Annotated in this window: 48 protein-coding genes and 1 pseudogene (1 of these 49 running past the window's edge); 19 read left to right on the forward strand and 30 right to left on the reverse strand. The window is 67.8% G+C overall.

The features are described 5' to 3' along the window. Positions 1 to 2,409 (reverse strand): annotated as a pseudogene (locus tag A5713_RS12805) (type I polyketide synthase); the annotation flags it as partial. Positions 2,410 to 2,742: 333 nt separating this feature from the next. Between A5713_RS12805 and A5713_RS12810 the strand changes: the two are divergent. The 6 genes from A5713_RS12810 (at position 2,743) to A5713_RS12835 (ending at position 13,086) form a co-directional block, all read left to right on the forward strand. After that, on the forward strand, positions 2,743 to 4,164 hold the full coding sequence (locus tag A5713_RS12810) for a condensation domain-containing protein (protein ID WP_068095984.1): 1,422 nt from the start codon (positions 2,743 to 2,745) through the stop codon (positions 4,162 to 4,164). A gap of 68 nt (positions 4,165 to 4,232) precedes the next feature. Further along, a complete protein-coding gene (locus tag A5713_RS12815; RefSeq protein ID WP_304442513.1) occupies positions 4,233 to 7,232 on the forward strand; it encodes an RND family transporter in 3,000 nt (999 codons plus the stop codon). A gap of 76 nt (positions 7,233 to 7,308) precedes the next feature. After that, positions 7,309 to 8,409, forward strand: a complete 1,101-nt coding sequence (gene pe, locus A5713_RS12820) for an acyltransferase PE (protein ID WP_067919166.1) — start codon at positions 7,309 to 7,311, stop codon at positions 8,407 to 8,409. 75 nt (positions 8,410 to 8,484) lie between these two features. After that, a complete protein-coding gene (locus tag A5713_RS12825; RefSeq protein ID WP_067919157.1) occupies positions 8,485 to 9,543 on the forward strand; it encodes a dihydrodipicolinate reductase in 1,059 nt (352 codons plus the stop codon). Positions 9,544 to 9,751: 208 nt separating this feature from the next. Then, the gene (locus A5713_RS12830) at positions 9,752 to 10,180 is read left to right on the forward strand and encodes an MmpS family transport accessory protein (protein ID WP_102417080.1); all 429 of its coding nucleotides are present in this window, start codon (positions 9,752 to 9,754) and stop codon (positions 10,178 to 10,180) included. Then, a complete protein-coding gene (locus tag A5713_RS12835) occupies positions 10,177 to 13,086 on the forward strand; it encodes an RND family transporter (protein ID WP_067919155.1) in 2,910 nt (969 codons plus the stop codon). The genes A5713_RS12830 and A5713_RS12835 overlap by 4 nt, the downstream gene beginning before the upstream one ends. Here the strand turns inward: A5713_RS12835 and A5713_RS12840 are convergent. From A5713_RS12840 to A5713_RS12885, 10 genes are all read right to left on the reverse strand, one after another. Continuing rightward, positions 13,083 to 13,916 carry a DegV family protein gene (locus A5713_RS12840; protein ID WP_068095986.1) on the reverse strand — a complete coding sequence of 278 codons (834 nt, stop codon included), beginning with the start codon at positions 13,914 to 13,916 and terminating at the stop codon, positions 13,083 to 13,085. The two genes, A5713_RS12835 and A5713_RS12840, sit on opposite strands and share 4 nt — an antisense overlap. A 3-nt stretch (positions 13,917 to 13,919) precedes the next feature. Next, complete coding sequence (gene octT / locus A5713_RS12845; RefSeq protein WP_068095988.1) at positions 13,920 to 14,657, reverse strand: diglucosylglycerate octanoyltransferase; 738 nt, start codon at positions 14,655 to 14,657, stop codon at positions 13,920 to 13,922. After that, positions 14,647 to 15,318: a glucosyl-3-phosphoglycerate phosphatase gene (gene gpgP, locus A5713_RS12850; RefSeq protein WP_068095990.1), complete on the reverse strand. Its 672-nt coding sequence runs from the start codon at positions 15,316 to 15,318 to the stop codon at positions 14,647 to 14,649. The genes octT and gpgP overlap by 11 nt, the downstream gene beginning before the upstream one ends. Further along, entirely contained in the window at positions 15,315 to 15,704 is a 390-nt protein-coding gene (gene rsfS / locus A5713_RS12855) for a ribosome silencing factor (protein ID WP_067919148.1), read from the reverse strand. The genes gpgP and rsfS overlap by 4 nt, the downstream gene beginning before the upstream one ends. Continuing rightward, positions 15,701 to 16,357 (reverse strand): nicotinate-nucleotide adenylyltransferase, encoded by a 657-nt coding sequence (gene nadD / locus A5713_RS12860; protein WP_255396481.1) that lies wholly within the window; start codon positions 16,355 to 16,357, stop codon positions 15,701 to 15,703. Before nadD ends, rsfS begins: the two co-directional genes overlap by 4 nt. Before the next feature lie 156 nt (positions 16,358 to 16,513). Further along, positions 16,514 to 17,959: a VWA domain-containing protein gene (locus tag A5713_RS12865; RefSeq protein WP_068095992.1), complete on the reverse strand. Its 1,446-nt coding sequence runs from the start codon at positions 17,957 to 17,959 to the stop codon at positions 16,514 to 16,516. 10 nt (positions 17,960 to 17,969) lie between these two features. Continuing rightward, the gene (locus A5713_RS12870) at positions 17,970 to 18,845 is read right to left on the reverse strand and encodes a MoxR family ATPase (RefSeq protein ID WP_068095994.1); all 876 of its coding nucleotides are present in this window, start codon (positions 18,843 to 18,845) and stop codon (positions 17,970 to 17,972) included. A 37-nt stretch (positions 18,846 to 18,882) separates the two neighbouring features. Next, positions 18,883 to 20,142 carry a glutamate-5-semialdehyde dehydrogenase gene (locus A5713_RS12875; RefSeq protein WP_068095996.1) on the reverse strand — a complete coding sequence of 420 codons (1,260 nt, stop codon included), beginning with the start codon at positions 20,140 to 20,142 and terminating at the stop codon, positions 18,883 to 18,885. A gap of 106 nt (positions 20,143 to 20,248) precedes the next feature. Beyond that, the gene (locus tag A5713_RS12880) at positions 20,249 to 21,694 is read right to left on the reverse strand and encodes a mechanosensitive ion channel domain-containing protein (RefSeq protein WP_068095998.1); all 1,446 of its coding nucleotides are present in this window, start codon (positions 21,692 to 21,694) and stop codon (positions 20,249 to 20,251) included. Next, the gene (locus A5713_RS12885) at positions 21,691 to 23,919 is read right to left on the reverse strand and encodes an adenylate/guanylate cyclase domain-containing protein (RefSeq protein WP_067919137.1); all 2,229 of its coding nucleotides are present in this window, start codon (positions 23,917 to 23,919) and stop codon (positions 21,691 to 21,693) included. The genes A5713_RS12880 and A5713_RS12885 overlap by 4 nt, the downstream gene beginning before the upstream one ends. A gap of 149 nt (positions 23,920 to 24,068) precedes the next feature. Between A5713_RS12885 and A5713_RS12890 the strand changes: the two genes are divergently transcribed. Together A5713_RS12890 and A5713_RS12895 are read left to right on the forward strand one after the other, a co-directional pair. After that, complete coding sequence (locus A5713_RS12890; protein ID WP_082972931.1) at positions 24,069 to 24,746, forward strand: cation transporter; 678 nt, start codon at positions 24,069 to 24,071, stop codon at positions 24,744 to 24,746. A gap of 90 nt (positions 24,747 to 24,836) precedes the next feature. Then, entirely contained in the window at positions 24,837 to 25,715 is an 879-nt protein-coding gene (locus tag A5713_RS12895; RefSeq protein WP_067919136.1) for a PfkB family carbohydrate kinase, read from the forward strand. Here A5713_RS12895 and A5713_RS12900 read toward each other — a convergent pair. After that, the gene (locus A5713_RS12900; protein WP_068096000.1) at positions 25,712 to 26,551 is read right to left on the reverse strand and encodes a GntR family transcriptional regulator; all 840 of its coding nucleotides are present in this window, start codon (positions 26,549 to 26,551) and stop codon (positions 25,712 to 25,714) included. The two genes, A5713_RS12895 and A5713_RS12900, sit on opposite strands and share 4 nt — an antisense overlap. Before the next feature lie 69 nt (positions 26,552 to 26,620). Between A5713_RS12900 and A5713_RS12905 the strand changes: the two genes are divergently transcribed. The 6 genes from A5713_RS12905 to A5713_RS12930 all read left to right on the forward strand — a co-directional run bounded on the left by A5713_RS12905 (position 26,621) and on the right by A5713_RS12930 (position 31,809). After that, entirely contained in the window at positions 26,621 to 28,042 is a 1,422-nt protein-coding gene (locus A5713_RS12905; protein ID WP_068096002.1) for an MmgE/PrpD family protein, read from the forward strand. 10 nt (positions 28,043 to 28,052) lie between these two features. Further along, positions 28,053 to 28,937, forward strand: a complete 885-nt coding sequence (locus A5713_RS12910) for an oxaloacetate decarboxylase (RefSeq protein ID WP_068096004.1) — start codon at positions 28,053 to 28,055, stop codon at positions 28,935 to 28,937. Beyond that, positions 28,928 to 30,175 (forward strand): aconitase/3-isopropylmalate dehydratase large subunit family protein, encoded by a 1,248-nt coding sequence (locus A5713_RS12915; RefSeq protein WP_068096006.1) that lies wholly within the window; start codon positions 28,928 to 28,930, stop codon positions 30,173 to 30,175. Before A5713_RS12910 ends, A5713_RS12915 begins: the two co-directional genes overlap by 10 nt. Beyond that, the gene (locus A5713_RS12920) at positions 30,172 to 30,732 is read left to right on the forward strand and encodes a 3-isopropylmalate dehydratase (RefSeq protein ID WP_067919125.1); all 561 of its coding nucleotides are present in this window, start codon (positions 30,172 to 30,174) and stop codon (positions 30,730 to 30,732) included. The genes A5713_RS12915 and A5713_RS12920 overlap by 4 nt, the downstream gene beginning before the upstream one ends. Continuing rightward, complete coding sequence (locus A5713_RS12925) at positions 30,729 to 31,277, forward strand: YbhB/YbcL family Raf kinase inhibitor-like protein (protein WP_068096008.1); 549 nt, start codon at positions 30,729 to 30,731, stop codon at positions 31,275 to 31,277. Before A5713_RS12920 ends, A5713_RS12925 begins: the two co-directional genes overlap by 4 nt. Before the next feature lie 124 nt (positions 31,278 to 31,401). Next, complete coding sequence (locus A5713_RS12930) at positions 31,402 to 31,809, forward strand: hypothetical protein (RefSeq protein WP_068096010.1); 408 nt, start codon at positions 31,402 to 31,404, stop codon at positions 31,807 to 31,809. 53 nt (positions 31,810 to 31,862) lie between these two features. Here A5713_RS12930 and A5713_RS12935 read toward each other — a convergent pair whose 3' ends face one another. Next, positions 31,863 to 33,905, reverse strand: a complete 2,043-nt coding sequence (locus A5713_RS12935; RefSeq protein ID WP_068096012.1) for an NAD(+) synthase — start codon at positions 33,903 to 33,905, stop codon at positions 31,863 to 31,865. A 59-nt stretch (positions 33,906 to 33,964) separates the two neighbouring features. On the opposite strand from A5713_RS12935, the gene A5713_RS12940 reads away from it, so the two are divergent. Then, a complete protein-coding gene (locus A5713_RS12940; protein WP_067919118.1) occupies positions 33,965 to 34,504 on the forward strand; it encodes a cysteine hydrolase family protein in 540 nt (179 codons plus the stop codon). On the opposite strand, the gene A5713_RS12945 is transcribed toward A5713_RS12940, so the two are convergent. Next, entirely contained in the window at positions 34,427 to 35,176 is a 750-nt protein-coding gene (locus A5713_RS12945; RefSeq protein ID WP_197516366.1) for a hypothetical protein, read from the reverse strand. The two genes, A5713_RS12940 and A5713_RS12945, sit on opposite strands and share 78 nt — an antisense overlap. A gap of 46 nt (positions 35,177 to 35,222) precedes the next feature. Here A5713_RS12945 and A5713_RS12950 point away from each other — a divergent pair, with 46 nt between their 5' ends. After that, positions 35,223 to 36,071 (forward strand): NAD-dependent protein deacetylase, encoded by an 849-nt coding sequence (locus tag A5713_RS12950; protein WP_068096014.1) that lies wholly within the window; start codon positions 35,223 to 35,225, stop codon positions 36,069 to 36,071. Here A5713_RS12950 and A5713_RS12955 read toward each other — a convergent pair. Next, on the reverse strand, positions 36,068 to 37,345 hold the full coding sequence (locus tag A5713_RS12955) for a cytochrome P450 (protein WP_068096015.1): 1,278 nt from the start codon (positions 37,343 to 37,345) through the stop codon (positions 36,068 to 36,070). The two genes, A5713_RS12950 and A5713_RS12955, sit on opposite strands and share 4 nt — an antisense overlap. 103 nt (positions 37,346 to 37,448) lie before the next feature. Here A5713_RS12955 and A5713_RS12960 point away from each other — a divergent pair, with 103 nt between their 5' ends. The 3 genes from A5713_RS12960 to A5713_RS12970 all read left to right on the forward strand — a co-directional run bounded on the left by A5713_RS12960 (position 37,449) and on the right by A5713_RS12970 (position 39,120). After that, positions 37,449 to 38,099 carry a TetR/AcrR family transcriptional regulator gene (locus A5713_RS12960; protein WP_068096017.1) on the forward strand — a complete coding sequence of 217 codons (651 nt, stop codon included), beginning with the start codon at positions 37,449 to 37,451 and terminating at the stop codon, positions 38,097 to 38,099. 84 nt (positions 38,100 to 38,183) lie between these two features. Further along, the gene (locus A5713_RS12965; RefSeq protein ID WP_067919109.1) at positions 38,184 to 38,675 is read left to right on the forward strand and encodes a MarR family winged helix-turn-helix transcriptional regulator; all 492 of its coding nucleotides are present in this window, start codon (positions 38,184 to 38,186) and stop codon (positions 38,673 to 38,675) included. Between the two features lie 19 nt (positions 38,676 to 38,694). Beyond that, positions 38,695 to 39,120 carry a DUF5313 domain-containing protein gene (locus A5713_RS12970; protein WP_068096019.1) on the forward strand — a complete coding sequence of 142 codons (426 nt, stop codon included), beginning with the start codon at positions 38,695 to 38,697 and terminating at the stop codon, positions 39,118 to 39,120. A gap of 5 nt (positions 39,121 to 39,125) precedes the next feature. Here A5713_RS12970 and proB read toward each other — a convergent pair whose 3' ends face one another. The 15 genes from proB to A5713_RS13045 form a co-directional block, all read right to left on the reverse strand. Further along, entirely contained in the window at positions 39,126 to 40,229 is a 1,104-nt protein-coding gene (proB, locus tag A5713_RS12975) for a glutamate 5-kinase (RefSeq protein WP_067919105.1), read from the reverse strand. Further along, positions 40,226 to 41,767, reverse strand: coding sequence for a GTPase ObgE (obgE, locus tag A5713_RS12980; RefSeq protein WP_067919102.1), 1,542 nt, complete (start codon positions 41,765 to 41,767; stop codon positions 40,226 to 40,228). Before obgE ends, proB begins: the two co-directional genes overlap by 4 nt. 98 nt (positions 41,768 to 41,865) lie before the next feature. Beyond that, positions 41,866 to 42,120 carry a 50S ribosomal protein L27 gene (gene rpmA / locus A5713_RS12985; RefSeq protein ID WP_046186480.1) on the reverse strand — a complete coding sequence of 85 codons (255 nt, stop codon included), beginning with the start codon at positions 42,118 to 42,120 and terminating at the stop codon, positions 41,866 to 41,868. Between the two features lie 47 nt (positions 42,121 to 42,167). Then, complete coding sequence (rplU, locus tag A5713_RS12990; protein ID WP_007169506.1) at positions 42,168 to 42,479, reverse strand: 50S ribosomal protein L21; 312 nt, start codon at positions 42,477 to 42,479, stop codon at positions 42,168 to 42,170. Positions 42,480 to 42,682: 203 nt separating this feature from the next. After that, entirely contained in the window at positions 42,683 to 45,520 is a 2,838-nt protein-coding gene (locus tag A5713_RS12995; protein ID WP_068096021.1) for an Rne/Rng family ribonuclease, read from the reverse strand. Positions 45,521 to 45,846: 326 nt separating this feature from the next. Continuing rightward, on the reverse strand, positions 45,847 to 46,257 hold the full coding sequence (gene ndk / locus A5713_RS13000; protein ID WP_067919098.1) for a nucleoside-diphosphate kinase: 411 nt from the start codon (positions 46,255 to 46,257) through the stop codon (positions 45,847 to 45,849). Positions 46,258 to 46,329: 72 nt separating this feature from the next. Then, positions 46,330 to 46,680 carry a DUF4233 domain-containing protein gene (locus A5713_RS13005; RefSeq protein WP_067919096.1) on the reverse strand — a complete coding sequence of 117 codons (351 nt, stop codon included), beginning with the start codon at positions 46,678 to 46,680 and terminating at the stop codon, positions 46,330 to 46,332. Beyond that, positions 46,677 to 48,131, reverse strand: a complete 1,455-nt coding sequence (locus A5713_RS13010) for a folylpolyglutamate synthase/dihydrofolate synthase family protein (protein ID WP_068096023.1) — start codon at positions 48,129 to 48,131, stop codon at positions 46,677 to 46,679. Before A5713_RS13010 ends, A5713_RS13005 begins: the two co-directional genes overlap by 4 nt. A gap of 7 nt (positions 48,132 to 48,138) precedes the next feature. Then, on the reverse strand, positions 48,139 to 50,796 hold the full coding sequence (locus tag A5713_RS13015) for a valine--tRNA ligase (protein WP_068096026.1): 2,658 nt from the start codon (positions 50,794 to 50,796) through the stop codon (positions 48,139 to 48,141). A gap of 62 nt (positions 50,797 to 50,858) precedes the next feature. Further along, positions 50,859 to 52,118: a trans-acting enoyl reductase family protein gene (locus A5713_RS13020; protein WP_068096028.1), complete on the reverse strand. Its 1,260-nt coding sequence runs from the start codon at positions 52,116 to 52,118 to the stop codon at positions 50,859 to 50,861. Between the two features lie 84 nt (positions 52,119 to 52,202). After that, on the reverse strand, positions 52,203 to 52,613 hold the full coding sequence (locus tag A5713_RS13025; RefSeq protein WP_068096030.1) for a transglycosylase family protein: 411 nt from the start codon (positions 52,611 to 52,613) through the stop codon (positions 52,203 to 52,205). A gap of 1,055 nt (positions 52,614 to 53,668) precedes the next feature. Beyond that, on the reverse strand, positions 53,669 to 54,274 hold the full coding sequence (gene mobA / locus A5713_RS13030; RefSeq protein ID WP_067917123.1) for a molybdenum cofactor guanylyltransferase: 606 nt from the start codon (positions 54,272 to 54,274) through the stop codon (positions 53,669 to 53,671). Between the two features lies 1 nt (position 54,275). Beyond that, a complete protein-coding gene (locus tag A5713_RS13035) occupies positions 54,276 to 55,367 on the reverse strand; it encodes a 2-oxoacid:ferredoxin oxidoreductase subunit beta (RefSeq protein ID WP_067917125.1) in 1,092 nt (363 codons plus the stop codon). Further along, complete coding sequence (locus A5713_RS13040; RefSeq protein WP_156751868.1) at positions 55,364 to 57,337, reverse strand: 2-oxoacid:acceptor oxidoreductase subunit alpha; 1,974 nt, start codon at positions 57,335 to 57,337, stop codon at positions 55,364 to 55,366. The genes A5713_RS13035 and A5713_RS13040 overlap by 4 nt, the downstream gene beginning before the upstream one ends. 194 nt (positions 57,338 to 57,531) lie before the next feature. Then, positions 57,532 to 57,671: the final stretch of an MFS transporter gene (locus tag A5713_RS13045; RefSeq protein WP_156751869.1), read on the reverse strand. 1,156 nt of this gene lie beyond the right edge of the window; the window shows 140 of its 1,296 coding nt (coding positions 1,157-1,296); the start codon falls outside the window, past its right edge — the gene reads right to left on this strand; it ends in the stop codon at positions 57,532 to 57,534.

Raw genomic sequence — 57,671 nt, forward strand, 5'->3', positions numbered from 1 at the left:
TGGCGCCGCCACGCGCGCCAGCCGATCGAGTTCGCCAAGAGCGTGTCCACGTTGGCCGACCTCAGCTGCGCGGTCCTGCCGAGGGCCGCGCCGGTGCGGTTGCAGATCAAAGTCCGTTGTGGCGCGCTGAATTCGAACCGGCTCGCGTATGCCTCGAACTCGTCGAGAGCCGGATCCAACAGCGCCGAGTGGAATGCGTGGCTGGTGTCCAGCCAGTCGCAGCGAACGCCGTCGGCGGTCAGGCCGGCCACCACCCGCTCCAGATCGTCCGCGGGCCCCGCCAGCACGGTGTTGGCACCGTTGTAGGCGGCCACCGACAGCCGGGGGAACTCGTCGGTGAAGCCTTCTACGCGCTCGGCCGCGGCGAAGACCGCGACCATCCGGCCGCCCGCCGGCAGATCGCCGAAAAGGCGGCCGCGTTCGGCGAGCAAGAGGGCGCCGTCTTCGAGGCTGAACACCCCGGCGACACAGGCGGCGGCGTACTGGCCGACGCTGTGGCCCAGCACCACGTCGGGTTCCAGGCCCCACGACTGCCAGAGCCTGGCCAGACCCATCTCGACGGCGAACAGGGCGGGCTGGGCGTAGCTTGTCTGCCGCAGGGTGTCCGGGCTCTCGGGATCGAAAATGACGTCCAGGAGCGGCTTTTCGAGCACCGCGTCGACCACCGCCGCGCATCGGGTCATCACCTCGGCGAACACCGGCTCGGTTTCGAACAACTCCCGGGCCATGCCGGCGAACTGGCTGCCTTGACCCGGGAACAACCACGCCGTCTTCGGCTTGTCGTCGCAGTCCCCCCGCAGCAAACCCGGCGCGGGGCGGTCGTCGGCGAGCGCGTCGAGCAACTCGGCGGCCGATTGCGTCGAATTCACCACCAGCGCGGCGCGATGCTCGAAGTGGGCTCGCCCGTCGCCGGCGGTGAAGCACACCTCCGACAGGTCGGCCTCCGGATGCGCGGTCAACCAACTGCGGTAGCGCTCGGCGAGCTGCACCAGGGCCGCCGGGGTGCGGCGCCGACAGCGGCAGAACACTGAAACGCCGGTCGTCGGGCTGCTCGACGACGCCCGGCGCCGCGGCCCGGCGGCCGATGTCGTCGGGCGCTTCCGCGAGGATGACGTGCGCGTTGGTTCCGGAGAACCCGAACGAACTGACCCCCGCGACGCGGGGGTGACCGTTGCGTTGCCAGCCGATCGCCTCGTCGACGACGCGCACCGGAAGCCGGTCCCACGGAATGTACGGCGACGGGTTGGAGAAGTTGAGGTGTTTCGGCAGGAGCTGGTGCTCGAGCGACAGGACGACCTTGATGATCCCGGCGATCCCCGCGGCCGCTTCCAGATGCCCGATATTCGTCTTCACCGACCCGATCAACAGGGGCCGGTCCGCGTCGCGCCCCTCGCCGAGTACGGCCGCCGCGGCCTGGACCTCGATCGGATCGCCCAGCGACGTCCCGGTCCCGTGCGCCTCCAGGTAGCCGACGTCGCGTGCCGAGACACCGGCGCGCTCCAGCGCTTCGGCGACGACCCGCTGCTGGGCGACACCGTTCGGTACCGTCAAACCGCCCGACGCGCCGTCCTGGTTGACCGCACTGCCACGGATCACGGCGCGAATCCGGTCGCCGTCGCGGATCGCGTCGTCGAGTCGCTTGACGACGATGACGCCGCAACCCTCGCCGCGCACGTAGCCGTCCGCGGACGCGTCGAACGTCTTGCAGCGGCCGTCGGGCGCGAGCATGTGCGCCCGGGAGAAGGTCATCATGGTTGCCGGGCTGAGCAGCACGTTGGCGCCGCCGGCCAGCGCGAGGTCGCATTCCCCCAGCCGCAGCGCCTGGCAAGCCTGGTGGACCGCCACCAACGACGAGCTGCAGGCGGTGTCGACGGTGATGGCCGGGCCCTGCAGCCCCAACCGGTAACTGATGCGACCCGCTGCCGCGGCGGCCGCCGTCCCGATCGCCATGTACGCGTCGATCGCGTCGTACTTCAACTCGTCGGAGACCATCGCCAGGTAGTCGTGGGTGGACAGACCGACGAACACCCCGGTCTTGGTGTTCGCCAAAGCCGTTGGGGCCGTCCCGGAATGCTCGACGGCCTGCCATGCCGTCTCCAGCAGGAGCCGATGCTGTGGGTCCATCAACATGACCTCACGCGTCGACACCCCGAAGAACGGCGCGTCGAACCCCACTACGTCGTCGACGAAGCCCGCCCGGCGGCTGACGATCTTGCCCGCCGCATCAGGGTCCGGGTCGAAGAATTCCTCGACGTTCCACCGGTCCGGGGGGACCTCCGACACCGCATCGCGCCCTTGCCGCAACACGTCCCAGAATTCGGAAGCGTCGGCGGCACCCGGAACACGCACTGCGTAGCCGACTATCGCGAAACCTGATGCGCGCTCCGTCCGAGTCTCGGCGGTTGCCATGCATCTGTCCTCTCACCTCGGACGACGAAGGTGGCTCCCCCGGGGGCCAGCCTCCGGCGATAGGTCCGTGACTTTTTACGGGCCAAGCTTTTGACCCGCTCACCGCACCACGTCGACCCGGTGCGCAGCAGAGTAATCCCCCCAGCGGCGAGTAGTGTCGCCGGATGCCGGACTGTGTCCCACGCCGGGCCGGTCCTACCCTAACCGTCGCCAACTACGTCGCGGTATACCTGTGGCCCGGCATGTCGCGGTCAGCGGTCGCCGAAGAAGTTATGTTGATCTCGCCACCAGCTTGGCCCGGAACTGCGGCCTGGCCGACCGAGGAGAAGATTTTTGCGCATCGGGAAAATCACGATCGGCTCGATCGGTGAGTGGACGCTGAGCCCAGGCGAAGTCGTCTCGTGGCACCCGACACCCGCCTCGCGGGACAAGGCGCGGCAAGCGCCGGTCAGTCCGGTGCCGGTCAGCTACATGCAGGGGCAACATCTTCAGGGCTATCACCGGCAAACGACCTCGGGGCTCGACTATTCACGGCAGATCATCGCCACGTGCGAAATCGCCGGGCAGTGCGACATTCCCGCCATGAACGAGGCGCTCAACGCATACCTGCGCCGCCACGATACGTACCGCAGTTGGTTCGAATACACCGAAACCGGAGAGATCCTCCGGCACACAATCGATAATCCCGACGACATCGAATTCGCGCCCACCGTCCACGGCGAATTGGCCATCGACGAACTGCACGATCATGTGGTCGCGACACCCGACCCGTTTCAGTGGGAGTGCTTCAGCTTCGGGATCGTTCAAAACCAGGACCACTTCACCTTTTACGCGAGCATCGATCACGTCCACGGTGATGCCGCGCTGATCGGTATCACGATGGTGGAGTCCCATGCGAGGTATTCGGCGTTGACAAGCGGCGCCGGACCCCTCGCGCTGCCCGCAGCCGGGAGCTTTGACGATTTCTGTGTCGAAGAGCGCCGGTACACGTCGGCTTTGACGGCGGACTCGCCTCAGGTACGCGCGTGGATCGAATTCGCGGAGAACAACAACGGAAGCCTGCCGGAATTCCCGCTGCCATTGGGCAACCCATTGGAGCCGACCAAGAGTGACATGATCACGGACACATTGATGGACGCGGCGCAGACAGCGAGATTCGAATCGGCCTGCTCGGCGGCAGGCGCCCGCTTCGTCGGCGGGTTGTTCGCCTGCCTCGCCCAGGTAGAACACGAATTTACCGGCGCAACAACGTATTACGGGCTCACCCCCAGGGACACCCGCAGGACGTCGGACAACTTCATGACCCAGGGCTGGTTTACCGGATTGGTTCCGATCACCATCCCGATAGCAGCGGTGTCATTCACTGACGCGGCGTGGGCGGCGCAGACGTCTTTCGATTCAAGCCTGGACATGGCCAAGGTGCCGTATTACCGCGTGCTGGAATTGGCGCCGTGGCTGAGCAGGCCTCGCCCGAACTTCCCGGTGACCAATTTCCTGCACGCCGACGCCGCCCCGATGAACGCCGTGCTGGCGGCGGCCGAGATGGGCTACGCAAATAGCATCGGAATCTATTCCGACGGAAGATATTCGTATCAACTGACGATCTATATCTTCCGGTACGAAGAGGGCACCGCGATGGCGATCATGTACCCCGCCAACGCAGTTGCCCAGAAATCAGTTTCCCGGTACGTCGCAGCGATGAAGTCCGTATGTATGCGGGTCGCCGATACCGGGCACTGGGGGCGCGTTGCATAGCAAGGAGTGCCGACGATGGCTGCTGCCTTTCTTCGGATGAGCCATCTCCGGCGGGCCGGGGGTTCGATGTGCGACGGCTAGCCGATTTCGTGATGCGGTGGCCCGGGGTGGTGATCGGGCTGTGGGTGGTGGTCGCGGTCGCCCTGCCGCTGACGTTTCCGACCCTGAACGAGATGGCGCAGCAGCATCCGCTCGCGATTCTGCCCAGCGGCGCCCCGTCGAGCGTCGCCGCCCGCAAGATGACCGAGGCGTTTCACGAATCGGGCGCCGAAGACCTCCTATTGGTGGTCCTCACCGATGAGAAGGGGCTGGGACCACCCGACGAAGCCGCCTACCACAAAGTGGTGACCGCGCTGCACGAGGACGCGCGTGACGTGCTGATGTTGCAGGATTTCGTCAGCACGCCGTCGCTGCGCGCGGTGTTGACCAGTAAAGACCACAAATCCTGGGTGCTGCCGGTCGGCATCGCCGGCGAATTGGGCACGCCGAAGGCCTACGCCGCCTACACCCGCGTTGCCGACATCGTCCGGCACAGCGTCGCCGGGACTCCGCTAGCAGCGAACCTCGCCGGACCCGCGGCCACCGTCAGCGACCTCACCGTCGCCGGCGAGCGGGACCGCACTCCGATCGAACTCGCGATCGCCGCGCTGGTGCTCGTCGTCCTGCTCGTGGTGTACCGCAACCCGATCACCATGCTGCTACCGCTCATCGCGATCGGGGCGTCGATGGTGATCGCGCAGGCCGTCGTGGCCGGCATCTCGCAAGCCAGCGGGTTAGGGGTGTCGAATCAGTCCATCGTCTTCTTGAGCGCGATGGTCGCCGGCGCGGGAACCGATTACGCGGTCTTCCTGATCAGCCGCTATCACGACTACTTGCGGCTCGGCGCCGGCTACGAGGAAGCGGTACGGCGGGCTTTGCTCTCGATCGGCAAAGTGATCGCCGCGTCCGCGGCGACGGTGGGGATCACCTTCCTCGGAATGAGTTTCGCCCGGATGGGCGTGTTCTCCACGGTAGGGGTGTCCTCGGCCATCGGGATCGGTGTCGCATTCCTCGCAGCGATGACCTTGCTGCCCGCCATTCTCGTGCTGGCCGGGCCGCGCGGATGGGTCAAACCGTCGCGCGAACTGACCGCCCGGTTTTGGCGACGGTCGGGGATACGCATCGTGCGCCGGCCGAGGAGTCATCTGGTCGCCAGCGTGCTGGTGCTGATCATTCTCGCCGGCTGTGCGGGCTTGGTGCGCTTCAACTACGACGACCGCAAGGCGCTGAGCGCCTCGGCCCCGAGCTCGATCGGGTATGCCGCGCTGGATCGCCATTTCCCGGTCAACCAGTCCATTCCCGAATACATCCTCGTCCAGTCACCGCACGACCTGCGCACACCCCGGGCCCTGGCCGATCTGGAGCAGATGGCCACTCGAGTCAGCCAACTGCCCAACATCGCTGCGGTCAGCGGCGTGACCCGGCCCGCGGGAGCCGTGCCGGAACAGTTCCGGGCGACGTATCAGGCGGGCGCGATCGGCGCTCGCCTGGGCGCCGGCTCCACCCTGATCAGCGACCACACCGACGACCTGAACCGACTGGCCGCCGGGGCGAACACGCTGGCCGACAACCTCGGCGATGTGCGCGGGCAAGTCAACCAGATGGTGGCCGGGATGCGGGGCCTGACCGACGCCTTCACGTCGATCAGGAGCCAGTACGGCGGTGACAAGTTGGTCAGAGAAGTCGTCTTGGCGGCCAAGCTGGTCAGCAGCATCAACTCGCTCGGCCATACCATCGGCGTGAACTTCGCGGCGATCAAGGATCTGTTCGCGTGGGTGGCCCCGGTGCTGACCGCGCTGGAGGGCAACCAGGTCTGCGATGCCGACCCGTCCTGCAGCGCCACCCGCGCCAATTTCGAGCGCGTGGTCAACGCGCGCGGCGACGGAAGCCTCGACCAGATCAACGATCTGGCCGGACAACTGCAGGCGTTTCAGGACCGGCAGACGCTCAACGCCTCGGTCGATCATCTGCGTGGTGCGCTGGCCAGCTTCGTCAAGGCGCTGCATGCCATGGGGCTGGACCAACCCGGGGGCCTGCAGGCCGACCTGAACCACCTGCAACAAGGCGCCGAGGAGTTCGCGGGCGGGAGCCGGCAAGTCGCCGACGGGGTGGACCAGCTGGTCGACCAGATCAAACAGATGGGGGCGGGGCTCGGCGAGGCGTCGGCGTTCCTCCTGACGCTGAAACACGACGCGGCCGAACCGTCGATGGCAGGGTTCAACGTCCCGGCGCAGCTCCTGCACATGGAGGAGTTCAAGAAGGCCGCGAAAGCGTTCGTCTCGCCCGACGGGCACTCGGTGCGTTACCTGGTTCAAACGAAATTGAATCCGTTCAGCTCCGAGGCGATGGATCAGGTCAACGCGATCGCCGACACCGCTCGCGGGGCCCAACCGAACACCGCGTTGGCGGACGCCTCCATATCGATGGCGGGCTACCCCGTCACGCTGCGGGACACGCGGGACTTCTACCAGCACGACATCAGATTCATCGTCGCGGTCACCATCGTCGTCGTGCTGTTGACCCTGATGGCCCTGCTGCGAGCGGTCATCGCACCGCTGTATCTGGTGGCTTCCGTCGTGGTCTCGTATTTGTCCGCGGTCGGCATCGGCGTCCTGACGTTTCAATTCGCCCTCGGCCAGCAATTGCATTGGAGCGTGCCGCCCTTGGCCTTCGTGGTCCTGGTCGCGGTCGGGGCGGACTACAACATGCTGCTCATCTCGCGAATGCGTGACGAGTCCCCGCACAGCATGCGATACGGCATCATCCGCACGCTGGGTTCGACCGGCGGGGTGATCACCGCGGCGGGTTTGATCTTCGCCGCCTCGATGTGGGGGCTCGTGTTCTCCAGCATCAGCACCGTTGTCCAAGGCGGTGTGGTGATCGGGATCGGAATCCTGCTCGACACCTTCGTGGTGCGCACCATCACGGTGCCCGCCCTGGCTACGCTGGTCGGGCGGGCGAGCTGGTGGCCGTCCCGACCGGGACCGTGGCGGCCGTCCGTGGCCTCACCGGCCGGGAATGCGCCGTAGGCACCCGGTCAGCCGGCGCGGTATGCGACACTACGAGGCGGAGTCGAGCAGGCGGGGAAGTGGCCGGGAAGTGGTGATGCAGAAACTACTCGCAGGAGTTACCGCCCTGGTAACCCTCGGCGCCACAGGATGTTTCGGCGTCGGAATCGCCACGGCCGACGACGCGCCGGGCGACGGGACGCCAGCCGGCGGAACGGCGTACGCCCTCGGAGGCGCCCACGTCCCGGGCATCCCTTACGACGAGTACGGCCGGCGCCTGGGGGCCGGATGGTTCCCCGGGCTCAGGCGCGAGATCGTCAACTACCCCGCCGGGCAGGTGCAGGGCCACGTGTTGGAGCGGCTCTTTCCGGGGATAGGCCGGCTGGATGAAGCCTTCCCGGGCCTGGGCGTCGACGGACCCAGCATCGGCGAGTCGGTGGCCGTCGGGGAGGACAACCTGGACGCGGCCATCCGCCGGGGTGGCCCCGGCGCCGCGATCGGCCTTTCCGAGGGTTCGCTCGTGGTTGACGCCGAGCAGGCCCGGCTGGCGAACGATCCGGCCGCTCCCCCACCAAATCAATTGGTCTTCAGCACCTTTGGCAATCCGGTCGGGCATCACGCCTTCGGCCAGAGTTTCCTGACCTCCGTTTTTCCGGTCGGCGCCGTCGTTCCCGCAATGGACTACCGCATACCGCCCCCGGTGGAGAGCCAGTACGACACCAAGGCGTTCGTCGCGGCCTACGACATGATCGCCGACTTCCCCGACCGGCCGGACAACCTGCTGGCCCTCGCCAACACCCTGGTGGGCGAGGCGACCGGGCATACCGCGGTCGCGTTCACCGACCCGAGCATGGTGCCGCCGCAGAACATCAGAACCACCGTCAACTCCCGGGGCGCGACGACAACGACGTACCTGATTCCCGAAAAACACCTCCCGCTGGTGATACCGCTGGGCTACCTCGGGGTGCCGGAAGACGAGCTGAACCAGCTCGACGCCGAGCTGACGCCCATGGTGAACGCGGGATATTCGCGAAACGACGACCCGCTGACCGCACCCGTCCAAGTGGATCCGGTGCGCGGCTTCGACCCCGCGGCCGTGATCGCACCGGCCAGTCAGGCCACCTTCGGCGGCGGTGCAGACCCGTTTTCCCAGCTGTTGTCCAGCTCCATGGCCGCGTTCGGCCAGGGCAACCGTTGACCGGATAGCCGGGCCCCGAGACGCGCCGGCCCGTCGGTGATAATGGCTCAAATTCGCCACGTCAAAGGAGACGCGATGAGCAGGTTTCCGGCCGACCGTCCGCTGCGGGTAATCCAATGGACGACCGGAAACATCGGGCGCCGTTCGCTGCACGCCATCATCGGCAGGCCGGACATGGAGCTGGTCGGGGTGTATGCGCACGGGGCGGACAAGGTGGGCGTGGATGCCGCCGAACTGGCCGGCTGGCCCGAACCGACGGGAGTGCGGGCGACGAACGACATCGATGCGCTCCTCGCCCTGGGTGCCGACGCGTGTTGCTACAACCCGTTGTGGGCAGGCGTCGATGAATTGGTGCGGTTACTCGAGGCCGGCGTCAACGTCTGCTCCAGCGCGGCCTGGATCACCGGCGGCAAGCAGACGCCGGAGGACCGCGAACGCATCGTCGACGCCTGCAAACGGGGCGGTTCGACGATCTTCGGCAGCGGCGCGCACCCCGGCATGACGAACATGGTCGGCATGGTGCTGTCCGGCGCCTGCGAACGCGTCGACGAGATTCGCATCACCGAGTCGGTGGACTGCTCGACCTACGAATCGGCGGAAACCCAGACGGCGATGGGGTTTTCGCAGGATCCCGAGACGCCGGGGCTGGCCGAAAGCGTGCGGCGCGAAAGCGAGGTCTTCGCCGAATCCGCCGCCATGATGGCCGACGCGATCGGGGCGAAGCTGGACCGGATGACCTTCGACGTGACGTTCACCGCCGCCACCGACGATTCCGATCTGGGGTTCATGCGGATCCCCGCGGGAACGGTGGGCGGCGTCTATGGCTACCACCGCGGCTGGGAGGGCGACCGCAACGTGGTCAGCGTGGGCTTCAACTGGACCATGGGCAATCACGTGGTGCCGCCCAAACCGCTGGAGCACGGCCACGTCATCCAGGTGTTCGGGTTGCCCAACATGCGCACCGTCCTGCATTGCCTGCCGCCGAAGGACTGGACCGAGCCGGGGTTCATGGGGCTGGGGATGATCTACACCGCGATGCCGGTGACCAACGCGGTCCCGGCCGTCGTCGCCGCCGAGCCGGGGATCGTGACACTCGCCGATCTGCCGCCGGTGACCGGCCGGGTGGCCCGTTAGGCCGCACCATATGCCGTTCACCACACCGAAGGCCCCCGGAGGAACGCTTGCGTGCACTAAGGTTTAGAGTGCTTAGCTGAGCAAATAGTCGAAAAGACAGCGGTGTCGTCGGCGACGTAGGTGAGCTTTGCGGCAATGCCCGGACGGCGGGCAAGCGGAAGGCGGTCAGGTGGTGGCTAGTCCAGACTCGGGTCCACGTACTCCCACCGTGACCCGTGTGCTCAAACGGGCGTGGATACCGCTGGTTTTGGTGGTAGTCCTGGCCGTTTCGGCATTGATCGTGTCGCGGCTCCACAAGATTTTCGGCTCTCAGGACCTCAACGCGAACGCCGGCAAGGGGATCGAAATCGTGCAGTTCAACCCGAAGGTCGTCGTCTACGACATCACCGGGCCGCCCGGGGCCACCGCCAACATCAACTACTGGGACGAGAACGCCAACACCCATCAGGTGAACGCGGCGCCGCTGCCGTGGTCGGCCACCATCTCGACGACCTTGCCGTCGGTCAGCGCAAACATCATGGCGCAAAGCGACAGCGGTGAGATCAGCTGCAAGATCACCGTGGACGGCGTCGTGCGCGAACAGCGCAGTTCCGACGGCCACAACGCGCAGACCTTCTGCCTGGTGAAGTCCGCATGACCAACGCGAGCAACGAGACCCAACGTGACGTGAGCGCGGCCGACACCGGCCCGATCAACATCAAGGGCCTGTCCAAGGCCGAGCGGGGCCACCGCCCGTACCTGCCGCACGCGATCCGCATCTTTGCGGTGCCAATCATTTTGGTTTGGCTGTTCGTGACAGTCCTGGTGAATGTCATCGTTCCGACACTGGAAAAGGTGGGTGAGGCCCACTCGGCGCCGATGACACCGCTGGACGCGCCGTCGATGAAGGCGATGATGCGCCTGGGCCACAATTTCCACGAATTCGACTCCAACAGCACGGTGATGATCGTGTTGGAGGGCCAGCAACCGCTCGGCCCCGACGCGCACCAGTACTACGACAAGCTGATTCGGCAACTCCGCCAGGATCCCAAGCACATTCAGCACATTCAGGACTTCTGGGGCGACCGGCTGACGGCCGCGGGCGCGCAGAGCGCCGACGCCAAGAGCGCCTATGTGCAGGTGAACCTCGCGGGTAACCAGGGCACGACGCTGGCCAACGAGTCCGTGGATTCCGTCCGCAAGGTGATCGAGGAGAACAAGGCGCCACCGGGCGTGAAGGCCTACGTCACGGGGCCTGCCGCGCTGTCCGACGACATGCACATCATCGGTAACGCCAGCCTGGCCAAGATCACGCTGTTCACCCTGGGCGCCATCGCGATCATGTTGCTGCTGGTCTACCGGTCCATCGTCACCACGCTGGTGCAGCTGTTCATGACCTTCGTCGCGCTGGCGTGTTCCCGGGGTGTTGTCGCGGTTCTCGCGTACCACAACGCATTCGGGCTCACCACCTTCGCCGCCAACATCCTCACCATGTTGGCGATCGCGGCGGGGACGGACTACGGCATCTTCCTGATCGGCCGCTATCAGGAGGCGTTGGCCGCGGGCGAGGACCGAGAAACCGCGTATTACACCACATTCAAGGGCGTCGCCCCGGTTGTCTTGGGGTCGGGCCTGACGATTGCCGGCGCGACGTATTGCCTCAGTTTTTCGCGGCTACCGTGGTTCAACACCATGGGGGCGCCCGTGGCGATCGGCATGATCGTGGTGGTGCTGGCCGGCGTCACGCTGGGGCCCGCGGTGGTCTTCGTGGGCAGCCGCTTCCACTTCTTCGAGAGGCAGGCCAAGCGTGGCCGACTGTGGCGCCGGGTGGGTACCGCCGTAGTACGTTGGCCGGCACCGGTTTTGGCAGTGAGCGCCGCCGTCGTGCTGGTCGGCATGATCGCCCTGCCGAGCTTCCACACGAGCTACAACGACCGCCATTACCTACCTTTGTCAGCCCCATCCAATCAAGGACAAGAGGCCGCGAACCGGCATTTCTCCGAGGCGCGGATGAACCCCGACCTGTTGATGGTCGAATCCGACCATGACATGCGAAACCCGGCCGACATGCTGGTGCTGGACCGGGTGGCCAAGAACGAGATGCGCACGCTGGGCATCGCCATGGTCCAGGACATCACCCGGCCGCTGGGCATCCCGATCCAGCACAGCTCGATACCGTTTCAGAACAGCGTCCAGAGCCAGACGACGATGCAGAACATGAGCTTCCTCAAGGACCGCATCGCCGACATCCTCCGGATGGCCGACGACCTGCAGACCCAGATCGATACCACGCAACGCCAATACGAGGTGTCGCTGGACCTGGCCAACGCCGCCGACGACAGCGCGAAGACCACCGCGGTGACGTCGCAGATCACCGATACCCTGCGTGACCACATCGCGGATTTCGACGACACCTTCCGGCCGATACGCAGCATCTTCTACTGGGAACGGCACTGCTACGACATCCCCGTGTGCATCGGGTTGCGGTCCCTGTTCGACACGTTCGACGGGTTCGACCAGCTCGCCGAGCAATTCCACTATCTGACAGCCGATATCGCGCACACCGCCAAGGCCACCCATGACCTGAATGCGCTGTTCCCCACGCTGATCACCACGCTGAAGACCACCAGGGGCATCACGCTCACCCTGTATCAGACGTTCAAGGCGATGATCGACCAGATGGAGGCGATGAGCAACACCTCGATCGTGATGGGGCAAAGCTTCGACGCATCGAAGAACGACGACTTCTTCTACCTGCCGCCCGAGGCCTTCGACAACCCGGACTTCCAGACCGGCCTTCGGATGTTCTTGTCGCCGGACGGTAAATCGGCGCGGTTCTTCATCACGCATCAGGGCGATCCGATGTCGCCTGAGGGCATTGCGCAAGTCGACGCCGAACGCACCGCCGCGCAGGAGGGTCTCAAGCAATCGTCGCTGTCCGACGCCCGGGTCTACCTGGGCGGAACCGCCGCGACGTTCAAGGACATGGCCGACGGCGAGAAGTACGACCTGATGATCGCCGTGGTGTCCGCCCTGACGCTGATCTTCATGATCATGCTGCTGCTTACCCGGAGCGTGGTGGCCGCGCTGGTGATCGTCGGCACCGCGGCCAGCTCGATCGCCGCGTCGTTCGGCCTGTCCGTGCTGATTTGGCAGGACCTGTTCGGCATCAGGATCCACTGGATCGTGATGGCGCTGTCCGTGATCATCCTGCTGGCCGTCGGATCCGACTACAACCTGTTGCTGGTCTCCCGGTTCAAAGAAGAGATCCATGCCGGCCTCAAGACGGGAATCATCCGGTCGATGGCGGGTACCGGCGGGGTGGTGACGGCGGCGGGTCTGGTGTTCGCGTTCACCATGGCGGCCATGTTGGGCAGCGACTTGCGGGTGCTGGGGCAGTTCGGTTCGACGGTGTGCATCGGTCTGCTGCTCGACACGCTGGTCGTGCGCACGTTGCTGATGCCGTCGATCGCGACGCTGCTGGGCCGTTGGTTCTGGTGGCCGCAAGTGGTGCATCCACGGGGCGACAACGCGCGGCGGTCGGTGGCGGCAGCCTCCGTCTAAGGCGTCGGCAGCTGCACGACGACGGCGACGGCGCCCGCGCCGTCGTGCAGCGCCAGCACCGGCCCCAACGGGGTGATAATCGCCGGCTCACACGCCGGTAACCGCCGCGCCAGCGTCGCGGCCACCTCCTTGGCGCCGTCCGGATTGGCGACGTGATGGACCGCCAGGGCGGCGGGACTGTCGCCCGCCACCTCGCAGACCCGGTCGATCATCGCCTCGGTCGCGTGGGTGACGGTACGAACGCGTTGCGCGAGAACGAGTTTGCCGTCGTCGATGCGTAGCAGCGGCTTGAGCGCCAGCGCGGTACCCAGCCACGCCTTGGCCCCGCCGATCCGTCCGCTGCGTCGGAGGTTGTCCAGCCGGTGCACCACCATGAACGCATGGCTGTGCCGCACAGCCAGATCCGCCGCGTCGGCGACGGCGTCGAGGTCGCCTCCCGCGGCCGCGGCCCGCGCGGCGGCCAACGCGACGAAGCCGGTGCCCATCGCGGTCGACCTGGAGTCGACGACGCGCACGTGGGGGTCCAGGTCCGCGGCGGTCCGTTGGGCGGCGCCACAGGTTCCCGACAGCGCGGACGAGAGGTGCACCGCCACCACGCCGTCACCGCCGCTGTCGGCCAGCGCCTGCTGGTAGGCGTCGGCGAGTTCGGCCGGCGTGGCCGCCGCGGTGGTGGCGTGGCGCTTGTAGACGTCCTCGGGGATCTCGTCCACGCCGTCACGCAGATCGACACCGTCGAGCAGAATGTGCAGCGGCACAACGCGAATCGCCCACTTGTCCAGCAGGTCCGCCGGCAAGCGCGCCGACGCGTCGGTCACCACTACGACAGGCATTGTTCAGCCGCGTTGTTTCTCGTTCGGTACCCCCGCCTCGGCCAGGGCCTTCAGCATCAGCTCGGCAACCGCCTGGTGTGCTTCGAAATTCCAGTGAATGCCGTCGGGATTTCCTCGTCCACTCATGATGTGCTCGGCGACAGCCGCTTTGAGGTCCACCAGCGGGACATCGCGGCTTTGCGCCCACTCGGTGATGGCCGCCGCGGTGGCGGGACGGCCGTGGTGGGCCCTGCCGTAGGTGTCGGCAATGTGCACCGACGGCAGTGACGCCACGATCGGGATACCGGGGCGGTTGAAATCGATCGCGTTGCGGGTCTGTTCGAGGTAGTCGGCGCTCAGGTGCGCAGGCAACGCCGACCGGGCCACCGGTGACAGCCTGGGCTGCAGCCAGCCATAGCCGTCGCGGACCCAGCGGCGCAGCCGTGGCGGCCGCACGTAGCGGATCAGTTCGCGCAGCGCCGTCGGCAGCACCGACGGCAGCGAATCCATACCGCCGGTGGCGAAGATGACCGCGCCCGCCCTGGGCAGGGCCGCCCAGGCACGCGGGTCCTGGGTCGCGGCCCACCAGATGTCGCGGCAGGTCCAGCCGATGCGGCCGATGAGCTCGACATCCCAATCCAGTTGGGCAGCAACGATGTTGGGCCAGATCCGCGGATCGTCAGCGGGCAGGCCGCCGGTGGGCCCGTAATAGGCCAGCGAGTCGGCGAATATCAGCAGGGTGGGCCGGGCCTCAGAGGACATCGTTGGACACCTGCGCCGAAGCGTTCCAGACGTCCAGACGCCAGCGGATGGCGTCCACGCCTGCGTCATCGTCGGAATGGCCCGAAAGCTGCACCCAGCTGGCATTGCCCATGCCACCCAATACCGGCCAGTTGGCCACCGGAAGCTCCAGCAGCGCGGCCGACAACGCGGCGATCAGGCCGCCGTGGGCCACCAGCACCACCGGGCGGTCGGCATGCTGGGGGCCGCCCCACTCCGGCTCGCCGGACACCAGTTCGGCCACCAACGGCACGCTGCGGGCGGCGACGTCGACCCGGCTCTCGCCGCCATGGGGCGCCCAGGTGGCGTCTTCGCGCCAGGCCAGGCGGGCGCCGGGGGCCAGCGCGTCGACCTCGGTGTGCGTCAACCCCTGCCAGTCGCCGAGATGCGTTTCGCGCAACCGCGGGTCCACGCGGATGGACAGCCCGGTCCGCTCCCCCAGCCGGATCGCCGTGTCGTAGGCGCGATGCAGATCGGACGAGACGATCAGCAACGGCTGCAGCTTGCCCAGCACCTCGGCGGCGGCGATCGCTTGTGCCCGCCCCAGTTCGCTGAGTTGGGAATCCAGCTGACCCTGCATCCGGCTACCGGCGTTGAACTCAGTCTGTCCGTGCCGCAACATGATCAGGCGACGAATCGTCATTGCGTTCCCGCCTGGTCTTCCGGGACCTCGGCGAGGTCCACCGGCACCACCGGGCAGTCGCCCCACAACCGGTCCAGGGCATAGAAGTCGCGGTCGTCCTGGTGCTGGATGTGCACGACGATGTCGCGGTAGTCCAGCAGCGTCCAGCGGCCCTCTCGGGTGCCCTCCCGGCGCGCCGGCTTGTAGCCGGCCCGGCGCATCTTCTCCTCCACCTCGTCGACGATGGCGTTGACCTGCCGCTCGTTGGACGCCGACGCGATGACGAAGCAGTCCGTGATGACCAGCTGGCCCGACACGTCGATCACCACCACGTCGTCGGCCAGCTTCGAGGCGGCCGCGCCGGCGGCGACGGTCGCCATGTCGATGGCCTCCTGGGTGGCAGTCACGTGTTGTTCCCGGCGGGCAGGCTTGAGCGGCTCACGGTGTCCTTCGGTTGTCCGCCGCCGCGATACAGCCGGCGCTTGGAGACGTACTGCACGACACCGTCGGGCATCAGGTACCACAGGGGTCGACGCTGCTCGGCGCGCAGACGGCAATCGGTCGACGAGATGGCCAGCGCCGGGATCTCGACAAGCGTGAGCACGTCGTCGTCCAGCTCGCCCAGGACGCCGGTGATGTGTTCGCGCCGCAGCTCGTATCCGGGCCGGCTGACGCCGACGAACCGCGCCAGGTCGAACATCTCCTGCCAGCCCTGCCAGGACAGGATGGAGGCGAGCGCGTCGGCGCCGGTGATGAAGTACAGCTGCGCATCGGGGTTGAGGGCGTGCAGATCCCGCAGGGTGTCCTTGGTGTAGGTGGGTCCGGCGCGGTCGATGTCGACGCGGCTCACCGAGAAACGCGGGTTGGACGCGGTGGCGATCACCGTCATCAGGTACCGGTCCTCCGCGGCGGAGACGTGCCGGTCCTTCTGCCAGGGCTGACCGCTCGGCACGAACACCACTTCGTCGAGGTCGAACAGGTCGGCGACCTCGCTGGCGGCAACCAGGTGCCCGTAATGGATGGGATCGAACGTCCCGCCCATCACGCCCAGCCTGCGCAGCTGCTTTTGCACGATTTGCCAGCTTACTTGAGCCGGCGACGGCGCCTGATTTCCCAGCCGCCGCCCGCGAGCGTGCGCGTTTGTACGGCTAGCGCGGCGTGTCGCCGTACTGGGGGCACCTCCCGCTTGCGGGGGAACACGCACGCTGGGCAGAATTCACACCGGCAGCAGCTGGTCGATCACCGCGGCGAGCTGCTTGGCCGACCGGCATTCGTGCATCGTGATGATCTCCTGGTAGCGCGGCACCGCCGAGTCGCCGCTGCCCCACAGATGCCTGGGCTCGGGGTTCAGCCAGTGGGCGTGCCGGCTCGCGGTGACCATATGGGCCAGCAACCCGGTCTCGGGATTGCGGTAGTTGGTGCGGCCGTCCCCGAGCACCAGCAGCGAGCTGCGCGGCGACAGCACGTTGGGGAACGCCTGCACGAACGACGCGAAGGCGTTGCCGTAGTCGGAATGCCCGTCGCGGCTGTACACCCCGGCCTCCCGGGTGATGCGCTGGATCGCCACGGCCAGATCGGCCTCCGGGCCGAACATGTGTGTCACCTCGTCGGTGGTGTCGATGAATGCGAACACCCTGACCCGCGAGAACTGTTGACGCAGAGCGTGCACCAACAACAGGGTGAAATGGCTGAACCCGGCGACCGAACCGGACACGTCGCACAGCACCACCAGTTCCGGGCGCGCCGGGCGCGGTTTGGCCAGCACCACGTCGATCGGCACGCCGCCGGTGGACATCGACTTGCGCAGCGTCTTACGCAGGTCGATAACCCCGGCGCGGCTGCGTCGTCGCCGCGCCGCCAGCCGGGTGGCCAGGGTCCGGGCCAGTGGGGCCACCACCCGCTGCATCTGGCGCAGCTGGTCTCCGGAAGCGCGCAGGAACTCGACGTTCTCGGAAAGCTGTGGGATGCCGTACATCTGGACGTGGTCACGCCCGAGTTGTTCGGCGGTGCGCCGTTTGGTCTCGGCGTCGACCATCTTGCGTAACTGGGTGATCCGCTGCGCGGCAAGCGCTTTGGCGATCTGCTCCTGGGTGGGAGTGGGCTCGTCACCGTAGGGCGCGAGGAGCCCCGCCAGCAGCTTGCCCTCCAGTTCGTCCAGCGCCATCGCCTTGAGCGCCTGGTATGACGAGAACGACGGGCCGCGGCTGGAACTGTATTTGCCGTAGGCCTCCACGATGCGCGCGATCATCGCCACCAGCCGCTCGTCCATTTCCGCGAGGTCGGGATTCTCGGTGAGCAGGTCCAGCAGCATCTGGCGCATCGCCTCGACGTCGTCGGGCGGCAACGAGTCATCCTGCGCCCCGTCGGCGTCTTCGTCGGTGACCACCGCGCGTGTGCCCAACGCGGCCGGGAACCACAGGTCGAACATGGCGTCGTAGGTCTCGCGGTGTTCCGGACTGCGCAGCACGGCGCACGCGACGCCCTCGCGCAGCACCTCGCGGTCACCCAGACCCAGGGTGGCCATCACCCGGCCGGCATCCACCGTCTCGGATGGCCCTACCGAAATACCCACTCCGCGAAGCGCTTCCACGAAACCAACCAGGTGACCAGGCAGTCCGTGCGGGGCCAGTGGCCGGGTCGGCCGGATGCGACGAGGGGCCATCGGTGGGTTCCTAGTTCAACCGGAGCTCGCCGCTTGCGCGCTGCTGGTCGGATTGATGCTTGAGGACCACACCCAAGGTGGCGGCGACGACGGAGTCGTCGATGGTGTCGAGGCCGAGCGCGAGCAGCGTGCGGCCCCAGTCGATGGTCTCGGCGATGGACGGCACCTTCTTGAGCTGCATGCCGCGCAGCACGCCGATGATGCGCACCAGTTCTTCGGCGAGATGCTGGGGCAACTCGGGCACCCGCGACAACAGGATGCGGCGTTCCAGCTCGGGACTGGGAAAGTCGATGTGCAAGAACAGGCATCGACGCTTGAGGGCCTCGGACAGTTCCCGGGTGGCGTTGGAGGTCAGCACCACGAAGGGTGTCCGCTCCGCGGTGATCGTGCCCAATTCCGGTACGGTCACGGCGAAGTCGGACAGCACCTCGAGCAGCAGTCCCTCGATCTCGATGTCGGCCTTGTCGGTTTCGTCGATCAGCAGCACCGTGGGCTCGGTGTGCCGGATAGCGGTCAGCAGCGGACGTTGCAGCAGGAATTCCTCGCTGAACACATCGTCTTTGGTTTGATCCCAGTCCCCCGAGCCCGCCTGAATGCGCAGGATCTGCTTGGCGTGGTTCCACTCATAAAGCGCGCGGGCCTCGTCCACCCCTTCGTAGCACTGCAGGCGGACCAGTCCCGAGCCGGTCGCCTCGGCGACGGCGCGGGCCAGTTCGGTCTTGCCGACGCCCGCGGGGCCCTCCACCAGTAGCGGCTTGCCCAGCCGGTCGGCAAGGAACACCGCGGTCGCGGTGGCGGTGTCGGGCAGGTAACCGGTCTCGGCCAACCGTCGCGAGACGTCATCGATGTCGGCGAACAATGGCTTGGGCCGGGCGGGCACGCTCACTATCTCAGTTCTCCTCAAGCATTTTTCGTCGCTGATGTCAGGCGGGACGGACGTGTCCGTCGCCCCAGGCAATCCATTTGGTCGAGGTCAGCTCCGGCAACCCCATCGGACCGCGGGCATGCAGTTTCTGGGTGGAGATGCCGATTTCGGCACCGAAGCCGAACTGCTCACCGTCGGTGAACGCCGTCGACGCGTTTATCATCACTGCTGCGGCGTCGACACCGTCACTAAACCGTTGCGCCGCAGCCATATTGCTGGTGACGATGGCCTCCGTGTGGCCCGTGCCGTACTCGTTGATGTGCGCGATCGCGGCGTCGATGCCGTCGACCACCGCGACCGCGATGTCCATCGACAGGTATTCGCGGCGCAGGTCGTCCTCCGACGCGTCCGCCGAGAACCCTCCGTGCACGGTCACACCGGCATCTTCGAGAGCGGACACCAACCGCGGCAGGGCCTTCTTGGCGATCGCCGCGTCGACCAACAGCGTCTCGGCGGCGTTGCAGACACTGGGCCGGCGGGTCTTGGAGTTCAGCAGGATGCGTTCCGCGACATCGAGGTCGGCCCCTTCGTGCACGTAGACGTGGCAGTTCCCGACGCCGGTCTCGATGGTGGGCACCTGGGCGTCACGGACGACCGCGTTGATCAGGCTCGCACCGCCGCGCGGAATCACCACGTCGACCAGGCCGCGGGCCTGGATCAGGTGCGTCACCGTGGCGCGGTCGGCGGCCGAAAGCAGTTGCACGGCATCGGCGGGCAGGTCCTCGCTGACCAGCGAAGCCCGCAGCACCTGCACCAGAGCCTGGTTGGATCGCGCCGCCGACGAGCTTCCGCGCAACAACACGGCGTTGCCCGACTTGAGCGCCAGACCGAAGGCGTCGACGGTGACGTTGGGCCGGCCTTCGTAGATCATGCCGACGACGCCGAGCGGCACGCGCTGCTGCCGCAGATGCAAGCCGTTGGGCAGGGTGTAGCCGCGCAACACCTCCCCGACCGGGTCGGGCAGCCCGGCGACCTGGCGCAGGCCGGCGGCGATTCCTTCGACACGTGTGGCATCCAGCGCCAACCGGTCGAGCATCGCCGTCGGTGTGCCGACGGCTTCGGCGGCGCTGAGATCTTCGGCGTTGGCAGACAGGATCAAGTCGGTGTGGGCCGCTATCGCGTCGGCCGCGGACCGCAGCGCCTGGTCCTTGGCGACGGTCGGCAGCAGCGCCAGCACGCGGGAGGCGACCCGGGCGCGGCGAGCGGCGTTGTGGACTTCTCGGCGCAAGTCAGGCAGCGATGGTGCTTGCAGACTCATTGAACCAGGGTAGCGGGCCTTCACCGGTCGGGTGAGGCGGCCCGGGTATTACGGCATCCGCCCCGCGCGTAACGCGCCGGCGATCGACATGCCCGCTCGCCGGAGGTCAGCGGAGGGGTTTCGCCGACGTCGGCGCCTCGATACGGGCGGGCCCGGTTCGCTCATGCCGAGTTGCCTGTCGCACCTTGGCTTGCCGCTCGTCGATCAGTCGGCCCAGGTCTTGCAGGAGCAAGGGCTTACGCATCACGAGATCCTCGAGGTGTTCGCGATCGATCTGTAGCGCGGTCACCTCGTCCAGTGCGTACGCGCCGGCGAGGTTGGGTTGACGGGTGAGCGCGGTCAGGCCGAGGAACGATCTCTCGTCCAGGGTGGTGACCGGTACCACCGATCCGTCGTCGGCTGTCGCGGTCAAGCGCACCCGGCCGGCCACCAGGAAGGTCATCCCACGGGACACCTCACCGGCCGACTCGAGGATTTCGTCGGCGCCGAAGCGGACGATCTTCGCATACGGCACCAGTGATTGCTGATCGGCGTGACTCAGCCGCAACGCCGGCGCCACCACCGTGCGCAACGCCTTTTCCACCCGTTGCTTGGTCGAATAGTTGTCGTCAGCGCCGTCAAGCCGAAGCCGCGCCCGCCGCGCGGCGTACCAAACCCAGCGCAGGAACGTCGCTTCGGTGGCCTCGGCGTCGGCGGGCGACGACAACCGAATGCTCGTGCGGTACTGCCCGCCGCCCAAGGCGACGGTGGTGGGCGGGATTTCGGGTCTGCGGGCCGGTAGCGCCACGGCCACCCGCGTCAACATCGCGCACACCTTGTCCGGCGCATCGCCGGCCGCGAATTTCGTTGTGATCGCACAGTCGTACGCGCGGGACGGGCGACTGAGATTAGTGAACGAGGTGCTGGCCAGCATCGAGTTGGGCATGATGCGGATCCCGCTGCCGGTGTCGATGTGTACGGATCGCCAGTTCACTTCGACGACGCGCCCCCGCGCCGTCCCGGTGTCCAGCCACTCATCGATCCGGAACGGCTGCTCGAACAGCATGAACAAGCCGGACACGACCTGGCCGACGGAGTTCTGCAGCATCAGGCCGATGACCACCGACGTGACGCCCAGCGCGGTGAACAAGCCGCCGATCCGGACGCCCCAGATCATCGACAGCATCACCGCCAGGCCGACGCCGATGACCCCGAAGCGGGCGACGTCGACGAAGATGGTGGGCAGTCGTTTGCGCCAGCTGTCGTCGGGCGCGCCCTCGAACACCGTGGCGTTCAGGGCCGACAGCACCAGCACCAGGACCAGCAGGCCGAACACCGTCGTGAGGATCCGCACCGTGCCGTCTCCGGCCGGCACCTGCGAAGCCTTGACGAGCAGCAGCAACAGCGCACCCAGCGGCAGCAGGTAGTTGCGCAGCAGGCTTACCTGCCTGGCCAGCTGGCTGTTTCGGCGGACCAGCATGCGGTGCAGCTCGGTGAGCAGGATCAAAACGACCGGGAACCCGACCGCGACCCCGATGGCCCAGTAGAACCACGATGAGTCGAACAGGTTCATGGCCGCTCCGACAACCGGTAGATCGCCTGCTCGGCTCCGCCGACCGAGATGGTGCCGTTCGGCGTGAAATGCCGCACGTCCCGCATCGCCTCGTACACCTGCGAGGTCACATAGATGCCCGATTGGTTTGCGCCGCTTTGCATTCGGTAAGCCAAGCTCACCGCCGCGCCCCACATGTCGTAGACGAGCCCCGAGCGGCCGACCAGTCCGCTGATGACGTCACCGGTGCTGATGCCCACCCGAAGGCGCAGCTGGTGACCGGCTTGGGTATTGAACCGATCGATGATGTGGCGCATTTCGATGGCGAAGTCGACGCTGCGGTGGATGCTGTCCAGCCGCGGCGTGACCACCCCACAGCTGGCGAGATAGCCATTGTGGAAGGTGCGGATCCGCTCGACGCCCAGAGACTCGGCCGCCGAATCGAACTGGCGGAACAATTCGTCGACGATCCCCACCAATTCGTCGCCGGATACATCGACGGAAACCTCGTCGAGCCCGACGATTTCGGCGAAGATCACCGCCACGCCCTGGTGTTCCAGCGCGATGGTCTCCTGCCCCTCGCGATATCGCTGAACCACCGACTCGGGCATCAGCGCCAGCAACAGGCGGTCGTTCTCCCGGCGTTGTTCGTTGAGCAACTCCTCCTTGATCGCCAGGCTGCGGCTCATCTCGTTGAAAGCCGCGGTGAGGTCGCCGATTTCGTCGCGCGTCTTTACCGGGATGTTGACCGCGTAGTCGCCCGAGCTGATCTTCTGCGTGCCCGCCTGCAGCCGTCGGATCGGCCGCAACATCAGCTGCGCAAGCACCATCGACGCCACGCAGATGGCAAAGATCATGATCGATACCGCCAGCACGACCGTTCTACTGAACCTACCCAGGCGCGCGAAGGCATCCGAGTTGTCCCGGGTCGCCAGGATCGACCAGTGCAGATCGGAGTTCGGCACGGTCAACGGGGCGTAGGCCTCCAACTCCCGGTTGCCCAGGTAGTCGGTGGCGCTGATGACCCCCGTCTGTCCGCGTTGGGCGGCGCGAAGACCCGCGGTCGGGACCGGCTGCACCAGCGTCGTACCGCCGAGCCGGATCGCTTGCTCCACCACGTCGGCCGGGGTGCCCGACGCCACCGCCTCGCGTTTGTATTCCGCTGGATCCTCCAGGAAAAGCCTTGAGTCCGAACGCATCAGGTTGTCGGGGCCGGCCAGGTACGTCTCGGTCGCCGGCCCCATGCCGACGGCCTCCCAGTGTTTGTCAGCGGTCATGATCTTGTTGATCTTCGAGATCGGCAGCGGCAGGGCCATGACGCCGTTGAATTTGCCGTTCATCCCCACCGGCGACACCGCCCACGCCGTCGGGGTGTCGAGCTGCGGCTGGTACGGCTGGAAGTCGGTGATCCAGACGAAGTTGATGTCGTTGGAGCGCAAGGCTTTCTGGTAGGCGTCGCGCAGATTGGATTCCCGGTAGGGGCCGGTGAGGATGTTGGTGCCCAGGTCCGGGCCTTTGTTCACCGAGAAGACGACATTGCCCTGCATGTCCAGCAGCAGCGCGTCCGGGTATTCGAAACGGGTGACGATGTCGTGCATGTAGAAGCCGTAGCGGGCGCTGGCCGCCGACCATGCGCTGCCGTCGCCGGCATCCTGGACCTTCCGCGCGTCGGAGATCGACGGATACGGCGCCGTGTAATAAGCCTGAAGATACTTCTGCGCGTTGGAACTCGGGAGGATCGCGTTGCGATCGAGTTCCTCACCCGTGATCCGCTTGATCGGCTTGATCATGTTTTCGTCGTAGTAGTTGACGAGAGCCAGCTGCTGGGCCGGCGTGATGGTCGCGTTGGACAGCTGCGCGAACCCGTCGGTGAACGCCGTTGCCGCCTCGACGATGCTGAACCCGCCGCTGTAGACGATCAGCGAATTGGTCACCTCTTTGAAAAGCGACCGCACCTGCTGCGCCTGGGACTCGCGCAGTTCGATGAGCCGCTCGGATTCGACCTGGCGCAGCGCGTTGCGGCCGGACGATGCCCCGATGAACCCGATCACCCCGATCGACAGGATGCTGGAGAGCAGCAGCATCAGCATCAGCTTCGATTGAAGGCCGATCCGGAAAAGCCGGCGACGGCGAAACTTATGGCCCTTGCGCGCCTCTGCTCGGTGCGCCGCAGTCGTTTCGGCCGGCGTGGACGCCGGTGCCGTCTGGGAAGCCGGCTCAGCGTCTTGTAGCTCGCTCGAGGTCACTCGACTACGCCCTTCCTGGGACAACGCAGCATCGCTCACGCAGCACACTAGCGCGCGCGTCGCAAGATATGGGCGATTGCCGCAAAGCGTTCGACGGGCAGAATGCGCGGCCGTAATTCAACTGAGGCTGCGGACTTATCCTTGGCGCTATGAGCGACGCGTGCGCCGGGGGTTGTGGTGACGGCGCGACCGGCGTGGCCGCCACCCGGCGACCGGAGCGCGATGCCGAGTGGGTACGGGCTGCGCGCAGGGCACGTTGGCTCGCGTGGGCCAGCCTGGCGTGGATGTGCGCGGAGGGCGCGCTCGGGCTCTGGCAAGGGTTCGCCGTCGGCTCCATCTCCCTGATCGGCTGGGCGCTCGGCAGCGCGGTCGAGGGCCTGGCGAGTGTGATCGTCGTGTGGCGGTTCACCGGGGCACGCACGCTGTCGGAGACCTCGGAGCGCCGGGCGCAACGCGGAGTGGCCGTGTCGTTCTGGCTCATCGCGCCTTACATCGCGCTGGAATCTGTCCGGAATCTGGCGGCGGGCAACCGACCGGGCACCACGCTGATCGGGATGGTCCTGACCGCGGTGGCGGTGATCCTGATGCCACTGCTGGGGTGGGCCAAGCGGAGGCTCGGCACGCGCCTGGGCTCGCGGGCCACCGCCGGGGAGGGCACGCAAAACTATTTGTGCGCCGCGCAGTCCGCCGCTGTGCTGTTCACGCTGGCCGTCATGGCGGGATGGCCGGGTGGCTGGTGGCTGGACCCGACGGTCGGGCTGGTGATCGCCGGGTTCGCGGTGCGCGAGGGTTTCGAGGCGTGGCGCGGCGAGGAATGCGGATGCTGATCGTATCGCTAAAAATACTGCGCGGCAACGTGTTTCATCACCTCCCAAGCCGCGGTGCGCGGCGGCGGACGACCGATTAACGTCAGAGTCATGGCGCGGGTCTGTGTGGTCGGCAGCGTCAACATGGACGTGTCGCTGCGCGTCGACGCGCTTCCCCGACCCGGCGAGACGGTGCTGGCTTCGTCGCTGACCCACGCACCGGGCGGCAAGGGCGGCAATCAAGCGGTGGCGGCGGCGCGGGCGGGTGCGCAAGTGCAGTTCGTCGGCGCGGTCGGCGACGACCCGGCCGCCGAACAGTTACGCGCCCACCTGCTGACCAACGGCGTCGGGTTGGACGCAATCGCGGCAACGCGCGGACCGAGCGGCACGGCGATCGTGGTGGTCGATGCCGACGCCGAGAACACCATCGTGGTCGCCCCGGGCGCGAATGGGCGGCTGACGCTGGACTCCCCCGCGGCGCGGACCGCCATCGCCGGCTGCGACGTGTTATTGACGCAACTGGAAATTCCGGTGCGGGCGGCGGTGGCGGCGGCACGCCAGGCCCGCTCGGCCGGAGCGGTCGTCATCGTCAACGCTTCACCGGGCGGGCAGGACCGAAGCTCGTTGTCCGACCTGGCGGCCCACGCCGACGTCGTGATCGCCAACGAAGCCGAGGCCGAAGAGTGGCCATGGCGCCCCACCCACTTGGTGACCACATTGGGGGCGCGCGGCGCGCGGTACGTGGGCGACGACGGCGACTTCGTGGTGCCCGCCCCCACGGTGGCCGCGGTGGACACCACCGGGGCGGGTGACGTGTTCGCCGGGGTGCTGGCCGGGAGCTGGCCGCGCAACCCGGGTTCGCCCGCCCAGCGCCGGCGCGCGTTGGAGCGCGCCTGTGCCGCGGCCGCGCTGGCAACCCTGGCGCACGGCGCCGGCAACTGCGCCCCGGACGCCGAAGCGATCGATGCGGCGCTGCGCGGCGGCCGCTAGCCGGTGTCGCCGCGGACGTCGTGGGCGATTATCAGGCCGTCGCCGGTCTCCATCTCCTCCGCGGTCTGGCTGAGCAGCACGCGGCTGCGACTGGGCGACAGCACGGTCGACACGTAGTGATGCGGGGCCCCGGCCACGAATTCCAGGCGGTTGATGCGGAGCAACGCGGCGCCGATGGCGGTGCCGAGCAGGTGCGCGTTGCGCGGTCCGGCGATCTCGGCGGTGATCTCGTGCCGCACCCGGTCGACGGCGACGCCCGCCTGCGACAGCAACTCGTACAGCGGCGCACGCCGCAACTCCGGCTCGGTCAGCACGCCGGCCAATTCCTGCGGCAGCCAGGCTTCGGTCACCATCAACGGCTCATCGGTCCTGCGCTGACGCCGCACCCGCACGATCTGTAGCAGCTCGCCGGACGTCTCCCCGGACGTTTGCAAGGCCTCCCCGATGGCCCTCGGGGGACGCCGCGTCCCGAGCTCGACGACTTCGACCTTGGTCTCGAATTGCGTCTGCCGCAGGCTCTGCATGAACGAACGCCCGGCCCCCGCAACGCCCGAGACGTCCGCCGGCCCGTGCGGCCGCACGAACGACCCGACGCCGTGCCTGCGCTCGATGTATCCCTGGTGGGCCAGGTCGGCCAGCGCCCGGCGCACGGTGATGCGGGATACCCCGAACTGGTCGCAGAGGGTCTGTTCGGTGGGCAACGCGTCGCCGGGGGCGATGACGCCACGGTCGATCTCGTCGTGCAGGACCAGGAACAGCTGCCGGTGCAGCGGCACCCCGGCCGCGGCCGAGACCGGCCCTGCTCTGCCCTCCTGCACGGTGGTCAATGCTTCCACACGGACTCCCTTGCCAACTCGCTCGAGTTGTTATATGTATATAACAACTCGACATGCCTGGGGGGATCGATGCACGCACCGGCCGCCAGTGACCCGGACGGTCCGACCGGGCGACTTGCCACCTGGGTCGCCGGCCTCACCCTGGACGACGTCCCGCGCGAAATCCTCGACCGGGCGAAGCACCTGCTGCTGGACGGGATCGGATGCGCGCTCGTCGGCGCGCAACTGCCGTGGTCGCGCGTCGCGACCGACGCCGTCCTCGCGCTCGAGGGTCGGGGCGACGCCGTCGTCATCGGCACCGGGCGCACGACCGGGGCGCCCGCGGCCGCGGTACTCAACGGCACCTTCATCCAGGGCTTCGAGCTCGACGACTTCCATCCCCGCGCCCCGCTGCACAGCTGCTCGCTGCTGATTCCGGCGTTGATGGCGACGATGTCCACGCGGCCACGACCCTCGACGGGCGCCGAGGTCCTGCTGGCCGCGGTCGCCGGCTTCGAGGTGGGCCCGCGGGTCGGCTACACGCTGCACGGCACCCAGATGCTGGACCGCGGCTGGCACTCGGGATCGGTTTTCGGCACCCACGCCGCGGCGATGGCGTCCGGAAAGTTACGTGGGCTGCCGCCGGCGCAGTTGGAGGACGCCCTCGGGCTGGCCGGAACCCAGTCGGCGGGGCTGATGGCCGCCCAATACGAGGCCATGAGCAAGCGCATGCATCACGGCCTGGCGGCGCGCAACGGCTTCTACGCGGCGGGGCTGGCGGCGGCGGGTTACACCGGCATCAAGCGGGTGTTCGAACGTGAATACGGCGGGTTTCTCAGCGTTTTCGGCGAGGGCCACGACCCGGACCCCACCGCACTCACCGGGCAACTCGGCCAGCGGTGGGAGACCGCCGTCATCATGGTCAAGTCCTACGCCGCGATGGGCGGCTTGCACGCAGCGATCGACGCCGCGCGGCGGGTGCGCAAGTCGATTGCGCCCCAAGATATTTCGAAGATCGACATCACCGTCGGCGAGACCATCTACAAGCACGGCTGGTGGCGACCGCAACGGCCGCTCACCCCGGTCGGCGCCCAGATGAACATCGGGTACGCGACCGCCGCGGCGCTCCTGGACGGCAACGTGTTGCCGGAACAATTCACCCCTGCCCGTCTCGATTCCGACGACATCTGGTCGCTCATCGCGGCGACGTCGGTGCACCTCGACGAATCACTCACCCACGCCGGCATCACTGAGAAGTTCCGCACCGACGTCGCGGTCACCACCCACGACGGCACGGTCCACCGCGCCCGCGTGGCGTTGCCGCACGGCGCGCCCAACGATCCCGTCACCAACGACGAACTGGTCCGCAAGTTCCACTCGCTCGCCGACCGGGTCATCCGCCGCGCCCGTGCCGAGGCGATCGAGCGGGCGGTGCTCAATCTCGACGACCTCGACGATGTCGACCAACTGACCGATCTGCTCGCGGCCCCGGTCGCGGGCGCCCTGGACTGAAAGGAGAACCATGCCCACCACCCCGGCCCGCCAACGGCTGACGGACTTGCTCGGTGCCGGCGAACTCATCGTCGCCCCAGGCGTTTTCGACGGGATCTCTGCGCACCTGACGAAACGCACCGGCCACGCCGCGGCGTACATGACCGGTGCCGGGGTGGCCGCCTCCGGCTTCGGCTTACCCGACATCGGGCTGGTCACCGCGACCGAGATGGCCGGCCGGGCCGCGATGATCACCGACGCCTTGGGCGACGTTCCGTTGATCGCCGACGCCGATACCGGCTATGGGGCGCCCATGAACGTGGTGCGCACCGTTCGCTCCTACGACGCGGCGGGGGTGGCCGCAGTTCAGTTGGAAGATCAGGTCTTTCCGAAACGGTGCGGCCACCTGCCGGACAAACAGGTGGTCGACGCGGCCGTGTTCGAACAGACCCTCGCCGCGGCGCTGGATGCCCGCTCCGACGACAGCCTGCTCGTGGTGGCCCGCACCGACGCCCGGGCCCCCCTCGGTCTGGACGCGGCCATCGAGCGCGCCAACCGATACGCGCGGGCGGGCGCCGACATCATCTTCGTCGAGGCGCCACAGGACGCCGACGAGATCGAGCGCATCGCACGCGAAGTGGACGCTCCCCTGCTGATCAACCTCGTGCAGGGCGGGCTGACGCCGTTGCAGTCGGCCGCGCGGCTGCAAGAGTTGGGCTACGCCATCGCGATCCACCCGAGCAATCTCTTGGTGCAGGCGACTTTCGGCATGCTGCAGAGCCTTTGCGAACTGAACGGCACCGACATCGCCGGCCACCTACCCACGACGCCCGCCGATTTCTTCAACATGGTGGGGATGGCCGAATGGCTCGAACGCGACGCCCGATACGCCCGGAAGGACCCCTCATGGGCATGACGGTCATCGAGAAGATCTTCGCCCGCAAGGCCGGTCTGCATTCGGTGTCGGCGGGTGACACGGTCGTGGTCGAGGTCGACATGACCGTGCTGATCGACCTGCAGTTCGCCACGATGTGGATCACGCCCAACCGGATCCACGACCCCGACAAGCTGGCGGTGGTCATGGACCACGCCGTGCCGGCGCCGACCATCAAAGACGCCGCGGGCGGCCCACAGGCCCGCCGATTCGTCGCCGACTTCGGCATCACACGCTTCTACGACGTCGGCCGGCACGGCATCTGTCACCAGGTGATCGCGGAGAACGGACTCGCGCGGCCCGGAGAGATCTTGGCCTGCACCGACTCTCACACCTGCGCGGCGGGCGCCTACAACACCGCCGCCCGGGGCCTCGGGCCCGCGGAGGTCTATTCGATCATGTGCACCGGCGCGACGTGGTTTCAGGTCGCGCCCACCATCCGCTACGAACTCGAGGGTGCGAAACCGGAGATGGTCAGCGGCAAAGACGTGTTCTTGCATATCGCCAACGAGTACGGCGACGCCCCGAACCTGAACCTCGAATTCGGCGGCTCCGGCCTGTCCGGCGTCCCGATGCACGATCGGCGCACCATTGCGACCCAGTGCGCCGAGGTCTCCGCCGACTTCGCCACGTTCGAGCCCGACGACGTGTTGACGTCGTTTCTGCACGAGCGCGGCGTCTCCGGATACGACGCTGCCGCGCCGGATCCAGATGCCGGATACCAAGAGATCCGGCGTGTCGACCTGGCGACGCTGGAGCCTTTCGTGGCGCGGCCGGGAACCGTCAGCCGCAACGGACTCCCGGTTTCCCGGCTGGAGCGCCAGAAGATCGACCAGGCCTTCATCGGGTCGTGCGCGAATGGCCAGCTCGAGGACCTCGAGATCGCCGCACGGGTGGTGCGCGGCAAGTCTGTCGCGCCGGGCGTGCGCCTGTTGGTCACGCCCGCCTCCCAGGCGGTGTACCGGGAGGCCATGCGGCTGGGGTACTTGCAGGACCTGGCGGACGCGGGTGCGGTCATCACCAACTCCACCTGCGGCGCGTGCTTCGGCTACCACATGGGTGTGGTCGGTCCCGGCGAGGTGTGCATCACCTCGAGCACCCGCAACTTCACCGGCCGCATGGGCAGCACCGAGGCGGAGATCTTCATGGCGTCACCGGCGACCGTTGCGGCCTCGGCCATCGCCGGACATATCACCGATCCGAGGAGTGTGACGGCATGAGCGTGGTGTTCGGCGGAAGGATCTGGGTGTTCGGGGACAACCTGAACACCGATGCCATGTACCCGGCGTTCGCGATGAAGATGGATCCGCCGGAAGCGGCCAAGCATGTCTTCTACGAGGTCCGCCCCGGTTGGACAGACCAGGTGTCCCCGGGTGACATCGTCGTGGCGGGCAGGAACTTCGGGCTCGGATCTTCCCGGCCCGTCGCGGCCCTTTTTCTCGAGCTCGGCGTCGCGGGACTCGTCGCCGAGGAATTCAACTCGTTGTTCTTCCGCAATGCCGTCAACGCCGGCCTGCCGGCGATGACCGTGCCCGGTGCCACCACCGTGTTCCACGAAGGCGACACGGGAACCTTCGACCTCACCGGCGGCACCTGGCGCAACAACACCACCGGTGCGTCCGGAAGCGTTCCGACCCTTCCCGGGCTCATCCTCGACATCATCGAAAGCGGCGGCGTGCTACCGCGGTTGGTCGAGCAGGGATACCTGCCCAGCGAACTGGGCGACCTCGTGCGGTCGCCCACCGTCGCGATTCGCGGCGCGGGCAGCGGCGCATGACGGCGTTGCCCGGCAGGCTGCTGCGCCGCGTGCGCGCCGGCCCGCGCCGAAGCCCTCTCGCACGGGCCGCGCTCGATGCGCCCGGCTCCATCAGCGTCGGCAGCGCCGCGTTCACCGACGGCGGCGCCATGCCGACCTCCAGCGCCGGCGTGGGCGTCGGAGACAACGTCTCGCCTCCGCTGCGGTGGAGCCCGCCGCCGCCCGGGACCCGGCAGCTGGTGCTCATCATCGATGATGTCGACGTCCCCCTGCCCCGCCCGCTGCTGCACACGGTCGCGGTGATCGACCCGGCACTGGACGGCCTCGACGCCGGCGGGTTGCACCCGGGCGCGGCGGGCATCCGCTGCCTGCGAGCCGATCTGGGCCACCGCGGCTACGCCGGGCCGCGCCCGATCCCCGGGCACGGCCCGCACCACTACCGGTTCCACGTGTTCGCGATCGACCGGGACGTCCCGGACGGCATCACCACGGCCACGGCGCTGCTCGCCGCCATGAGCGGGCACGTGCTGGCCCGCGGTGTGCTGACCGGAACATACGAACGCTGACCCCCCGGCGGTCGGCGCCACCGGCCTGACCTGCGGTTGGCAGTGGTTGGCAGCGTCCGACGTCGATCTGGCAGTGGTTCGCGGGCAGCGTCGGGAGCGATCAGCCATCGACGAAAGGAACATCATGTCCGCGACCACGATTGACCGCACCGGCACCCGGGACGGCCTGCTTCGCCTGGCCATGCGCGCCGACGCCGCCATCAGCGGCGTGGTCGGCCTGGCGGGGATGCCGCTGGCCGGCCGGCTCGCCGAGCTTTCGGGGACCACGCCGACCTTCGAGTACGCCATGGGCGCGTTCTTGATCGGCTACGGCGTTGTCGTGTTCGGGCTCGCCGCCCTGCCTTCGGTGCGCCGGGCGGGTATGGGCGTCATCATCGCCAACCTGGCGTACACGGTGGCCGCCGTGGTTCTGGTGCTCGAAGACGTCTTCCCGTTGACCACGGCCGGCGTCGCGTTGAACCTGGCCGCCGGCGCCTACACGCTGGTGTTCGCCGAACTCCAATACCAAGGCTGGCGCCGCGCGCGGGCCTGAGCCCGGCGCCCTAGGGCCCGCCCGGCAATCCCGCGGGCGGGCCCATCGGCGTGCTACTCCTCGGGAATCTGCCGGTCGATCTCGTCGAGCCAGATGCGCGCGGACATGTCCGACGGGGCCCGCCAGTCACCGCGGGGCGACAGCGCGCCTCCGTGCGACACCTTGGGCCCGTTGGGCAGCGCCGAGCGTTTGAATTGGCTGAACGAGTAGAACCGCTGCACGAAAACCCCCAGCCAGTGCCGGATCTCCTTCAGCGAGTAGGTCGGTCGCTTGTCGTCGGGGAATCCCGGCGGCCAGTTGCCCCGGTCCGGGTCGCTCCACGCATGCCAGGCCAGAAACGCGATCTTCGAGGGCCGGAATCCGTACCGCAGCACGTGGAAGAGCGAAAAATCTTGCAGGGCATACGGTCCGACCTTGTCCTCGCTGCTCTGCAGTTCTTCCTCTTCGCCTTTCGGGACGAGTTCCGGGGAGATCTCGGTGTCCAGCACCGACTGCAGCACGTCGGCGACGTCGGAGGAGAACTGGCCGGACGAGATGACCCAGCGGATCAGATGCTGGATCAGCGTCTTCGGGACACCGCCGTTGACGTTGTAGTGCGACATCTGGTCGCCCACCCCGTACGTCGACCAGCCCAGCCCGATTTCGGAAAGGTCGCCGGTGCCCAGCACGATGCCGCCGCGCTGGTTGGCCAGCCGGAACAGGTAGTCGGTGCGCAGCCCCGCCTGCACGTTCTCGAAGGTGACGTCGTAGACCTTCTCCCCGCGCCCGAACGGGTGGTCCATCTCCTTGAACATCACCATTGCGGTCTCGGTGATGTCGATTTCGGAGAAGGTGACCCCCAGTGCGCGGCACAGCTCGATGGCGTTGCGCTTGGTGCGATCGCCCGTCGCGAAGCCGGGGAGCGTGAACGCCAGAATGTCGCTGCGCGGCCGCCCTTCCCGATCCATGGCGCGTGCCGCAACGATGAGCGCGTGCGTCGAGTCCAGGCCACCGGAGATGCCGATGACGATCTTCGGGTAGTCCAGCGCGCGCAGCCGCTGCTCGAGCCCCGACACCTGGATGTTGTAGGCCTCGTAGCAATCCTGTTCCAGCCGTTCGCGATTCGCGGGCACGAACGGGAAACGCTCGACATCGCGGCGCAATCCGATGTCGCCGGCCGGCGGGTCCAGCCGGAACCCGACACGCCGGAACGACTCGGCCGACCCGCGGTGGTGGCGCCGGTTGTCGTCGAATGTGCCCATGCGCAGCCGTTCTGAGCGCAGCAGATCGATGTCGACATCGGCGATGCTGCGCCGCTCCCCCTTCGGGAAGCGCTCGGAGGAGGCCAGCAGTTCGCCGTTCTCCCACACCATCGTCTGACCGTCCCAGGCCAGGTCGGTGGTCGATTCTCCCTCCCCCGCGGCGGCGTAGACGTAGGCGGCCAGACACCGCGCCGACGCCGAGCGGGCCAACAGGCAGCGGTCCTCGGCGCGGCCGATCGTGATGGGGCTGCCGGAGAGGTTGGCCAGTACGGTCGCGCCCGCCAGCGCTGCCTCCGCGCTGGGCGGGATCGGCACGAACATGTCCTCGCAGATTTCGACGTGCAGCACGAAGTCGGGGATATCCGATGCGGCGAACAGCAAGTCGGGGCCGAAGGGGACGTCGGCGTCACAGAGCCGGATGGTGCCGCGCTCGTCGTCTCCGGCCGCGATCTGGCGGCGCTCGTAGAACTCTCGGTAGGTGGGCAGGTACGACTTGGGCACCACCCCGAGCACCGCGCCGCGGTGGATGACCACGGCGGTGTTGTAGATGCGCTGCCGGTACCGCAGCGGAGCACCGACGACCAGGACCGGCAGCAGATCGGTCGAGGCGGCGACGATGTTCTCGACGGCGCCGGTGACGTCGTCGAGCAGTAGGTCCTGCATGACGATGTCCTCGATGGAGTATCCGGACAACGTCAACTCCGGGAACACGGACACCGCGACACCGTCGTCGTGGCACGCGCGCGCCAACCGTAAGACCGAGTCCGCGTTGGCCGCCGGATCGGCGATCGCGGTGTGGTGCGTACACGCGGCGACCCGGACGAAACCCTGGCTGTAAGCGTTGTAAAAGTCCATCGCCCTTCCATTGTCGCCTGACCTGTGTCAACCCGTGGCCGCCGGGTATCCCCTCCATCATGAGCGATACTGCCGTGATCGTGGTCGACATGATGAACACCTATCAGCATCCCGATGCTGAGGAACTAATACCCAATGTCGCCAACATCATCGACCCGCTGGCCGACTTGGTCCGGCGCGCACGCGAATCCGACGCCGTCGACCTGGTGTACGTCAACGACAACTACGGCGACTTCGCGGCCCAGTTCTCCGACATCGTCGGCTCCGCGCTCGACGGGGCGCGGCCGGATCTGGTCAAGCCGATCGTTCCGGCCGGGGACTGCCGCGTGATGACCAAGGTGCGGCACAGCGCCTTCTACGCGACCGCGCTGGCGTATCTGCTCAACCGGCTCGAGACCAAGCGGCTGGTCATCACCGGCCAGGTCACCGAGCAGTGCATCCTCTATACCGCACTCGACGCCTACGTCCGCCACTTCCCCGTCGTGATCGCGAGCGACGCCGTCGCCCACATCGACCCCGATCTAGGCGCGGCCGCGCTGAAGATGATGGAACAGAACATGTCGGCCGAGCTCACCACCGCGGCCGACTGCCTGGGTTAGTCGGCCCGCCATCAATCGGGCGACGAAATCGGTGGCGGAAGCACCCGTCGGGCCGCCCGTGTCGTCAGCCTCGGTGATGGGTCCCACCCGCGACAGCTGCAAGAAGATACCGGTGATTGCCAGTCGCGGGTCGCCCAGCACAGGTGCGAAAGGCGACAGCCAGCCCAGTGCCAGGCGGGGGGCCGCCACCAACGCGTGCGCGAAGAGCACCCGCACCAGCACCACGTTGATGAAGAAGCGTTCGACGCGCGATTCGGTGTGGGCCAGCTCTTGATTGTCGAGGTAGCCCCTCACGATGATCGCGTTGTGAGCCCGATACCACGTCCGCACCGACGGTTGGCGAATGAAGGTCACCGCGTCGGCGACGCTCGATGAGGATATGGGACCGCCCATTCCGAGCACGTGGGCGCGCGCCTCGGCGGTATCGCGCAAGAGCCGGTCGTTGACCGCCCGCCACCACGGACTGCCTGGCGCTCCGGCGTCCGCCGGGTTCAGGACTCCCCGACGCAACTCCCAGCCCATGAACGCCAGCGCCGCGCGTCGGTAGGGCAGCCGCCGCGCGTCCCATCCTGGTGGCGTCTCGTAGAGCGAACGCAGTAACGCCAGGCGCGCCGTCGGGTCCTCACGTACCGAAGCGACCTGCTCAGCGGCATGCTCGGCGGCGGTGGGCATGCCGCTAAATCAACCACATTCCACCGGTTTCCGTACCCTCGAAGAGGTGACCCCCCGCCGCGCCGAATCGCCGGAACTGGTCGCGCTGCTGGCCGGTCGCCGGATCGCGGTGCTGACGGGCGCGGGCCTGTCCACCGACTCCGGCATCCCGGACTACCGCGGACCCGATTCGCCGCCCAGCAACCCGATGACGATCCGCCAGTTCACCTCGGACGCCGTCTTTCGGCAGCGGTACTGGGCGCGAAACCACGTCGGTTGGCGGCACATGGACGACACGCTGCCCAACGCCGGCCACCGGGCGCTGGCGGCATTGGAACACGCCGCGGCGGTGACGGGGCTGATCACGCAGAACGTCGACCTGCTGCACACCAAGGCCGGCAGCCGCAACGTCATCAACCTGCACGGCACCTACGCCCAGGTGGTCTGCCTGAACTGCGGGTACATCATGTGCCGCGCCGCTCTTGCCGAACGGCTGGAAGAGCTCAACCCCGGATTCGCCGAGCGCGCGGAAGCGGTCGGCGGTCTCGCGGTGGCACCCGACGCCGACGCCGTCGTCGCCGATACCACGTCGTTCCGGTATCTCGACTGCCCCCGCTGCGGCGGCATCCTCAAGCCGGACATCGTCTACTTCGGCGAGAGCGTCGCCAAAGGTGTTGTTGATCAGGCCTATTCACTGATATCCGAAGCCGACGCGCTGCTGGTCGCCGGCTCGTCGCTGACGGTGTTCTCCGGCTATCGGTTCGTGCGTCACGCCGCCGCGCTGGGCATGCCGATCGCGATCATCAACCGGGGGCGGACCCGCGCGGACGACCTGGCGACCGTCAAGGTCGACGGGGGCTGCTCCGAGCTGCTGGCGCTGCTTGCTGACGAATTGTTACCGATGACAACGCATTAGAAGGTGCACGGCATGCTGCGGACGGCGTGAATGAAGTTGCCCGCCACGTAAGTCGGGTCGCCGGCCTGGATTTCGGGCAGCTGGCGCAACAGCTCGCCGAAGATGGCGCGCAGCTGCGCCCGGGCCACATGGGCGCCGAGGCAGAAGTGCACGCCGCCGCCGCCGAAGCCGACGTGCGGATTGGGGCTGCGGCTCAGGTCGAAGCGCTCCGGGTGGTCGAACGCCTCGGTGTCCCAGTTGCCGGACGGATAGAACATGACGACCTTCTCCCCCGCCCGGATCCGCTGGCCGCCTAACTCGAAATCCGTTGCGGCCGTGCGACGGAAGGTCATGACCGGACTGGCCCAGCGGACGAACTCCTCGACGGCGGTTCCGATCCGGTTGTCGAAGTCCTCCACTAGCCACGCCCGTTGATCCCCGAAGTCGGTGAGCGCCCTCATGGCGTGGCTGGTGGTTTGGCGGGTGGTGTCGTTGGCGGCCACGGAAAGCAGCACGAAGAATGCGGCCACCTCGGCGTCGGTCAGCCGGTCGCCGTCGACCTCGGCGTTGACCAGGCCGCTGAACAGGTCGTCGCCGGGACGCTCGCGGCGCTCGGCGGCCAACGAGCCGGCGATTTGGTGCAGGTACACCTGGTTTTCGACCAGCACCTCCAGCGGGTTGCGACCGTCGAGGTAGACCGGGTCCGCCCAGGACACCAGCGCATCGGCGGCCCGCGCCACGTGCTCTCGCTCCGATTCCGGGATCCCCACCATGTCCGACAAGGTTCGGATCGGCAGTTGCTTGGCGCAGTGGTCGACGAAGTCGGCCCCGCTACCGGCCGCGCGCAGCTCTTCGACGATGGCCTTGGCGTTCGCCCTGATCGAGTCCTCGATGCGGCGGATCTGCCTCGGGGTGAACGCGGCGCTGACGAGCTTGCGTAGCTTGGTGTGTCGCGGCGGATCCATCGCCAGGAACGACTGGGACGCTTCGAGCAACTCGACCGGGATGTTCTCGAACATCACACCGTGGCCGGACAGGAACACCTCGTTGTTGCGGCTGGCCGAGACGATGTCGGCGCGTCGCGTGACCGCCCAGTAGCCCGGATCCTGCGGATCGGGCATCAGGGCGTCCTCCACGGGTGGGTGCCAGCTCACCGGCCGCTCGGCCCGCAGCACCGCGAACGCGCGTTCCCGGTCGGCCGCGGTCGTGGACCAAAACGCGCGCGAGGACAGGTCGATGGGGTCATAGGCCCGGCCGGGCCGCTCGGCGCCCGACGTCCCGGTCATCACGGTCATGGCCCACCTCCGTTGTGTATGACCCCGGTCACAGATCGTCAGCGACACTATTCCTAGACATAGTGTCTAGTCAAGTTGTCAAACGGAGTTCTATGCTGGGCCAATGCCATCGGTCACCAGGAAGCCGCAGGCCAGCCGCGAGCATGGACGTCAGCAGCGGCGAGAGCAGATCGAGCGACGGCTGTTGGACGCCACCGAGCGGCTGATGCGCGGCGGCGCCAGTTTCACCGAACTGAGCGTCGACCGGCTGTCGACCGAAGCCGGCATATCCCGCGCGAGCTTCTACATCTACTTCGAGGACAAGGGCCACCTGCTGCGCCGCCTGGCCAACCAGGTGTTCACCGACCTCGCCGCCAGCGCGGACCGGTGGTGGAGTGTGGCCGGGCGGCGCGATCCTGGCGACGTCCGCGCCGCGATGGACGGCATCGTCGCCAGCTATCGGCGTCACCAACCGGTGTTGGTCGCCCTCAACGAGACGGCGGGCTACGACCCGCTGGTCGCCGCGACCTATCGCAACCTGTTGACCGCTGTCACGGGGCGGATGACCCGGGTCATCGAAGAGGGTCAGGCCGACGGCTCGATCCGGCCGGAGTTGCCCGCGGCCACCACGGCCAGCGCGCTGACGTGGATGGTCGAGCGCGCGTGCCAGCAGGACCTTCCGGCGAAGCCGCTCGACTACGACGCGGAACTGGCCGCCACGCTGGCCGAAATCGTCTGGGGAGCCCTCTATCTCAAGAGCGCTTCGGCGCACTGATGCGGCAGTGGCCCGGCGGGCATAACCAGCCCTGTGACCGGAACAACATAGTTAGTGCCCTATCTATTCGCGTACCATGCGAATATGGCATCGCCGGCCGCGCCCGACATCGACCCGCTTTCCCTGGAACAGCAGGTCTGTTTCGCGCTGAGCGTGACCAACCGCGCCGTGTTGGCGGTCTACCGGCCGCTGCTGGAGCCGTTGGGGCTGACCCATCCCCAGTATCTGGTGATGCTGACGCTCTGGGATCATCAGAAATCGGCGCCGGGGCAGCGCAAACCGCTGTCGGTCAAGGAGATCGCAGCCACGCTGCAGATGGATTCGGCCACGCTGTCGCCGATGCTCAAGCGCTTGGAGGCCCTCGGTCTGATCACCCGTACACGAAGCACCGTCGATGAGCGCTCCACCGAAGTCAAACTCACCGACAGCGGCACCGCCCTACGTCGGCGTGCGTGCAAGATTCCGCCCGCCGTGGTCGAGCGTCTCGGTGTCGACATCGACGAACTTCGGCACCTGCATCAGGTGCTCACCCGCATCAACGCGGCCGCCTTGGCAGCGGGCGCATTGCAGTCCTGACCCCCTCATAGGAGCCGCCATGACCACCGCCAAGACCAAACCCAACATTTGGCAACACATCGCCTATTCCTACGGCCGGACCCTGCCCAGCTCGATGCGCGACTGGGTCGCCAACGACCTGGCGGGCAAAGGCGCCGTGCGCCGGCACATGATCCGGTGGGCCATACCACCGCTGTTCGTTCTCGCGCCCTTCTGGCTACTGCCCGCTTCGCTGTATGTGCATAGCGAGATGACGGTGCCGCTCTACATCTGGGCACTGCTCATCTCGCTTGCGCTGAACAAGGTTTGGCGTCGACACCGGCTGGCGCAGCACGGCCTCGACCCGAACCTGGTCGACGTGATCAAGAACAAGAAACAAGCGAAGATGCACGAGGACTACGCGCGCCGTTTCGGGCCGCGCCCGGAATCGGCGGCGTGGCAGGACAACAGCAACCCGTTCAGCTGACGGGCTTACACCGCCACCAGGTCGTCGGCGTGTACCGCGGGCCGGCGCAGCTCACCCGGCAGCTCGGAGGTCGACCTTCCGATCATGGTCGCCAGTTCGGTGGCGTCGTAGGCCACCACACCGCGGGCCACCATGGCCGCGTCGGGGCCGCGCAATTCGACGACGTCTCCCGCATAGAACCGGCCCGACACCCCGGTGATGCCGGCGGGCAGCAGCGAGCGGCGCTGCGCCAGCACCGCGCGCACCGCACCCTCGTCGAGCGTCAGCGCACCGGCCGCCTCGGCGGCATAGCGCAGCCAGAACCGCCGCGCCGACATCCGTTGTGGCCGTGCGGCGAACACCGTGCCGACCGAGGCATCGCTCAGCGCGGTGCCAGCGTCGGCCGCGGCGGCGAGCAGGACCGGCACCCCGGCGTCGGCGGCCAGTAGCGCCGAGGACATCTTCGATACCATTCCGCCGGTCCCCAGGTCGCTGCCGGGGCCCGCGACCACCCCGATCAGATCGTCCGCCCCGGATACCTCGGCAATGAACTTGGCGCCCTTGGTCTTTCGCGGATCGGCGTCGTAGAGCCCGTCGATGTCGGAGAGCAACACCAGGGCTTCGGCGCCGACCAGGTGAGCCACCAGCGCCGAGAGGCGATCGTTGTCGCCGAACCGGATCTCGTTGGTGGCCACCGTGTCGTTCTCGTTGACGATCGCGACCGCGTGCAGGGCCCGCAGCCGGTCCAGGGTGCGCTGGGCGTTCGTGTGCTGCGCCCGCATGGAGATGTCGTGCGCGGTCAGCAGCACCTGGCCGACCGTGCGACCGTACCGCGCGAACGCCGCGCTCCACGCGTTCACCAGCGCGACCTGCCCGACGCTGGCCGCGGCCTGCTTGGTCGCCAGATCCTTGGGGCGACGGGTCAAGCCGAGCGGTTCGATGCCGGCGGCGATGGCGCCCGACGAGACGATGACGACATCGGTGCCCGCCTTCATGCGCGACTCGATGGCGTCGGCCAGCCCGGCCAGCCGGCCGGCGTCGAATACCCCGGACGGGGTGGTCAGCGCGTTGGTCCCGATCTTGACCACCAGGCTGCGCGCGGTGCGGATGGCCTCGCGGTGCGGGGTCACGACTCGTCCCCGCGTTCTCTGGTTCTGCGCCGCTCTCCCCCGCAAGCGGGAGGTGCCCCCTCCGCATCGCTGCGTCCCCCGCAAGCGGGAGGTACCCCCACTGCATCGTCGCCGGCGCGCCGCTGACGGCGGGCCGCCTTGCGCTCCGCGGCGCCGGCGCGCTCAGTGCGTTCCAGTCGCACGTCGGTGCCTCTGCCGGACATCGCAACGTGTTGTCCCGCAGGCGTTTGCGGCTCCCAGTCGAACGTCATGTCCCCGATGGTCACGGCGCACCCGGGTTGGGCGCCCAGCCGCAACAGTTCCTCCTCGACGCCCAGCCGGGCCAGCCGGTCGGCGAGATAGCCGACGGCTTCGTCGTTGTCGAAGTTGGTCTGCCGAACCCACCGCTGCGGCCGGGCGCCGCTGACCACGAAGCCACCCTCCCCGTCCGGCTCAACCGTGAAGCCGCTGTCGTCGACGGGAACCGGGCGGATGACCGGCCGGCGCGGCACTGCCTGCGGCCGGGCGGCGTTGTATTCCGAGATCATCCGCCAGAGCCCGAAGATCAACGGCTGCAATCCTTCCCGCGACACCGTCGACACTTCGAACACCGGCCAGCCGCGCTCGGCGATCTCGTCGCGGACGAATTCGGCGAGCTCCCGCGCCTCGGGTACGTCGATCTTGTTGAGCACCACCGCGCGGGGCCGCTCGGCGAGGTCGCCCAAAGTCGTGTCGCCCCGCAGGGTGGGGGTATACGCGGTGAGTTCGGCTTCCAGCGCGTCGATGTCGGAGATGGGGTCGCGGCCGGGCTCCGACGTGGCGCAGTCGACGACGTGCACCAGCACGGCGCAGCGCTCAATGTGCCGCAGGAAGTCCAGACCCAGGCCGCGGCCCTGCGATGCGCCGGGGATGAGGCCCGGCACGTCGGCGACCGTGAACGTGTGCTCGCCGGCCGACACCACCCCGAGATTGGGCACCAGCGTCGTGAACGGATAGTCCGCGATCTTCGGTTTGGCCGCCGAGATCGCCGACACCAGTGACGATTTGCCGGCCGAGGGAAACCCGATGAGACCGGCGTCGGCGACAGTCTTGAGCTCCAGCGTGAGGTCTCGCGCTTCGCCCGGTTCGCCGAGCAGCGCGAAGCCGGGAGCCTTGCGGGCGCGCGACGCCAGCGCCGCGTTGCCCAGCCCGCCACGGCCGCCGGCCGCCGCTTCGAAGCGGGTGCCCGCTCCCACCAGATCGGCCAGCAGCCGGCCGTTTTCGTCCAAGACGACGGTGCCGTCGGGGACTTTGACTTCTAGATCCGTGCCCGCCGCTCCGTCACGGTTGTTGCCCATGCCCTGTTTGCCCGACGGGGCGGTGACGTGCGGATGGAAGTGGAAGTCCAACAGGGTGTGCACCTGCGGATCGACGACGAACACGATGCTGCCGCCGCGGCCACCGTTGCCGCCGTCGGGACCGCCCAGCGGCTTGAACTTCTCGCGGTGGACCGACGCGCAGCCGTTACCGCCGGAACCCGCACGCGCGTGGATGACGACCCGATCGACGAATCGAGGCATCAGATACCAGCCCTTCGAAAGTCACGCCCGGGCGACAACACCTCGAGAAGCCGCCGCAGCGTTTTCCCGCGCGGGGCGCGATGCCCCGGCTCGCGAGGCTAGACCTGGGGCGTGATGCTGACGGTTTTGCGTCCGCGCTTGATGCCGAACTCGACGGCGCCGGCAGCCTTGGCGAACAACGTGTCGTCGCCGCCACGCCCGACGTTCAGACCGGGGTGGAACTTGGTGCCGCGCTGACGCACGATGATCTCGCCCGCCTTGACGATCTGGCCGCCGAATCGCTTGACGCCCAGCCGCTGAGCGGCGGAATCGCGACCGTTGCGCGAGCTGGAAGCGCCCTTCTTGTGTGCCATGTCTGTGGTCTCCGCTCAGTCTTGTCTGTTCTTCGCCTGACGGCTCATCACTTGATTCCGGTGACCTTCAGGACCGTCAGCTGCTGACGGTGTCCCTGACGCTTGTGGTAGCCGGTCTTGTTCCTGAACTTGTGGATACGGATCTTGGGGCCCTTGGTGTGCTCGAGCACCTCGCCCGTCACCGCCACCTTGGCCAGCGCGGCGGCGTCGGTGGTGACCTTCGCGCCGTCCACGACCAGGGTCACGGGCAGCGACACGTTCGCGCCCGGGTCGGAGTCGAGCTTTTCGACCTTGACCACGTCCCCGACGGCGACCTTGTACTGCTTGCCGCCCGTCTTGACGATTGCGTAGGTCGCCATCGTTGCTCCTGCCTTCTTTCCTCTGCTCAGCCGCTTCTTCGGCTCTGTCGCGCGCGAGCCACCGGCGGTGAGCTCAGTGGGTCTGGGTTGCGGGTCCACTCCGATTGCCCGGTGGCCCGCTGTCGCCGGCCAAAGTCCACACGGCCTGGCGACAACTGTCCTAGGGTACTTGACCAGCGGCTACAGGGTCAAACCGGGCCAGGTCAGTCCACGTGGATCGGCGGGCCGGCCGGCCGGCCCGCCGCCCGGCGGCGCCGCGGACGCCCGAACCCGGCCTCGCCGGACGACTCGGGCCCGTCGTCGGAGTCCGAGTCGGAGTCATCCTCGACGTCCAGGTCGTCGTCGTCCATCTCGAGGTCTTCGTCGTCGTCGCCCAGGTCCTCCTCGTCATCGAGGTCCTCGTCGTCGTCATCGAGATCGTCGTCGGCCTCTTCGTCGGTGTCTTCGTCGGTGTCGTCGTCAGACTCCTCGAAGTCCTCCTGGTCGGCGTCCTCCATGTCGGCCGCGTCCGCCGGCTTCTGCTCGTCGAACTCGGTGGTCGCTTCCTCGGCGGCCTCGTCGGATTCCTCGTCGTCGCGGACCGCAGTTCCGCCGGCGGCCATCGCCTTGAACATCGGGTGCTCGCCGGGGGCGTGCGCGGGCACCTTGGCCACGATGGGCTGTTCCGACGGCTCCTCGGCCCCCTTCTTCTTGGAGCGCCTGCCGCGGCGACCACCCCCGGACTCCGACTTGCGCCCATTGGAGGGGGTCGAGTCCACCGGGTCGGTGTGCAGCACGATTCCCCGGCCGCCGCAGTGGGTGCACGACGTGGAGAAAGCCTCGATCAGCCCGGTACCCAGCCGCTTGCGGGTCAGCTGGACCAGGCCCAGCGACGTCACCTCGGACACCTGATGGCGGGTGCGGTCGCGGGCCAACGCCTCGGTAAGCCGCCGCAGCACCAGGTCGCGGTTGGACTCGAGGACCATGTCGATGAAGTCGATGACCACGATGCCGCCGATGTCGCGCAGCCGCAGTTGGCGCACGATCTCCTCGGCCGCCTCGAGGTTGTTCTTGGTGACGGTCTGTTCGAGATTGCCGCCGGAGCCGGTGAACTTGCCGGTGTTGACGTCGACCACGGTCATGGCCTCGGTTCGGTCAATGACCAGCGTGCCGCCCGACGGGAGCCACACCTTGCGCTCCATTGCCTTGGCCAGTTGCTCGTCGATGCGATGCACCGCGAAGACGTCGGGCCCGGCCTGACCGTCCGGGCCGCTGGGCGGCTCGTACTTGCTCAGTTTCGAAACCAGATCGGGCGCAACGGAATTCACGTATTCGGTGATGGTCGTCCACGCTTCGTCACCGGAGACGATCAGCCCGGCGAAGTCCTCGTTGAACAGGTCGCGGATGACCTTGACCAGAACGTCGGGCTCTTCGTACAGTGCGACCGCCGCACCGGCGGCCTTCTCGCTGATCTCGGTCGCCTTGGCCTCGATTTGCTTCCAGCGCTCCTGCAGCCGGGTGACGTCGCCTCGGATGTCGTCCTCTTTGACTCCCTCCGAGGCGGTGCGGATGATCACCCCGGCATCGGACGGCACCACCTCGCGCAGGATCTCCTTGAGCCGCTGCCGTTCGGTGTCGGGCAGCTTGCGGCTGATCCCGGTCGACGACGCACCCGGCACGTACACCAGGTAGCGGCCGGCGAGCGACACCTGGGTGGTCAGCCGCGCGCCCTTGTGCCCGACGGGGTCCTTGCTGACCTGGACCACGACGTAGTCGCCCGGTTTGAGCGCCTGTTCGATCTTCCGGTCGGACCCGCCCAGCCCCGCCGCCTCCCAGTTGACCTCGCCGGCGTAGAGCACACCGTTGCGGCCGCGACCGATGTCGACGAACGCCGCCTCCATCGAGGGCAGGACGTTCTGCACGATCCCGAGGTAGATGTTGCCCACCAACGAAGCGGAGGCGGCCGACGTCACGAAGTGCTCGACGACGATGCCGTCCTCGAGAACGGCGATCTGGGTGTACCGGGCGCCCTGGTGCGGCGGCTCGGTGCGGACCCGGTCGCGCACGACCATGATCCGTTCGACGGCCTCGCGGCGGGCCAGGAACTCCGCCTCGGTCAGCACCGGCGGGCGGCGGCGTCCGGCGTCGCGCCCGTCGCGGCGCCGTTGCCGCTTGGCCTCCAGCCGGGTGGAGCCGTCGATGCCCTTGATCTCGGCGTTCGACGAGCCGTTGCCGCCGTCGCCGCCGTTCTTGCCGCTGCGTGGCGGGCGCTCGTGCACCACGGTGTTGGGGGGGTCGTCGGGCGAGGGGCTCTCGTCGCCGTCGTCACCGGAGCCCGACTTGCGCCGCCGGCGCCTGCGGCGGCGACGGCTGGCGCCCTCCGCCGAACCGTCGTCACCGGTGTCGGAGTCATCGGAGTCCGAATAGTCGGAGCCCTCTTCGTCGTCGCCGTCCTCGGTGTCGGAGGTGTCGCCGCGGCCCGCCTTCTGGCGCCGCTGGGGCTCTTCGTCGTCACCGGCGTCGTTCTGGTTGTCCGGTCCGCCCTGCTCACCGCGGCCGCGGCCGCGGCCGCGGCGGCCACGACGCCGCCGACGGTTGGCCGGCCGATCGGCCTGCTCGTCGTCTTCGTCGTCGGCATCGGAGTCGTCGGAGTCGGCGCCATCGTCGGCGTTCCCGTCGTCTTCGTCCGCCTCCAGCGGCTGCGGCGCGACGAACAGCGGCATGTAATGCGGCCGCTCCACCGCGGTCTCGAGCATCAGCCGCGATTCGGGTTCCGCGGCGGCTTCGTCGCCCTCCCCGCCGCCGACGGCGGCGCCGTGGGCGTCCTCCGCACCGGCGTCGGGCTGGGCGGCCAGCAGATCGCGTACCCGCACCGCGTCGTCGCGGTCCACGGTGGAGTGCGCGCTGCGGATGCGCCCGTCGAGGGCGCTCAACGCGTCCAGCACCCGCTTACTGGTGGTCCCCAGCGTGCGTGCCAGTGAATGAACTCTCAGGCGGTCAGGCAGTTCGTCGTGCCGGGTCGGCTCTTCGGATGACTCTGCGGATGGTGCACCGTCTACCACGTATTCTCCTCAAGCCCCCGGGCGCGTCATGGCGACGCGGCCACGCGAGGGCTTCGCTATGGGCCCGGGTGACTTCCCCGGGCTTGTGATGGTCTCGCCCCGAGCGGTTCGCGGAGAACGCACTCGGCGCCGTGCTGAATGACGGCCTGACATGCCGCGCACCAACGCGGGGTGGCGATGATCGCGCTTGTCTAAGTCTTCATTCGGGTGTCCGACGCCGGTCCGGCGACGTTCACCCTCCATCAGTATCCCACATCACTCGGCAAGCCAAGCCGCCCCCGAGCGAACACGCCGTCAACGGCGTGGCGCGGCCCGTTTGCTGGGCGCTACGCGTCGGGAAACCAGAGCGCGATTTCGCGCTTTGCGGACTCGGCCGAATCCGACCCGTGCACGAGGTTGAACTGGGTCTCCAGCCCGAAATCGCCCCGGATCGTGCCGGGGGTCGCCTTGTCCACCGGGTCGGTGCCGCCCGCGAGCTGCCGAAACGCGGCGATCGCGCGCGGTCCCTCGACGATCGCCGCCACCACCGGCCCCGAGGTGATGAACTCCAGCAGCGATCCGAAGAACGGCTTGCCGTCGTGCTCGGCGTAATGCTGGGCGGCCAGGTCCTCGCTGACGCGCCGCAGCTCGAGCGCGGCGATGGTCAGGCCCTTCCGCTCGATGCGGCTGATGATCTCCCCGACCAGCTGCCGCTCGACGCCGTCCGGCTTGATCAGTACCAGGGTCCGTTCGGTCACGGCCGACAGCGTACAGAACGGGGCGGGAATCGGCCGGGCGGCGGCCGCGGCAGCGGCGGGCGGTGGCCTCCCCTACCCCTGGCGGCGCCGCACCTCGGCCCGGAAGTACGCGATGAGGGCCCACAACCCGGTGAAAAGCACCCCGATGAACCCCACTCCCGGATACACCGCGAAGCCGGCGAGGAGCAGCAGTTGAACGCCCAGGTTCACCCAGATCGCCCAGGGTTTGCGCTGCACCCCGCCCAGCAGGATGAGCAGCGCCGCCACGCCGATCAGGTAACCCAGCGTCACCGGCGTCAGTCCACCGCCGACCGCGCTCACCACCGGAATCGCCAGCAATACGACGATCGCTTCCAGGAACAACGTTGCGGCCATCACCGCGCCGAAGCTCTTCCAGGGGTCAGCCCGGTTGCGGTCGGTCATTCCGGATCCCGGCCGAACAGGGTGCGTGCGGCCCCGGCGGTGACGACCGAACCGGTGATGACGATGCCCGTGCCGGAGAAGGCCTCGGCGTCCCCGGCCACCGTGGCGTCGTCGACCAGGGCGGTCGCGACGTCGATCGCGTCGCGCAGGTTCTCGGCGGTGGTGACTCGGTCGGGCCCGAAGCGCTCCCCCGCCGCCAGCGCCAGCGACGCGACGTCCAGGGCCCGCGGCGACCCGTTCTGGGTCACGACGACGGCATCGAACGCCGGCTCGAGCGCGGCGAGGATGCCGTGGACGTCCTTGTCGGCCAGCACGCTGAGCACACCGACCAGGTATCGGAAGTCGAATTCGTCGCTGAGTGTCTGCGCCAGCGCGGTGGCGCCGGCCGGGTTGTGCGCGGCGTCGATGAACACGGTGGGCGCGCTGCGCATGCGTTCCAGGCGGCCGGGGCTGGTGACGGCGGCGAATCCGGCCCGCACCGCGTCGACGTCGAGTTGCCGCTGCGCGCCGGCACCGAAGAAGGCTTCCACCGCCGCGAGCGCCACCGCCGCATTGTGCGCCTGGTGTTCGCCGTGCAGGGGCAGGTAGATGTCGGAATACACGCCGCCCAGGCCCTGCAGCTGCAGCACCTGGCCGCCGATCGCGACCTGACGCCCCAGGACGGCGAACTCCGAATCCTCGCGGGCCACCGCCGCGTCGGCGCGCACGGTCTGGGCCAGCAGCACTTCCATCGCTTCGGGCGCCTGACGCGCGATGACGGCGACGGTGTCGGGCGCGCCGTCAGGAGCCTTGGTGATGATGCCGGCCTTCTCGCCGGCGATACCGGCGAGATCGTCGCCGAGGTATTCGACGTGGTCGATGCCGATCGGGGTGATGACCGCGACCGGCGCGTCGACGACGTTGGTGGCGTCCCACCGCCCGCCCATGCCGACCTCGATGACCGCGACGTCGACGGGCGCGTCGGCGAACGCCGCGAACGCCATGGCGGTCAGCACCTCGAACTTGCTCATCGCCGGTCCGCCGGCGGCTTGGGATTGCGCGTCGATCATCTGCACGAAGGGCTCGATCTCCCGATACGTCGCGACGTACTGCGCCGGGGTGATCGGCCGGCCGTCGATCGCGATGCGCTCGACCGCCGATTGCAGGTGCGGGCTGGTGGTCCGGCCGGTGCGCCCGTGCAGGGCGGTCACCAACGCGTCGACCATGCGTGCCACCGAGGTCTTCCCGTTCGTGCCGGCGATGTGGATGCAGGGATAGGCCCGTTGCGGCGAGCCCAGCAGGTCCATCAGCGCGCTGATCCGGGTCAGGCTCGGCTCGATCTTGGTCTCCGGCCAGCGTTGGTCGAGCAGATGCTCGACCTGAAGCAGCGCGGCGATCTCGTCCAGGGTGGGAGCCAGGTCGGTGGCGCCGTTTTGGCGGTCGTCTTCGGGCCAGTCGGGGGGCTCGGTCATCGAGAACTCATTGCAGCCCGGCCAGCCGCGCGGTGATCCGGTCGGACTCGTCCCGGGCCACGCGCTGACGGTCCCGGATCTTGTCCACGACGTTCTGCGGGGCCTTGGACAGGAAGTCCTCGTTGGCGAGTTTGGCGGTGGTGGACGCCAGTTCCTTCCGCGCCACGGCGAGGTCTTTTTCCAGGCGGCGCCGTTCGGCGGCGACATCGATGGTGCCCGAGGTGTCGAGTTCGACGACGACCGTGTGGTTCATCTGGGGGCCCAGCCGCACCTCCAACGACACCGACGACTGGAAGTCTTCGCCCGGCGCGGTGAGCCAGGCCAGCGACGACACGGCGGCCACCTGTGCGCCCAGGTCCGCGGCGTCCACGCCGCCCAACCTGGCCGGCACCTTCTGCCGGTCGGCCAGGCCTTGATCGCTGCGGAACCGGCGGACCTCGGTGACCAGCCGCTGCATATCGCTGATCCGTTGCGCCGCAACGGGGTCCGAATCGATACCCGAGGATTGCGGCCAGGCGGCGATCACCAGCGATTCCTGGCCGGTCAGGGCCTGCCACAACGCCTCGGTGAGGAACGGGATGACGGGGTGCAGCAGCCGCAGCAGGGTGTCCAGCACGGCGGCGAGCACCGCGGTGGTGTGAGCGTTCCCCTCGGCCAGCTGCGTCTTGGCCAATTCGACATACCAGTCGCAGAATTCGTCCCACGCGAAGTGGTAGAGCGCCTCGCAGGCGCGGCTGAACTCGTAGTCGTCGAGGGCCGAATCTACTTCGGCGCGAACCTCTTCCAGCCGTCCCAGGATCCACCGGTCGGCGTCGGTCAGTTGGTCCTGCGCCGGCAGCGGCGCGACACGGGCGCCGTTGAGCAACGCGTAGCGGGTGGCGTTGAACAGCTTGGTGCAGAAATTGCGCGACGCCCGCACTGCGTCCTCGCCGACGGCCAGGTCGCCCCCGGGGTTGGCGCCGCGGGCCAGCGTGAACCGCAGGGCGTCGGCGCCGAAGGTGTCCATCCAGTCCAGCGGGTCGACGACGTTGCCCCTGGACTTGCTCATCTTGCGGCCGAACTCGTCACGGATCAGTCCGTGCAGGAACACGTCGGTGAACGGCACCTGCGGTCCGCGGCGACCGTCGAGCGTGATGGCGTCGTCGTCGCCGACGAAGGTGCCGAACATCATCATGCGAGCCACCCAGAAGAACAGGATGTCGTATCCGGTGACCAAAACGCTTGTCGGATAAAACTTTTCCAGCTCCGGTGTCTTGTCCGGCCAGCCCAGCGTGGAGAACGGCCAGAGGGCCGAGGAGAACCAGGTGTCCAGCACGTCGGGGTCCTGCTCCCAGCCCTCCGGCGGGGTCTCCTCCGGGCCGACGCACACCTGCTCACCGTCCGGCCCGTACCAGATCGGGATGCGGTGGCCCCACCACAGCTGCCGTGAGATGCACCAGTCGCGCATGTCGTCGACCCAGCCGAACCACCGCGGCTCCATGCTGGCCGGGTGAATCACGGTGTCCCCGTTGCGAACCGCGTCCCCGGCGGCCTTGGCGAGCGACTCGACCTTCACCCACCACTGCAGCGACAGGCGCGGCTCGATGACCTCGCCGCTGCGCTCGGAATGTCCGACGCTGTGCAGATAGGGCCGCTTCTCCTCGACGATGCGGCCTTGCGCCGCGAGCGCTTCGCGCACCGCCGTGCGGGCCTCGAACCGGTCCATGCCGTCGAATTCTGTTCCCGTATCGGCGATGACGGCCCGGGCGTCCATGATGCTCGGCATCGGCAGATTATGCCGCAACCCGATCTCGAAGTCGTTGGGATCATGGGCGGGCGTGACTTTGACCGCGCCGGTGCCGAACTCGGGATCGACGTGCTCGTCGGCGACGACGACGACTTGGCGATCCAGGAACGGGTGCGGCAGCATCGTCCCGACCAGGTCCGTGTAGCGCTTGTCGTCCGGATGCACGGCGATGGCGGTGTCACCCAGCATCGTCTCGACCCGGGTGGTCGCCACCACGATGTGTGGCTCGTCGTCGTTGAGCGAACCGTACCGGAACGAGACCAGTTCGCCCTCGACCTCGTCGTAGACGACCTCGATGTCGGAAATGGCCGTCTGCAGCACCGGGGACCAGTTGACCAGCCGCTCGGCCTGATAGATCAGCCCGGCGTCGTAGAGCCGCTTGAAGATGGTGCGGACCGCGCGCGACAGGCCCTCGTCCATGGTGAACCGGTCGCGGCTCCACGCCACCCCGTCGCCGAGCCGGCGCATCTGACCGCCGATGGCACCGCCGGACTCCCGCTTCCAGTCCCACACCTTTTCGACGAACAGCTCCCGGCCGAAGTCCTCTTTGGTCTTGCCGTCCACCGCGAGCTGCTTTTCCACCACGCTCTGGGTCGCGATGCCCGCGTGATCCATGCCCGGCTGCCACAGCACCTCATAACCCTGCATCCGTTTGCGACGGGTCAGGGCGTCCATCATGGTGTGTTCCAGCGCGTGGCCCATGTGCAGGCTGCCGGTCACGTTCGGCGGCGGCAACACGATCGAGTACCCGGGCTTGGCGCTCGTCGGGTCCGCCTCGAAGTAACCCGCGTCGAGCCATCTCTGGTAGATCGCGCTTTCGGCGGCGCCCGGATCCCACGACTTGGGCAGGTCGGTGGCGGGGCTGCGGCTGGCGGTCACCCGTCAATTCTAGGGAGCGCCGTTTACCTGTGTGTAAGTGCCCAAATCGCAGGTGAGCCGGGTCACTTCCCCAGCCGGTCGACCTGCAGCGTCACACCCGCGGCGGGGAACCGGGCCAGCAGGGCATCGCCCATCGCCGCGGCGGGGGTGAGGACGCCGTGCAGATCGGGCAGCTTGTCGCGGTCGAAGGCGAGCGCGAGGCCGCACTCCCCCAACAGCACCGAGGTCGCTTTGTAGCCGGGGTCGCCGCGCTGCTCCATGCGCGCGACGTAACGCGCGCCGGTGGTTGTGGTGGTGTAGGTCTCGATCCTGTAGAAGCCGCGCTCGCGCGCCGCCGGGCTGGGGCCGGTCCCGGGCTTGGGGACGATCCGCTCCACCAGCCGGCGCGGCAGCAGCCGGAAGTAGCGGCTGCCCAGTCCGAAGGTGGCGTTGGCGACTCCGCCGACCGCGGCGGACGCCAGCGGCGCCAGCGGCGAGGACCCCAGGCTCATGCTTTCGGTGTAGCGGAACTGGCGGCCGTACGCCCAGTCCAGTAATGCGTTGCTGCGCCGCACGATTCGGGTGTTGTAGGGCGCCATCACGAATCCCGACGTCCATACGCCGGTCAGTTCCGGTGCGATCTGACGGCCCCGGCGCCACGGCAGGTCGGGCTGCGGTCCGATCTCCGGTTCGGCGCTGCGGTCGGTGCTCAAGGTGTACGGGTCGGCGAGCTGACGACGGGCGTCGGGATCGCGGGATGCGATGTCCAGCACTTCCAGCATCGACGCCACGGTTCCACCGGACACCCCACCCGAGAAGGACCGGACCACCAGGTCGGTTTCGCCGAGTTCGCCGGCGCCGTCGTCTCGCGCCGCCCGGTAGAGCGCATACACGCTGAGGTCCGAAGGGACGGAATCGAATCCGCAGGCGTGCACGATCCGTGCGCCGGTGTCGGCTGCCTGCTTGTGGTAGCAGTCGATGCTCTCGCGGACGAACATCGCCTCGCCGGTCAGGTCGGCGTAGTCGGTCCCCGCCGCCGCGCAGGCGGCCACCAGCGGCAGCCCGTAGCGGGTGTACGGCCCGACCGTGGTGATGACGACCCGGGTGCGGCTGGCCATCTCATTCAGCGTGGACGGCGACGAGGCGTCCGCGGCGACCAGCGGCCAGGACCGCGCGGATTCACCTAGGGTGTCGCGAACGGCCCGCAAGCGCTCGGTCGATCTGCCGGCCAGCGCCACCCGCGTGCCCGGCCCGGACCGGGCCAGGTATTCAGCGGTCAGCTTCCCGACGAAGCCGGTCGCCCCGTACAACACGATGTCGAATTCGCGCGGCGTTGCGGTCACGGGCCCGACGCTACCCCCGCAGACAAGTAGTGCCGGGCCCGGGGCCCGGCACTACTTGCCACTACTTAGTACTGCGTTGGGAGGTCAGCCGCGACGGCCGCACACCGGCCAGGCGCCGATGCCCTGGGAGTGCAGCACGTTCTCCGCTACCCGGATCTGCTCCTCACGGCTCGCGTTCTGGGGCGAACCGTTGCCGCCGTTGGCGCGCCAGGTGCTCGGGGTGAACTGCAGGCCACCGGAGAAGCCGTTACCGGTGCTGATCGACCAGTTGCCGCCCGACTCGCACTGCGCGATGGCGTCCCAGTTCACGCTGTACGCCCGGACCGGCGGAGGCGGCGGGGCATCCGGGCCCGGAGGCGGCGGTGCGTCCGGCGCACCGGCGGGCGCGACGTTGGGGTCGAAACCCGTCGGTTCCGCACTGGCGGTGGCCGAAGGGATGGTCACGAGGGTGCCCGTGATCGCGGCGAGAACGAGCGTCTTACGGACGTTCTTCAATATCTTTCCTTTCGCGGTGCGCGCGCGCCAAAGCAAGCCCACGGGGGTGGGCTGACGGTTTTTGGTTGGTGCGGAAACCTGCTTCGGACCGTGCCGGTTCTCCTGGCACGACAGCGGTGGGCTCGAGTCGCCCGGCGGGTGCTACCCACCGGCCACGGACGGCCTTGCGACGTCCGCGGCCCCGCTCACACGCGGGTCCGTGATTCTGTTTTCAGTTACTCTTCCGTAACCCGTTGCGGGCTAACACGGACCGTACGAGACCCAGCCGCGTTCGTCATCTTCGGAAAACGGACATCTCGTTTCGGTAACGGGGTGATCACAGCGCAATCCCGTCGTCATTTCGGCAGGTCAGCACTGCAATTCCGGCAGGTACCCAACATTTGCAATCGCTTTCAAATCGTGAGCCGAATCACGCGCATTTTGTGAACTGGCCCACGTATTTGCGCTGGTGCGTTTACGTCGATTGCGCCCTACCGGGCCGGGGTCCGTGGCGCGAAGCCGCGCAGCTTACAACAAGTTACGCGTCATCGCCCATCCGCCACGCCCAGTGACGCGGACGAATTATGTTGCGCGCCTGCTAACTTGCGTTGTTCGAATAGCGAGCGCGCAGAACGGCCGGATCGCCGGAGGACCGGCATCTGATCGTCGAAAGAGGGTTCTAAGCAATGTCTTTCGCGTGGCCTGACGCCGACGGCGACGCATTATGGATCGGCCGCCGCCGTCGCTGTCTGTCCACTGAGCTTCTGCCATTCACTTATGCAATTTGCTGGGCGGGCGCGGCATTCGGCCGATCTCACGTCGCTCCCGCGTCACCTTCTCGGACTGTCCCCCGATCATCCCATCCGAAATGCGCTATGCCCCAACAGATCACGATCGGATGGGTGAATTCGCCCAGAGCAGGAAACCGTACGCCCGCGTGGCCATTCCAAGGCGAAAGGAGAACTCCCCTCAGGTCGAATAGCTTTGTGAATTTCGGCTTTCGACTGCGACGGCTGATGACGTACGAGCATCGATCCGGCGCGGTCCAACCGCGACCCGCTCGCGTGAGGTCGACGTCAGCTGCGCGGCTGCGCGAGGGCGCGCAACTCGGCGTCGGTGTTGACGTTGGTCAGCGACCGCGAATCCGACGTCAAGATTCGCTGGGTGTCCGAGGCGTCCACCAGGGCGCGCATCCGGCGCTCGCCGGCCGCCACCAAGGCGTCGGCGCGGTCGGCCAGGTCGGTCCGGTACACCGCGGCGAGGTAGTGGTCCTGGCCGTCCCACGGCAGCACCACTTCCGCGCCGGTCTCCAGCGCCCGGCGGGTGAGATCGTCGATGAGATCGATTGCCAGGAAAGGCATGTCGACGGCGCAGACGAAGGCGAGCCGGGCACCGGCGTCGGCGGCCGCCCGCAGCGCCCGCCCGGTCGCCGGCAACGGCCCCAACCCGCGCAGTTCGTCGCGCATCACCCGCGCCCGCAGTTCGGGCAATGGCTGGCCCTGGGCGGCCATCACGAGGACCGGATCGCAACGCTGTCCGAGGATGCCGACCACGTGCTCGACCATCGTGGTCGCCTGGGAGCCCGCGGACGCAGGCACTGGGAGGCTGGCCTTGTCGCGGCCCATGCGTTGCGATGCGCCGCCGGCGAGCACTACTCCGGCCAGTGAAGCTGTCTCGGCCACGTCAGTCGACGGTCCAGGTGTCGCGCCCACGCAGCAATGATTGCAGAGCGGTGTCGTCGAACGGCTTCGAGGCCCGCGCGGCCTGCACCTGGGAGCGCGCCGCGTCGTCGTAGGTGGGCCGGCTGACGTCCCGGAAGATGCCGAGCACCGTGTGATCGAGGTTCTGATCGGAGAGCCGCGACAGCGCGAAGGCGTAGGCCGAGTCGTCGGTGTGCGCATCATGCACCATGATCTCGTCGACGGCCACGTCGGCGGTCTTGGCGAATTCGAGGCCGAAGCCGGACTTCACCACGCAGTACTCGCCGTCGGCACCGAAGGTGATCGGCTCACCGTGACGGACGTTGATCACCCGCTCCTCGGCGCCCTCCTTGCGCAGCACGTCGAACGAGCCGTCGTTGAAAATCGGGCAGTCCTGCAGGATTTCGACCACGGCGGCACCGCGGTGCTCGGCGGCCGCGCGCAGCACCTCGGTCAGTCCGTTGCGGTCGGAGTCCAGGGCGCGGCCGACGAACGTAGCCTCGGCGCCCAGGGCCAACGACACCGGGTTGAACGGGTGGTCCAGCGAACCCATGGGGGTCGACTTGGTGACCTTGCCGACCTCCGACGTGGGCGAGTACTGGCCTTTGGTCAGCCCGTAGATCCGGTTGTTGAACAGCAGGATCGTGATGTTGACGTTGCGGCGCAGCGCGTGAATCAGGTGGTTGCCGCCGATCGACAACGCGTCACCGTCGCCGGTGACCACCCACACGGACAGGTCCTCTCGGGCCAGCGCCAGACCGGTCGCGATCGCCGGCGCGCGGCCGTGGATCGAGTGGAACCCGTAGGTCTCCAGGTAGTACGGGAAGCGGCTGGAGCAGCCGATCCCGCTCACGAACACGATGTTCTCCCGCCGCAGTCCCAGCTCGGGCAGGAAGTTGCGGATGGTGTTGAGGATGACGTAGTCGCCGCAGCCGGGGCACCAGCGGACCTCTTGGTCACTGGTGAAGTCCTTGCCCTTCTGCGGCTGATCCGTGGTGGGGACGCCGTCGTTCTTCTTCAACCTCGGGGTCAACCCCAGGTCCGCGCCCGCCAGATTTCCCATCAGGTCGGTCATTCGCTAGCTCCCGCTCCCACCGTCGCTGCCGCCATTCTGGCGACCATCGTCTTGTCTTGCTCGATTTCGGCCAGCGTGCCGCCCAGCGCGGCGCGGATGACCCGCCCGATCTCATCGGCCAGGAATGCGACGCCCTGAACCTTGGTGACCGACTGCACGTCGACCAGATACTTGCCGCGCAGCAGCAATGCCAGCTGGCCCAAGTTCATTTCCGGGCACACCACCATCGGGTAGCGCCGCAGCACGTCGCCCAGGTTCCCCGGGAACGGGCTGAGATGGCGCAAGTGGGCGTGCGCGACCTTGACGCCCTTGCGCCGCGCGCGCCGGCAGGCTTCGCCGATCGGGCCGTACGAGCTGCCCCAGCCGATCAGCAGCAGCTCGGCGTCCCCGGTCGGGTCGTCGACTTCCACGTCGGGCACCGAGATGCCGTCAATCTTGGCCTGGCGCAACCGGACCATCAGGTCGTGGTTGACCGGTTCGTAGGAGATGGCACCCGAACCGTTGGCCGCCTCCAGACCGCCGATGCGGTGCTCGAGCCCCGGGGTGCCGGGGATGGCGAACTGACGGGCCAGCGTCTCCGGGTCACGGTTATACGGCTGGAAGGGCTCGTCGGGCTTGGCGAAGGTGTGCTTGATCGGCTGCAGCGTGCTGACGTCCGGAATGCGCCACGGCTCAGAGCCGTTCGCGATCGCGCCATCGGACAACACGATCACCGGCGTGTGATACGACACCGCGATGCGCACCGCCTCGATCGCGACGGCGAAGCAGTCGGACGGCGAGCGCGGCGCCAACACGGCGACCGGTGACTCCCCGTTGCGGCCGTACAGCGCCTGCAGCAGGTCGGCCTGCTCGGTCTTGGTGGGCAGGCCGGTCGAGGGCCCGCCGCGCTGAACGTCGATGACCAGCAGCGGCAACTCGGTCATCACCGCCAGGCCCAGCGCTTCGGACTTCAGCGAAATCCCCGGGCCCGAAGTACTCGTGACACCGAGCGCACCGCCGTAAGAGGCGCCGATTGCGGCACAAATGCCGCCGATCTCGTCCTCGGCCTGGAAGGTGATCACGTTGAAGTTCTTGTGCTTGGACAGCTCGTGCAGGATGTCGGACGCCGGGGTGATCGGGTAGCTGCCGAGCACCACCGGAATGTCGGCCAGCTGCCCGGCCGCGACGATGCCGTAGGCCATCGCGGTGTTGCCGGAGATCTGCCGGTATTCGCCGGATGGCAGCGTCGCCCGCGAGACCTCGTAGGTGGTGCCGAACGCCTCGGTCGTCTCGCCGTAGTTCCAGCCCGCCTTGAGGGCCAAGACGTTGGCCTCGGCGATGTCGGGCTTGCGGGCGAACTTCTCCCGGATGAACTTCTCGCTGGTTTCGATCGGGCGGCCGTACATCCAGGACAGCAGGCCCAGCGCGAACATGTTCTTGGCGCGCTGGCCGTCCTTCTTCGACGCGCCGATCGCCTCGACGGCACCCAGCGTCAGCGTGGTCATCGCGACGGAATGCACGACGTAGTCGGACAACTCGTCGGACTCGAGCGGGTTCGTCACGTAACCCACCTTGGTCAGGTTGCGCTTGGTGAACTCGTCGGAATTCGCGATCACCATGCCGCCCCGCGGCAGGTCGCCGAGGTTGGCCTTGAGCGCCGCCGGGTTCATCGCGACGAGCACGTCGGGGCGGTCACCGGCGGTCAGGATGTCGTAGTCGGCGATCTGGATCTGGAAGGAGGAGACCCCGGGCAGGGTTCCTGCGGGAGCCCGGATCTCGGCGGGATAGTTCGGCTGGGTCGCCAGGTCGTTTCCGAAAAGCGCTGCCTCCGAGGTGAACCGGTCGCCCGTCAGCTGCATCCCGTCGCCGGAGTCGCCGGCGAAGCGAATGACGACCTGCTCCAGGCGCCGGCGGTCGGACCCGCCACCGGAAGGCGACCCGTTCGAGCCGTTGTGAGAATCAGACCCGGCTCCGCTGCCGTTCGGATCCACGTATCCGCCTTCCATTCGTTATCCGGATAGGCACTCCGCTGGAGTTTTACGTTACGCGCCGTTCAAGCGCGCCCCGCACCCTTGAGCTGTGTGTCACTAGTAGTACCAATTATGGCACTTCTTTAAGACTCTCTAAGACGAGAATGGCCGTCTCTAAACGGTTGCATACAGCGGTTTTACACCTAAAGCCGATGTCAGCGCGCGGACGGTGGTGCGGGCCGTTCAAAACTGTGGTATTGGTCACTTTTCGCGGATTCGCTCGCGTCTTCGGGCGCCGTCTCCGGCATCGCGACCAGGTAGAGGAGAAAGCCCGCGGCGGCGAGTGCTCCCAGGA

Origin of the sequence: Mycobacterium sp. E2497 (genome assembly GCF_001668695.1) — a bacterium.
Classification (GTDB): Bacteria; Actinomycetota; Actinomycetes; order Mycobacteriales; family Mycobacteriaceae; genus Mycobacterium.

What these genes read in the sequence shown, in the direction of transcription:
- pe (WP_067919166.1), top strand. Translation starts at nt 7,309, where the DNA reads ATGCAGAAACTACTCGCAGGAGTTACCGCCCTGGTAACCCTCGGCGCC.
- A5713_RS12825 (WP_067919157.1), top strand. Translation starts at nt 8,485, where the DNA reads ATGAGCAGGTTTCCGGCCGACCGTCCGCTGCGGGTAATCCAATGGACG.
- A5713_RS12835 (WP_067919155.1), top strand. Translation starts at nt 10,177, where the DNA reads ATGACCAACGCGAGCAACGAGACCCAACGTGACGTGAGCGCGGCCGAC.
- A5713_RS12840 (WP_068095986.1), bottom strand. Translation starts at nt 13,916, where the DNA reads ATGCCTGTCGTAGTGGTGACCGACGCGTCGGCGCGCTTGCCGGCGGAC.
- octT (WP_068095988.1), bottom strand. Translation starts at nt 14,657, where the DNA reads ATGTCCTCTGAGGCCCGGCCCACCCTGCTGATATTCGCCGACTCGCTG.
- gpgP (WP_068095990.1), bottom strand. Translation starts at nt 15,318, where the DNA reads ATGACGATTCGTCGCCTGATCATGTTGCGGCACGGACAGACTGAGTTC.
- A5713_RS12865 (WP_068095992.1), bottom strand. Translation starts at nt 17,959, where the DNA reads ATGGCCCCTCGTCGCATCCGGCCGACCCGGCCACTGGCCCCGCACGGA.
- A5713_RS12875 (WP_068095996.1), bottom strand. Translation starts at nt 20,142, where the DNA reads ATGAGTCTGCAAGCACCATCGCTGCCTGACTTGCGCCGAGAAGTCCAC.
- A5713_RS12880 (WP_068095998.1), bottom strand. Translation starts at nt 21,694, where the DNA reads ATGAACCTGTTCGACTCATCGTGGTTCTACTGGGCCATCGGGGTCGCG.
- A5713_RS12890 (WP_082972931.1), top strand. Translation starts at nt 24,069, where the DNA reads ATGAGCGACGCGTGCGCCGGGGGTTGTGGTGACGGCGCGACCGGCGTG.
- A5713_RS12895 (WP_067919136.1), top strand. Translation starts at nt 24,837, where the DNA reads ATGGCGCGGGTCTGTGTGGTCGGCAGCGTCAACATGGACGTGTCGCTG.
- A5713_RS12905 (WP_068096002.1), top strand. Translation starts at nt 26,621, where the DNA reads ATGCACGCACCGGCCGCCAGTGACCCGGACGGTCCGACCGGGCGACTT.
- A5713_RS12910 (WP_068096004.1), top strand. Translation starts at nt 28,053, where the DNA reads ATGCCCACCACCCCGGCCCGCCAACGGCTGACGGACTTGCTCGGTGCC.
- A5713_RS12915 (WP_068096006.1), top strand. Translation starts at nt 28,928, where the DNA reads ATGGGCATGACGGTCATCGAGAAGATCTTCGCCCGCAAGGCCGGTCTG.
- A5713_RS12920 (WP_067919125.1), top strand. Translation starts at nt 30,172, where the DNA reads ATGAGCGTGGTGTTCGGCGGAAGGATCTGGGTGTTCGGGGACAACCTG.
- A5713_RS12925 (WP_068096008.1), top strand. Translation starts at nt 30,729, where the DNA reads ATGACGGCGTTGCCCGGCAGGCTGCTGCGCCGCGTGCGCGCCGGCCCG.
- A5713_RS12930 (WP_068096010.1), top strand. Translation starts at nt 31,402, where the DNA reads ATGTCCGCGACCACGATTGACCGCACCGGCACCCGGGACGGCCTGCTT.
- A5713_RS12935 (WP_068096012.1), bottom strand. Translation starts at nt 33,905, where the DNA reads ATGGACTTTTACAACGCTTACAGCCAGGGTTTCGTCCGGGTCGCCGCG.
- A5713_RS12940 (WP_067919118.1), top strand. Translation starts at nt 33,965, where the DNA reads ATGAGCGATACTGCCGTGATCGTGGTCGACATGATGAACACCTATCAG.
- A5713_RS12945 (WP_197516366.1), bottom strand. Translation starts at nt 35,176, where the DNA reads ATGCCCACCGCCGCCGAGCATGCCGCTGAGCAGGTCGCTTCGGTACGT.
- A5713_RS12955 (WP_068096015.1), bottom strand. Translation starts at nt 37,345, where the DNA reads ATGACCGTGATGACCGGGACGTCGGGCGCCGAGCGGCCCGGCCGGGCC.
- A5713_RS12960 (WP_068096017.1), top strand. Translation starts at nt 37,449, where the DNA reads ATGCCATCGGTCACCAGGAAGCCGCAGGCCAGCCGCGAGCATGGACGT.
- A5713_RS12965 (WP_067919109.1), top strand. Translation starts at nt 38,184, where the DNA reads ATGGCATCGCCGGCCGCGCCCGACATCGACCCGCTTTCCCTGGAACAG.
- A5713_RS12970 (WP_068096019.1), top strand. Translation starts at nt 38,695, where the DNA reads ATGACCACCGCCAAGACCAAACCCAACATTTGGCAACACATCGCCTAT.
- obgE (WP_067919102.1), bottom strand. Translation starts at nt 41,767, where the DNA reads ATGCCTCGATTCGTCGATCGGGTCGTCATCCACGCGCGTGCGGGTTCC.
- rpmA (WP_046186480.1), bottom strand. Translation starts at nt 42,120, where the DNA reads ATGGCACACAAGAAGGGCGCTTCCAGCTCGCGCAACGGTCGCGATTCC.
- rplU (WP_007169506.1), bottom strand. Translation starts at nt 42,479, where the DNA reads ATGGCGACCTACGCAATCGTCAAGACGGGCGGCAAGCAGTACAAGGTC.
- A5713_RS13005 (WP_067919096.1), bottom strand. Translation starts at nt 46,680, where the DNA reads ATGACCGACCGCAACCGGGCTGACCCCTGGAAGAGCTTCGGCGCGGTG.
- A5713_RS13010 (WP_068096023.1), bottom strand. Translation starts at nt 48,131, where the DNA reads ATGACCGAGCCCCCCGACTGGCCCGAAGACGACCGCCAAAACGGCGCC.
- A5713_RS13035 (WP_067917125.1), bottom strand. Translation starts at nt 55,367, where the DNA reads ATGACCGACCTGATGGGAAATCTGGCGGGCGCGGACCTGGGGTTGACC.